Below are 52,921 nucleotides of genomic sequence, written 5' to 3'. Positions count from 1 at the left end.
CGCCGCGGCGGGCGCCGCGGGCGCGGGCGCGGCGCCCGCCGCGCCGCTGCTCTCCTCCGGCCAGTGCAGGCGGTCGAAGCGCGCGGTGATGCCGCGCCGCGCGAGGTCCTGCGCCGGAATGGACAGCGTGCCGGCGACGGCGTCGCCGGACAGGCTCAGCATGGTCTGCGCCGGCTCGAAGGCGAGCTTCACGGCCAGCGCGCGGAAGCTGCGGCCGAACACGCGCGCGTCGGCGGTGGTGAAGTCGGCGCCCTGCAGCGGATTGGGGCCCTGGTCCTGGCCCGCCATCGCCAGCTTCGCCCAGCCGCTCAGGTCGAAGCGCTGCGCGTGGCCGCCGATGCGCACGCCCGAGGCCGGGACGTCGGCCGGCATCGTCGTGCCCAGCGCGATGTTCATCGCCGGCCAGGCGTTCGGATCGGCCGTCATGCGCGCGCGCGCGCGCAGCACGTCGCCCAGCGCCACGGTGAAGGCGTGGCCGGCCACCGGCAGCTCCAGGCGCAGATCGAGCGGCAGCGCGTCGTCCGCGGCCTTGTCCAGCGGCGCCGGCAGGTCCACCTTCACGCCGACCAGATCGGAGCGCACCTGCAGGACGGGCGTCGCCGCATCCAGCGTCGGCGCGGCCGGAATGACGAGGCCGATGTCGAAATCGCCGTCGCCTTTGGCGACCTGCGGCAGCCTGGCGAGCTGCGGATAGCCTTCGACGAGCTGGGCGACGCTGAAGCGGCCGTCCATGCGCGCCTCGAGCTGGTGCGCCGGATCGGCGGTATCGCTGCCGACGGCCAGCGCGAGCGTGGCCGGCACGCCGTGGAAACGCGCCGTCAGCGGGCTGGCGGTGAAGCCACCGGCGTCGAAGGCCAGCGGGCCGTTGATCCTGTCGAGGCGCAGGTTCCAGTCCTTCGCCGTCAGGTCGGCGTCCACGAGCTGCACCTTGCCGTCCAGCGCGAACTGCTCGGCGTGCGCGACCGGCAGCACCAGGGTGAAGCCGAGCCGGCCGCTGCCGCCGTTCAGCCGCAGCCCTTTCAGCGCGCTGCCGTAGCGCGCGCCGATCGGGCTGCGGCGCACGAACTCCAGCAGGTTCGCCGCCTTGCCGCTGCCCTCCACCGCCAGCGTCAGCACGGCATTGGCGAGATCGGGAATGACCGCCGACGCGGCCGCGGCCTGGTTGCCCGCCACCTGCGCGGCGCGCGCCTGCACGACCATGCCGGCGTCGACGAAGTCCGCGGTGGCGGCGATGCCTTCGGCGCGCGGCCAGCCTTCGCCGTAGTCGAGCGTGGCATCCTCGATCTCGCCCAGCGCCTGGAAGCGGCCACGGTGCTCGGGGAACGGCCAGTCGTCGAGATCGCCGCGCACCAGCACGCGCGCCGAAGTCAGCCGGCCGGCGACCAGCGCGCGATCCAGCCACGCCACCGCCGACGGCGGCATCACGTTGACCGGCCAGAACAGCTTGGCCGCGGGCACGTCGCCGTGCGTGGCGACGGCGTAGAGATCGAGGTAAGGCCGCGTGCCGTCGCCCTGCAGCAGGATCTCGCCGCGCGCCTGGCCGCCGTAGCCTTCGCCTTCGAGGGTCAGCGCGTCGGTGCCGATGTGGGTGCCGTCCGCATCGCTCCACGCCGCCACCGTGCCGGCCAGCCTCGCGAGCACGAACGGCTCGCGGAACACGTGCGGGTAGCGCAACACGGTCGACTGCGCCGGCAGCTCGAGGCTGAGCGCGCCGGCGTCGCCGCGCAGCGTGCCGACCAGGCGATCGATGCCCGGCAGCGCGCCGCTGGGCGCGAAGCCGATGCCGTCGAGCTGCGCCTCGACGTCGAAGGCCTGCGCACCGGCCCAGCGCAGGCGCGCCTGCGCGATGTGCCCGTGCGGCGCGGCGGCGGCCAGCCAGTCGGCCAGCGCCGGCGAAGCCTGCGGCAGCAGCGCCGCCAGCGGCGCCAGGCCGGCGACGTCGAGCGCGCGCGCGCCGAGCGCGAAGCGGCGCGGCGCGCCGTCGGCGACGTCCAGCACGGCCACTCCGCCGTCGGCCTCGCGCGTGGACGGCGCGGCGTAGGCGAGGCGCCAACCGCGCGCCAGGCGCTGCGCGTCGAACACGCCGCGCAGCACGCCGATGCGCGCGTGCGCGCCGCCGGGATTGGCGACGTCGAGGGCGGCGATGTCGAGGCGCGCGGTGGCGCGGATCACGCGGCCGTCGCGCCAGTCGGTCCACGCTTCCAGTTGCCCGCGCCCGCGCTTGACGGCATAGCCGCGCAGATCGACGCCGCCCAGCAGGGCGGCGAGATCGACGTCGGTACCGCCCGCATACAGTTCGCCGCCGCGCAGGTCGGGCCGCATGCGCACGGCGAAACGCAGGCTGCCGGCGGCGCCGTTGCGGTGCAGACGGCCGGCGACGCGCACGTCGCCGCCGGCATTGGTGAGACGCAGCACGTCGGCCAGGAACACGTAGCGCGTGCCCGCTCGCTGATCGAGCAGGCTGAGGCTGAGATCGCGCACCAGCAGGTCGGCGGGCAGCGAGGTCAGCGACGCGCGCTGGCCTTCCTCTTCGCCGCCGCCGAAGCCGGCCACGTGCCAGGCGCCCTGCAGGTCGCGCGTCAGTTCGAGGTCGAGGCCGGACAGACGCAGCTCGATCCAGCGCTTGTGCGGCTTCAGCCAGGCGCCGAAGTCGAGTTTCAGTTCCGCCTCGGGCAACGTGATGGCGGTGCCGTCGGGCCCGGCGCCCAGCGTCAGCCGCGATACCGCGAACAGCGGGCCGGAGGCCTGCCATTCGCCGCGGATCGTCTGGAACGAAACCGGCCGGTGCAGGCGGTCGCTCAGCAGCGCGGCGATGCGCTGCGGGTAGCGCGCCGCCAGCGGCAGCAGCAGCTGCGCCAGGCCCATCGCCACCGCCGCGGCGACCAGCAGCGCGGCAGCCAGCGCTCCGGCCGCGAAACGTACGCGTCGCCAGCGGTTCAAGCGTCGCTCCGTGCCGCGGCCGCGCGTGGTCGATCAGAGCAGCACGACATCGTACTGCTCCTGCGAGTAGTGCTCCTCGGCCTGGAAGCGGATGGTCTTGCCGATGAACTCCTCGAGCTCCGCCACCGCGGCGGACTCCTCCTCGAGGATGCGGTTGACCACCTTGGCGCTGGCCATCACCAGCAGCTTTTCCGCCTCGAACTGGCGCACGGCGCGGGTGATCTCGCGGAAGATCTCGTAGGTGACGGTCTCGGCCGTCTTCAGCGTGCCGCGGCCGTTGCATGCCGGACACGGTTCGCACAGCTGCCTCTCCAGGCTTTCGGTGGTGCGCTTGCGCGTCATCTCCACCAGGCCGAGCGGCGACATCGGATAGACCGTGGTCTTGGCGTGGTCGCGCGCCAGCGCCTTCTCCAGCTGCCGCAGCACCTGCTGCTGGTGCTCGGCGTCGGTCATGTCGATGAAGTCGATGATGATGATGCCGCCGAGGTTGCGCAGCCGAAGCTGGCGCGCCGCCGCCTGCGCGGCCTCGAGGTTGGTGCGGTAGACCGTCTCCTCGAGGTTGCGCGAGCCGAGGAAGCCGCCGGTGTTGACGTCGATCGTGGTCATCGCCTCCGTCTGGTCGACGATCAGGTAGCCGCCCGACTTCAATGGCACTTCCTTGTTGAGCGCGCGCTGAATCTCGTCCTCGGCGCCGTACAGGTCGAAGATCGGCCGCTCGCCCGGATAGTGCTCGACGCGGTCGGCCAGCTGCGGCATGAACTTGTTGACGAACTTCAGCACCCTCTCGAAGGTCTCGCGCGAGTCGACGCGCACCTTCTCCACGCCCTCGTGCAGCGCATCGCGCAGCGCGCGCAGCGGCAGCGACAGCTCCTCGTAGACGCGCTCGCCGACGCGCGCCTTGGCGATGTTCTCCTGCACCACGCGCCAGACCTTGCCGAGATAGGTGACGTCGAAGGCGAGCGCCTCGCGCGACTGCCCCTCGGCGTTGGTGCGCACGATGTAGCCGAGCGGGTTCTCGCCGGCCAGTTCCGCCACCAGCTCCTTCAGGCGCTGGCGCTCGTCGTCGTCTTCGATGCGCGCGGACACGCCGAGCATGCGCGAGTACGGCAGCAGCACCAGGTAGCGCGACGGGATCGACAGGTGCGTGGACAGCCGCGCGCCCTTGGACCCGATCGGGTCCTTGATCACCTGCACGACGATCTCCTGGCCCTCGTGCACCAGCTCGCCGATCGGCGGCGTCGGCGCGTGGCCGTTGCCCTCGGCGCCTTCCACCGGGATCGCCGGCGCCGGGCGCACGATGTCGGAAGCGTGCAGGAACGCCGCGCGCTCCAGGCCGCACTCGACGAACGCCGCCTGCATGCCGGGCATCACCCGCTGCACGCGGCCCTTGTAGATGTTGCCGACATAGCCGCGCTTCTGCGCACGCTCGACGTGCACTTCCTGCAGCATGCCGTTCTCGATCACCGCCACGCGGGTCTCGCGCGGGGTGACGTTGATCAGGATCTCTTCGCTCACCGGAGCCGCCCCCTCACCACCCGGCTTTATAGCCGGCGGGCGTCCGGCCTGTCGATGCGCCATGTCGCGGTCCGCGGGCCGTCGATGGGGCTGGGACCGCCGCGTTGGGCGCGGGTTCACAATGGACCTGGCGGTTCAGGAAATCGTCCGTCGCCTCGCTCAAGGCGCCGCGCCGAACGCGCGCAGCAGGCCGCAGGTTTCGAACAGCGGCAGCCCCATCACGCCGGAGTAGCTGCCGGCGAGGTGGGCGACGAACGCCGCGGCGCGGCCCTGGATCGCATAGGCGCCGGCCTTGCCGAACGGCTCGCCGCTGGCGACGTAGGCGGCGATCGCGGCCTCGTCCAGCGGCGCGAAGGTCACCTCCGACAGGCTGACCGCGCATGCTTCGCGCGCGCCGTCGGCGACGCACACCGCGGAGATCACCCGATGCGTGCGCCCGGCCAGCCGCCGCAGCATCGCCGCCGCCTCCTCCGCGTCGGCCGGTTTGCCGAACACCACGTCGTCCAGCACCACTTCGGTGTCCGCGCCGAGCACCACCGCGGCGCGCTCGCCGTCCACGCGCCGCAGTCCCGCCCGCGCCTTGTCGCGCGCCACGCGCTCCACGTAGGCCTGCGCCGCCTCGCCCGGCGCGCGCGCCTCGATCACATCGACATCGACCACTTCGAAACGCACGCCGATCTGTTCGAGCAACTGGCGGCGGCGGGGGGATTGCGAGGCGAGATAGAGCATGGCGCGCATCCTAACCGTTCGCACAGCTTCGGCATCACGCCTGGGTCCGCCAGGATGGCGGCCTGAAGGGGCCCCTCGGACGCGGCGTGAGCGCGAAGGATCAAGCCCGCAGGGGCGATGAGGCGCGTTTGCGAGCCACTGGCTCGCGCGCCGAAGAGCGCCCGATCGCTGTGCGCGAGGGCCGGAAGCCCGCATGGATGCGGGCCAGTTCGCCGTCAGGGCAGGAGCCCTGTCGGCGAACCCCCGTAGCGCTCTCGCGAACCCGGAGGGCAGGATGCCCGAAGGGCGCGCCCGTAGGGGCGAAGACCGTTCTAGATGCCTTGAATGGCATCTCGAATGTTCCCCGACACATGGAGTGAGAGGAACGGGGGAAAGCTGGAAGAGGCTGGATTAGGCTGGAAAAAGTCGGATGAAAGCGCGGTAAAACAGCCGTTTGCGAGTGCGAGCAAGGCGAGCGCAACGCTGCCGACACGCGACACATGGAATGCGCTGCTGGCGCGCGCCGGCGGCGTGGCGACGCATGATGTGACCGTGTGGCCGCTCGGGTAGCTGATGGACTGGCACCAGCTGCTCGAGGCTTCGGACGCACCGGCCTGCGCCCACCACAGCAACGCCATCACCGCGGCGGCGCCCGCAAGCAGCATGGCCAGGCGTTCAAGCCACAATCGGCGCGGCCTGTGCTGGGCACCGACGATGATGTTGCCGCTGTTGTTGCCGTTGATGACCACCGCGCCTCGACCGGCGGTGATGCTGGCTCGGAGCGGCTCAGTGTCCTTCGGCTTCTTCGTTTCGACGACTCGCTTCGCTACCTCGACGACCTTGTTGAGAGCTTCCTGATTCATTCTAGAACCCTGCTGTTCAGGCGCTCTGCGTCGACGCGCCCCCTGTTTTGGCAACTGCGCGCAGCATGCTGGCCACGATGCGCTCCGCGGCGTCCAGAGCTGCGCCTTCTTCCAGCAGCTCGTATACGGCCACGAGTAATTCGGCTCGTCCCGCCGCGTCTGTAGTGGTCGCGTCCGCAGCGTCCAGCGCACGCTCCAGCACTTCGACGGCCGATTTCAGGATGGCGAGGTCCGGTCTCGCCGGCTTAGAACCCGTGTCCTGCAAGGCTTCCAGGCGTTCCGGTCCTTCGCCAGTCAACACCCAGTTCGCGTTCCAGCCCGCCTTCACAAGCCGCGCCAAGACTTGGGCATCGGGCTCACGCTCGTTTCGTTCGTAGTTGGCGTACGTGCGCAGCGCGACCCCGAGGAAATCGGCCATTTCCCGCTGCGATCTATGGGCACGAATGTGCCCAAGTCGGGTGCCGATCATCGCCGCTCGCCCCTTTCGCACTTTCCCATGACCGAAGTGCGAAACGCCATGCTGGGCAGATTCGCGCTTCGCACTTTCACCAACTCATTGAGCACACGTGATTTTTCTAGGAAAGGCATGGATGTGCCCTTTTGTCGAAAGTGCGAAGCAAAAACGTGCTTGACACAAGGAACATTCGTGCCCATTATCTGCGCCGCATACGGCACCCACCGTAACGACGCGGACAGACGCATGACGCAGACCCAAAAAAAGCCGGCCCCGAAGGACTGGCACCCCGCCGACATCAAGGCGGCCCTCACCAAGGCCGGCTGGTCGTTCAATCAGCTCGGCCTGGCCCACGGCTACACCAGCAAGAGCACGCTGACCGCGGTGCTGCGGCAACCCTGGCCGAAGGCCGAGAGGATCGTGGCCGACGCCATCGGCGTGCATCCGATGACGATCTGGCCCAGCCGCTACCGCGCGGACGGCACGCCCAACCGAGTGAAAGGCCGCCAGCCGGTCCGCCCGGCCGGCGCCTCCGCCGCTGACTTTCGTCAGGGTATCACCGGGGGCAAAGCACGCAATACGCAATCCGGCGCGGGGATTTCGCGGTGAGTGGCGTCGAGGGGGTCGACGGCCGCGTGCCGCCGCTGGACCTGTGCAGCACGACGCGCGACCGGCTGCTCAGCCTGGGCATGGTGTCCGGGCAGCGGGGACGGGGCGTGCTGCGCCCCATCGGGGTCGTGGTCACCTGCTTCAGCGGCCTGTGGCCGCGCGCGGAACGCATCGTCGCCCACGCCTTCACCGGCGCCCTGAAAGGCGATCGGGCGCTGCTGAACGAGGCCGCCTGCACGCTGCTCTGCGGCGGTGCCGAGTTCGCGCTCGATCCGTTGGAAGCGGAGGCCGTGCGCACCTGGCTGGCCAAGGTGTACGCCGCATGAGCCGCCGCGCCGAAAACGCCGTGCTGCTGCTGATCGGCCTCGCGGCGCTGGCCATTCTCTGGAGCCGATCGCAGGGGGTGCTGTGATGACACGTCGCGACTACGTGACGCCCGACCTGTTCGAGGTGCCGCGTCCGGCGGCGCCGCTGCCCGGGTCGATGGACTACCGCACCACGGTGTGCGGTCTGCTCTCGACCATGCTCGAGGAGAGCGGGCAAAGCCGCTTCGCCATTGCGGCGAAGGTCAGCGAACTGACCGGCCGCGAGGTCACCAAGTACATGCTGGACAGCTACTGCGCGGAGTCCCGCGAGGACTACAACGCGCCGGCGTTCATCATGCCGGTGATCGAGGTGGCCGCCGGCAGCTACGTCTACTCCAACTGGCTGGCGAGCATCCGCGGCGGCCGGCTGCTGGTCGGCCGCGACGCGCTCGCGGCCGAGCTGGGCCGCGTGGAGCGCATGAAGGAAGAGCTGGCGCAGCAGGAGCGCGCGATCAAGGACCAGTTGAGGAGGGGGCGGTGATGGACTACTGGACCGACCACACGCCCCCGGCCGGTTGGGCTACCCGATGCCTTGCAGGCTTTCGGCCAGCGAGCCAAGCAAGTCGGCTGCGTCGACTTCTCCAACGCGTCTGGCAGCAGCTTGCGCGCCGGCCAGGTTGCTGAAGAGGCGATCCATGTCGATGGCACCGACTTCGTTCAACGTCTTGATCAGCGCCGTATACCCGTACGTCAGCGCAAGCGCCTTCGCGTCTGCTGGCTTCGGTTCGTTCATGGGGACTCTCCCTGTTGCGGTAGGTGGCGTTGGCAGCGCCGCCGCGCAGGGTAGCAGCCCCCGCCTTTTCGACCCGTCGCGGCTGCCGGGCTGCGCCTCCCCCCTGGGCGCGGCAGGCGCCGCGGCGGGTCGTCCTGCATCGGAGCGGCGCCATGGCTGACGGCTCGGCGCAGGCACCCGTGCAGACGTACGACGTGCAGCGCATCGCGCACGCGCTACGAATCACGAAGCGCGCTGCCGAACTGCGCGCCACACGCGAGCAGTGGCCTTTCACCGAGCAATCCGTCCGCGGCGGCCGCCGCCGGCTGTACGCCCTGGCCGACCTGCCGGACGACGTGCAGCGCGCCCTGCGCCACGCCGACGCCATCGCCGCCGCGCAGGCCGTGCAGGCGAGCCCGGCCTATCAGGCCGGCGAAATCGCCGGCCGCCGCCTCGCCGTCGCCGCCGCAGTGGACGAAGCGGCCTCGCAGCGCGCGATGCAGGCCGGCATGGCCGCCGCCGCCGGCCTGACCGGACGCGCCGCCGCGCGCATGAACGCGCGGCTGGATCTGCTGGTGCGCCTGAACAGCTTCGCCGCGCACCAGCGCGTCGGCATCACCCAGGCGATGGAAGCCTTCTGCGCGGCCTACGCCGCCGGCGAGATCGGCGACGCCAAGACGCGCGCGGCGATCGGCGAGGACGTGTCGCCGTCCAGCCTGCGGCGCTGGCGCCGGGCGCTCAGGACGCGAGGCGCCGCGGCGCTGGCGGGCGACTACGGCAACCGCGCCGGCAGCGGCCTGATCGAAAGCAACCCCACGCTGCTGGAGTTCGTGCTCGGCATGATCGCCAGCACGCCGCACATCGGCGGCAAGCAGTTGCATCGTGCGATCCACGCGCGTTTCGGCGACGCCGACATCGCGCTGCCTACCGTGCGCAGCGTGCAGCGCTGGCTGACCACGTGGAAGGCGAAGAACGGCCAGGTGTTCACCGCGCTGGCCGACCCCGATGCGTGGAAGAACCGCTACATGCTCGGCCTCGGCAATGCCAGCGAGGACGCGACGCACCTCAACGCGCGCTGGGAGTTCGACTCGACGCCAGGCGACGTGATGCTGCTGGACGGGCGGCACACCATCATCGGCATCATCGACGTGTGGTCGCGCCGCGCGCTGTTGCAGGTGCACAAGACAAGCAGCGCGGAGGGCGTATGCCGTGCCTTGCGCCGCGCGCTGCTCGACTGGGGCGTGCCCGAACGCGCCAAGCTCGACAACGGCCAGGACTACGTCAGCGAGCGCGTGCAGCGCACCTTCGCGGGGCTGGGCGTGGACGTGCACCTGTCGGCGCCGTTCAGCCCCTGGGAAAAGCCTCATATCGAGCGTCTTTTCCGCACCTTCTCGCACGACCTGCTGGAGCTGCTGCCGGGCTATATCGGCCACAACGTCGCCGAAGCGCAGGCGCTGCGCGCCAGCAAAAGCTTCGCCGAGCGCCTGTTCAAGAAGAACGAGACGGTGGAAATCCGCCTCACCGCCGCCGAGCTGCAGGCGTTCTGCGACCGCTGGTGCCGCGACCTGTACGCGCACGAACCGCGCCACGGCCTGGGCGGCATGACGGTGTTCGAGCGCGTGGCCAGCGCCGGCGTGGAAGTGCGCCGCGTGGAAGACATGCGCGCGCTCGACCTGCTGATGGCCGAGGCCCCCGGCGACCAGGGGTTGCGCACCGTCGGCAAGAAAGGCATCCGCGACGGCGGCCTGTATTACGCGGCGCCGGAACTGGGTGCACTCGTGGGCCAGCAGGTGCGCGTGCTGTACGACGAAGCCGACCTCGGCCGCGTCGTGGTCTACCACGACGACACCTTCGTCTGTGTGGCGGAGTGTCCCGAAGTGCTGGGCACCTCGCGCCGTGAAATCGCCATCGAAGCCAAGGCGCGGCAGCAGCGCGAGATCGCGGAACGCCGCAAGGAACTCAAAGCGCTGGGCCGCAAGGCCAAGACGCGCGAGATCGCCTTCGAGATCCTCGAGGCGCGCGAGCGCGCCGCCAAGGCGCTGTCCGTGCTGCCGGCGCCGACCGTCGCGCACCTCACGCCCGCCATCGAGCAGGCCGGCGCCGCGGCGGCCGCGCTCGACGCCGCCGACCTGCCGCACGACCAGCGGCCTGTCACCCAGGCCGACATCGACCTGGTGCACCGCATGAACCGCGAGGTGCAGCAGCAGGACGAAAACGAGGAAGACCGCTTCCGCCGCGCCATCCGCCTGCTCGCGCAGGGCGATGCCATCGACGAGATCAACGCGCGCTGGCTCAAGAGCTACCGCGGCACGCCCGAATTCAGCGGGCGGTGGATGGTGTTCGAGGACTTCGGCGGCGAGGCGTTCGGCCTCGGCACCGCTTACGACCACCTGCGCCCGAGCGGCGCCCATCGAGGGGAACTGTGATGCGTACCAAGATCGTACCCGTCAGCAACGTGGCGCGCCTGTCGGCCGCCAGCGAAGCCCTGCTGGACCGCGCCGCCGGCATGCCCGGCATGGGCCTGATCCACGGCGACACCGGGCTCGGCAAGACCACGGCGGTGACCTGGCTGATCACGCGCAACAACGGCGTCTACGTGCGCGCGCTCAGCACCACCACGCCGAGCAGCCTGCTGCGCACCATCGCGCGCGAGCTGGACCTGGACCCGCGCCCGAGCAACGTCGAGACGGTCGAGGCCATCGTGCAGCGCCTGGCCGAGACCGGGCGGCCGCTGTTCGTCGACGAAGCCGATTACCTGGTCAACCGCGCAGCGCTGGTCGAAACCCTGCGCGACATCCACGACCTCGCCACCGTGCCGGTGGTGCTGATCGGCATGGCCGGCATCCAGCGCAAGATCAAGGCGCGCCAGCAGCTCACCGGGCGCATCGCGCAATGGGTGGAGTTCCAGCCCGCGACGCGCGAGGACGTGCGCCTGCTGGCGCAGCACCTGGCCGAGGTGGAGATCGACGACGCGCTGCTGGGCGCGCTGCACGAGGCCACGCACGGCTCCATGCGTCTCGCCGTGGTGGGCCTCTCGCACATCGAGGCGCGCGCCAAGGCCAAGGGGCAGAAGCGCATCGGGCTGGCCGACTGGCCGGCGGGCACGAACTTCTTCTTCGGCGACGCGCCGCGTCGTCCGGCCAAGGCCGCCTGACCATGCTGCCGAAGACGCGCTACTTCACGCTGCGCCAGCGCGCCAGGAAGAAGCGCCGCCAGCGGCTGTGGCAGGCGATGCGCATCATGCGCCAGTTCACCGTGCGCGAGCTGATGGCCGCCTGCGAGGTCGAGGAACGCCGCACGGTGCAGGCCTACCTCAGCCTGCTGCGCCGCGCCGGCTTCCTGCGCGTGGTGCACGCCGACGGCGCGCGCCACGAGCCGTCGCGCTACCACCTGATCCGCGACAGCGGCCCGCACGGCCCGTCGGTAATCCACCGCGGCCGCACCGTGTGGGACCTCAACACCGACAAGGAGTACCCGCTGTGAGCCAAGACGAAGACTGGCTGACCGTGCTGCGCGAAGCCTGCGCCGCCAGCTCGCAGGCCGCGGTGGGCCGGCGCATCGATTACTCGGCCGCCGTGGTCAACCAGGTGCTGAAAGGCACCTACACGGGCGATCTGCGCAGCGTGCGCAAGGCCGTCGAGGGCGCCCTGATGGGGCTCACCGTGAACTGCCCGGTGATCGGCGAGCTGCCGCGCCACCGCTGCCTCGAATACCAGCGCCGCGGTTTCGCCGCCACCAACCCGCTGCGAGTGGCGCTGGCGCAGGCGTGTCCGACGTGTCCGCATCGACGTGGAGCCTCGTCATGAGCATCGTCATCGATCCCGCGCGCGACGACCGGCTGGGCTGGCGCGAGCCGCGCGAGCGCCGGCAGGAATGGAACGACAAGGCGGGCAGCGTCTACGACGAGCATCCGCATACACGCCCCCTGTGGCCGTGGGAGCGCGATCCGGACGACGAACCGCCGCCGTGCGTCGGCGAGCGCTTCCGCGACACGCTGTCCGACATCCACCACGCCGCGGCCGACGCGGCCTCCACCAAGGAATGAACATGTCCACCGACGCCGACAAAATCCGCGAAGCGCTGCGCGCCTCCGGCACCGGCATGACCACCGCCGAGCTGGCCGACGCCACGGGCCTCGATGTCGAAACGATCCGCAAGCAGATGTACGCCGCCAAGCAGCGCGGCGAAGTGCGCGTCGAGATCGTCGACGGCAAGGCGACGTACGCGTTCGAGCCCGGCTATGTGCCGGCACCGCGCGGCCGCCGTCCCCATCGCGGCGATCGCCAGGCGAAGGCGCCTGCCGCCGCGGCGCCGACCGCGCCCGCCACGAGCGAGGAGGCGAAGGCGTCGCCGCTCGCCGAGTTGCTGCAGTTCCTGCGCACCACCGGCGCGATGGCTGACGAGACACTGGAACGCGCGGTGCGCATTCCGCTGCCGCCGCCGGTGATCCTGCAGCTCACTCAGGCCACCAGGGCCCTGCACGGTGCCACGTTCTCGCTGATCGGAGCGCCGCAGTGAGCGAGGCCCCGAAGACCCACCGCGTCACGATCGTCATCGAATCGGTCGAGGGCAGCGACACCGTGAACATGACGATGACCTTCAGCACGCCGCCCGTGCTGAGAGGACAGCCGCCGGCCAGCCAGTATCTGGCCGGCCTCGCCTACGACGCCATCGCCAAGGCATGCCCCGGAGAAGCCCGTGTCCAAGTCGCCCACCACCACTGACATCCCCGCCGGCTACCGGCAGGACGCCCAGGGCCGGCTGGTGCATGAAAGCCAGATCAAGCCCATCGACCAGGCGCGCGACGCGCTGGTCGCCGAGCTGGTCGCCAAGGGCCGCGCCGTGCAGGCCAAGCTGGCCGACTACAAGCGCCAGGCCTTCGCCGACATCGACGCGTTCGTGGCGCTGTCGGCCGAGCAGTACGGCGTGCACCTCGGCGGCCGCAAGGGCAACGTCACGCTGCTCAGCTTCGACGGTCGCTACAAGGTGGTGCGCGCGATCGCCGAACACATCCAGTTCGACGAGCGCCTGCAGGCGGCCAAGGCGCTGATCGACACCTGCCTGCGCGACTGGACCGAGGGCGCGCGCCCCGAGATCGTCACGCTGGTGCAGGACGCCTTTCGCGTCGACGCCGCCGGCAACATCCGCACCGGCAACGTGCTGGCGCTGCGCCGGCTCGACATCGCCGACGCGCGCTGGCAGCGCGCCATGCAGGCCATCGGCGACGCCGTGCAGGTGGTGGGCTCCAAGAGCTATGTCCGCCTGTACGAGCGCGACGACGCCGGCCAGTACCAACCCATCAGCCTGGACATCGCGGGGGTGTGACGTGCAACTGCAGGTGAATGAGAGTGGCGCCTGGCGCCGCGTGGTCGAATTCGATGCGAGCCAGCGCGAGGCCGTGCTGGCGGCGCTGCCGCCGCTGGCGCGCGCGCTCGGCGGCGGCGCGCGCTGGTGCGTGCTGCACGCCGACGGCACGCGGGAATGGCTGGGCACGCTGTCCGAAGCCACCGCCGACTTCGCCCGCGAAGCGGCCACCACGGGAGTCTGAAGATGGATTGGAAGCCGATCACCGCCACCGCGCCCGCGCCCACCGAGGACGTGCTGGTCAGCGCGCTGCTGCCGGGCGAGGACATGCCGCAGACTTTCATGGCGTGGCGGCGCGCGCTCAGGCCGGACGAGTTCGTGTTCAGCGGCACGGAAACGCCGTGCCGCGGCGTCTACGCCTGGGCGCCGGTGCCAGAGCCGGCACCGCGGCCGACGGAGGCCGCATGATGCAGCCGGCCGCCGATCCGCGCGCGGCGCGCCGCCGGCGCCAGCTCGCCGCCATCCACGTCGCGCGGCAGCAGCTCGGCATGGACGACGACGCCTACCGCGACCTGCTGGCGCGCGTGTCGGCCGCGCACGGCCGGAGCGTTCGCAGCAGCGCGGCGCTGGACGCGGCGCAGCGCCGCGCCGTGCTCGACGAGCTGCGCCGCCTCGGCGCCGCGCGACCGCGCGCCGGCCGCATCAAGCCCGCGGCATATCCCGGCCGGCCGCACAACGCCGACAGCCGGGCCATGCCGGACCTGATCACCAAGATCGAGGCGCAGCTCGCCGACATGAAGCTGCCGTGGAGCTACGCCGACGCCATCGCCCGGCAGCAGCACGGCATCGCCCGCGTGGCGTGGGTGCGCCAACCCGATCAACTGCGCGCCATCATCGCCGCACTGCACGTGGAGCAGGAAAAGCGCGACCTCAACACCGCCGTCGATGCCCGCCTCAAGGCGCTGGGCTGGCCGCCCGAGCGCGTGGTCGAGCTGCTGCGCCCGTTGCGGCCGAACTGGCGCCGGCACCGGCCGTCGCTGCGGCTGGTGCTGCAGTACCTGGACGCGCAGGGCTGAGCGATGTCCGTCCGCATCACCTGCCCGAGCTGCGGCACCGACTTTCCGGCGGAAGCCGGCCTGGTCGAAGGCGACGCCAAGCGCCTCGGCGCGGTGCTGGCCGGTATGGAGCCGGTGCTCGGGCGCGCGGCGCTGCAGTACCTGCACCTGTTCAAGCCGGCCAAGACCTCGCTGCGCCTCGCGCGCGCGGTGCGGCTGCTGGCCGAACTGGCCGACCTGGCCGACGCCGGCACCGTCTGCCGCGACGAACGCGCCGGCGTGCGCCGCCCGGCCGCTGCCGAGCTGTGGGCGGCCGGCATCGAGCAGATGCTGATGCAGCGCGATCGCCTGGTGCTGCCGCTCGCCAATCACAACTACTTGCGACAGATCGTTTTCGGGATGGCGGACGCGGCCGAAGCCGCCGCCGAGCGCGCGCGAGCAGGCGCTGCGCGAAGGCCGGCGACCGGCCGCCCCGGCGCCCGTGGTGCAGGAGGATGCGCTCACCAACGAACTGCGCTACCTGGCCAGCCAGCTCGAGTACGGCGCGCTCGACAAGGCGGAGTACGCCAGGCGCGTGGCCGACGCCAAGCGGCGCTACGGAGGTGCGGCATGAGCGAGGACCTGTTCGGCGGCGCCGACCAGCTCGATCCGGCCAAGGCGCTGGAGCACCTGCAGGTGCCGCGCACGCACCGCTGGGAAGGCACGCTGCGCGACATGCTGGACGCGGTGACCCACGCGCTGACGGAGCCGCTGGGCACCGAGCAGGCGCAGCGGCTGGCGCCGGCGGTGGTGCTGACCCTGTGCGACACCGTGGGCGGCAGCGTGTGCTACCTTCCGCGCGGCGCGGTGCTGCACCAGGCGATTCGCGACGCGCAGCTCTTCCACGACTGGCGCTACGGCGGCCTGCTACCGCCGGCGCTGGCCCGGAAGTACCGGCTGGCCGTGCAGACCGTGTACGAGATCATCGCGCGGCAGCGCGAGTTGGCCCGGCGACAGGAGCCGGATTTGTTTGGGTTTCAGGATGAGACAGGGGGATCAACGTGATGAGATGTTGTTCGGGACTGATGTTCATCATCATGGCGCTGGTGCCTGCCTGGGCCAATGCTGCGGAGACGGCAGGGGATGTTGTCAAAAAGCTGGCCATATTGGATGCCCGCGACGGATTCCCCGCCGGGATGCCAGCTTCCAAAGCCACCAATATGCTGGCGCGCGCAGCGGCACTGTGTAAGCCGAACAATGAAGTCGATGATGAAGTTGCTCACCTCGGCGACATGATTGCCTTCACGCACAACCTGCTCAAGAAGCAGAATTTGAACGTCAGCCGCTACGATCTTCTGGACGTTGTCAACGGCATTCTCGGGGACGGTAAGGCAGGACATGACTGCGCCGCCGTGCTGTCGATGTACGCGACCCTGCGTACCATGAAAGAGAAACAGGCGAGCCATATTGAAGCCTACAAGGTGATTCAAGGGCTACGCGACAACGGCATGCTGTGAAGCACCCAAGCCCCGCCCCGCGCGGGGCTTCTTACATCGGGCTGAAACGCAGCCCGCCCCCCATCTAAACGACCTTTGACGGCACCTTTCCGGTGCCGCCGCGCGGCGCCGCCCACGAGGACGCCGCGATGCCTTTCTCTCCGACCCGCACCTGGCGCTGGTGGATCGTCGCCGCCGCGCTGCTGCTCGCCATCGCCATCGTCGCGCCTGCGCAGTTGGGCGTGCTGCTGCTGAAGTTCGGCCAGCAGGTGCTGGCGGCGCTGGTGGGCTACCAGCTCAGCAAGGTTACGCTGATCCACGCCGTGCCGGAGCCGATGCGCGAGGTGCCGGTGGTGTCGGCCGCGCTCACCGTGGGCCGCGCGCTGGTGATGTTGGGCGCCATGCTGGCCGTGGGGCTGGGGCTGTGAGCGGCTGGCTCGGCAATCTGCTCGCGATCGCCGGCTTCTGGATGCTGCTGTGGCCGGCGTGCTCCGCGCGCGCGGCAAAACAGCCGACGGCACCGTACCGCGCCCTGCTCGGCGCCATCGTGCTGCTGTGGGGGCTGATCGCCGGCGCCGGCGCGGCGCACGGCGGCGAACTGCCCAGCGCCGCGCGCGTCTGGCAGCCGACGGTGATTCGGGAGGCGCGCGCCGTGTGGGGCGTGTCGGCGCCGGCGTCGCTGTTCGGCGCGCAGATCCACCAGGAATCGCACTGGGACGCTTCCGCGCGCAGCGCCTATGCCGCCGGCATGGCGCAGTTCACCGCGGCCACCGCGCGCGACATGGCGCGCTGGTACCCCGAGTTGGGGCCGGCCGATGCGGTCAATCCTCGCTGGGCGATCCGCGCGCTGGTGCGCTACGACCGACGCCTGTGGTCGAACCTCGCCGACACGGCGACGGACTGCGACCGCTGGGCGATGACGCTCTCCGCCTACAACGGTGGCAGCGGTTGGCTGACGCGCGACCGCGCCCTGTGCCGACGCGAGATTGCGTGCGACCCCTCGCGCTGGTGGGGTCAGGTCGAGCGCCAAACCCAGCGCGCGGACTGGGCGCGGGCGGAGAACCGCGCCTATCCGTCCCGCATCCTGCTGACGCTGCAACCTCGCTACGAGGACGCCGGCTGGCCCGGTGCGGTGGCGTGCCGTGGCTAAGCCCATGCTGATCGCCGTCGCCGGCATCCTGCTCTGCGCGGTCGCCTGCTGGACGTCGGGCTATCTGCTCGGCCATCGCCGCGGCCACGACGCCGGCGTGGCCGAACAGGCCAAGGCGCTCGCCGCCGCCAGGGCCAACGCCGCCGACCTCGCCGCGCGCCTGCAGACGATGCGCGCCGGCCTTGCCGACGTGCGCACGCGCCTGCAGCAGCAGATCGACGAACACCAACGTCTGGTGCAGCGCGCCGAGCAGGACGTCGCCACACGCGACCAGCGCATCGCCGACCTGCAGCGTGCCGCAAACCAGCGCGCCGCCGACATCCGCAAGGAGACCACCGATGAATCCTGCCAGCCGCTGGCTGATCTGCCTGTATGTCCTGCCGTGGCTCGCCGCCTGTGGCCCCACGCGGACCATCGCACGCCCTGAACCGGTACCGGTGCCGGTGCCGGCCTACAAGCCGCTGCCGGCCGCACTGACCACGCCGCTGGCCGAGCCCGCGCCGCCGCCTGCGCACTGCGTGCTGGGCGGTGTGCCGGCGGTCTGCGTCATCGACGCGCTGGCGTGGGTCGAACAGTGGCGCGCGCTGCTGCAGGCGGCCAACGCCGATCGCGCCGACGCCGCGCGGCTGAGCGCGCCCATCGTCGCACCGGGGACGGCACCGTGAGCCGCGGCAGCGTGGCCACCGCGTCGCTGGAGAGGCTGGCTCAGGGCTGGGACCGCGAGGCCTACGCGCTGGACCAGCAGGCCGCGCGCGATGCGATTGCGCCAATCGAGCGGCGCCTGGCCGGCATGCAGGCGCGCACACGGCGCGCCTGCGCCGACGAGCTGCGCCGCCTGCTGATGCAGGAGGGCCTGCGTGGCTGACGTGATCGACCAGGCCAACGACTTGGCCGACAGCGAGCGCTCCGCGCTGGTGCGCCTGCAGGTGGCGCGCGGCCAGCAGCCGCGCGTGCCGCCGCAGCACGCCACCGACGGCCGGCGCATCTGCATCGACTGTGGCGAGCCGATTTCGCACCAGCGCCTCGCCGCGGTGCCCAACGCCGTGGCCTGCACCGACTGCGAGGCCGCCGCCGAGCACCGCGACCGCCACCACCGCCGGAGAAGCCCGTGGGCACCGTGATCCAGCTCAACGCGCGCGAGGTGCTGATCCTCATCGGCGCTTTCACCGGCCTGGTGTTCGGCTTCGGGCGCCTGCTGCTGGCGCAGTTCGAGAAGCGCATGGACGAACGTTTCCGGGCGCAGTCCGATCTGCGCGACGAGGAGAAGCGCTCGCACGCGCAGCGCATGGAAGCGATCGAGAACAGCCTGGAGTCCACGGCGGGGCGCATTACCGACGTGGTGCATCGAGTGGAGAAACTGCACGCCTCGCTGCCGCTCGAGTACGTGCGCCGTGAGGACTGGATTCGCTTCGCCAGCACCATCGACGCCAAGCTGGACCGCCTGGCCGACATGATCACCTACCGCAATCGAGGGGCACCCCGTGAGTGACATCGACCTCAGCAAGACCCTGCGAGAACAGGTGCGCTGGCGCATCCTGCGCATCCTGGACGTGGGCCGCCCCGGCGGCGTGACCGAGGACACCCTGCAGCTCGCGCTGGACGACGCGCGGCTGCCGGTGACCCCGCACGAGCTGCGCCGCGAGCTGGACTATCTCGAGGACCGCAAGCTGATCACGATCATCGACCGCGACACGTCCACCTGGTCGGCCGAGCTGACGCACCACGGCGTCGACGTCGTCGAGTACACGGTGCCGTGCCTGCCCGGCATCGCCCGTCCGCCGAGGCGGTGAGCCCATGCCCCCGCGCAGCAAGATCGCGCGCCTGCCGCCGGCGGTGAAAGACTGGCTGGACAAGGCGCTGGTGGAGTCGAACTTCAGCGGCTACGAGGCGCTGGCCGCCGAGCTGCGTGCACGCGGCTACGACGTCAGCAAGACCGCCGTGCACCACTACGGGCAGGAGTTCGAGGACCGCTTGCACGACCTGAGGATCGCGCACGAGCAGGCCAAGGCCGTGGTGTCGGTGGTGCCCGACGAAGAAGGTGCGATGAACGACGCGCTTGTGCGGCTGGTGCAGGACCGCCTGTTCAAGCTGCTGCGCAGCGGCGACGGCAAGATCGACCTGGCCAAGGTAGGGCGCGCGATCGCCGACCTCGGCCGCGCCAGCATCCAGCAGAAGAAGTGGCAGGCGGAGGTGCGGGCGAAGGTGGAAGCGGCGGCGCAGCAGGTGGAGGCCAAGTGCCGCGCGGCGGGAATCAGCCCGGAGACGCTGGCCAGCATCACCCAGGACATCTACGGCATCGCATGAACGCGCCCGCGCTCCCGCTGTACGCCTACCAGCAGCGCTGGCTCGCCGACGACAGCCGCTTCAAGATCGCCATGTTCGCGCGCCAGTGCGGCAAGACGTTCACCAGCACGCTGGAGCTGGTGCTTGACTGCGTGCGCGCCGAAGCGCTGGGCCAGCGTCGGCGTTGGGTGATCCTGTCTCGCGGCGAGCGGCAGGCGCGCGAGGCGATCAACGAGGGCGTGAAGCTGCATTTGCGGGCGCTGCAAGCCGGCTTCAACGACTACGAATACGGCTGGGCGCCGGACACCCGCGCGCTGGAAGTGGAGCTGCCGGGTGGCAGCAAGATCACCGCGCTGCCGGCCAACCCGGACACCGCGCGCGGTTTCAGCGCCAACGTGCTGCTGGACGAGTTCGCGTTCCACCAGGACAGCCGCGCGATCTGGCGCGCGCTGTTCCCGGTGATCTCCAAACCCGGTCTCAAGCTGCGCGTGATCTCCACGCCCAACGGCAAGGGCAACAAGTTCTACGACCTCATGAGCGGCCACGACGACGGCTGGTCGCGGCACGTCACCGACATCTACCAGGCCGTCGCCGATGGCCTGCCGCGCGACATCGAGGAGCTGCGCCGCGGCGCCGGTGACGAGGACCTGTGGGCGCAGGAGTTCGAGCTGAAGTGGCTCGACGAGGCCAGCGCCTGGCTGGACTTCGATCTGATCACCGGCTGCGAGCACGACGCCGCCGGCATGCCCGAGCATTACCAGGGCGGCCCGTGTTTCATCGGCGTGGACATCGCTGCGCGCAACGACCTGTTCGTGATCTGGGTGCTGGAGCAGGTCGGCGACGTGCTGTGGACGCGCGAAATCGTCGAGCGCAAGCGCGCCAGCTTCGCCGAGCAGGACATGCTGCTGGACGACGTATTCCGCCGCTACCGCGTGCTGCGGGCCTGCATGGACCAGACGGGCATGGGCGAGAAGCCGGTGGAGGACGCCAGGCGCCGCCACGGCGAGGCGCGCGTGGAGGGCGTGCTGTTCACCGGCCCGAACAAGCTGACGCTCGCCACGCGCGGCCGCGAGCACTTCGAGGACCGGCGCCTGCGCATTCCCGCCGGGCGCAACGAGCTGCGCGCGGATCTGCACAAGCTGCGCCGGGTCAGCAGCCCGACCGGCGCGCCGCGCTTCGTCGCCGACGCCGACAGCAACGGCCACGCCGACCGGGCGTGGGCGTGCTTCCTCGCCGTCAACGCCGCCGGCGGCGGGCAGGAAACCTTCGCGTACCACCGCATCGCGCCCGACGCCGAGCTGCCGCGCGCGATCAAGCGCGGCGCCGGCTGGCGCGCCGCAAAGGGTATCTTCTGACCATGGCCATCTCGCGCATCCTCGGCCCCGACGGCCGCCCGATCGAACTCGACACGCTCACCGAGGAGCTGGCGGCTCCCAGCATCACCGGCATCCGCCAGGTGTGGTACCCGTCGGTGGCCAACGGGCTCACGCCGACGCGGCTGGCCGACATCCTGCAGGGCGCCGCCGACGGCAACGCCTACGACTACCTCACGCTGGCCGAGGAGATGGAGGAGCGCGATCTCCACTACGCCAGCGTGCTCGGCACGCGCAAGCTGGCACTGTCGGCGCTGGATGTGCGCGTGGAGGCGGCCAGCGACGACGCCGACGACGTGCGCCGCGCCGACGCGCTGCGCGAGGTGGTGGCCGCGCCGGAGTTCGGCGAATTGGTGGCCGACCTGGTCGATGCGCTCGGCAAGGGCTACGCGGTGAGCGAGATCCTGTGGGATCGCAGCGGCAAGACGTGGATGCCCGAGCGCTACGCGCCGCGCGACCCGCGCTTCTTCCAGTTCGACCGCGAGACCGGCCGCGAGCTGCGCCTGCTTGATGCGTCCGACCTGGTCGATGGCGTGCCGCTGGCGCCGTACAAGTTCATCGTGCACCTGCCGCGCATTCGCGCCGGCCTGCCGATCCGCGGCGGCTTGGCGCGCCTCGCCGCCGTGGCGTACATGTGCAAGGCGTGGACGTGGCGCGACTGGATGGCGTTCGCCGACATCTACGGCCTGCCCATGCGCGTGGGCCGCTACGGGCCGGGCGCGAGCGAGGACGACATCGCCAAGCTGCTGGCGGCGGTGGCCAACCTCGGCAGCGATGCGGCGGCGGCGATCCCGGACAGCATGCGCATCGACTTCGAGCAGGCCGCGCAGACGCAGGGCGCCGGCGAGTTCTTCCGGTCGCTCGCCGAGTGGTGGGACAAGCAAGTCAGCAAGGGCGTGCTCGGCCAGACCATGACCGCCGACGACGGCGCCAGCCTGGCCCAGGCGCAGGTGCACCAGCTCGTGCGCCTGGACATTCTCACCGCCGACGCCAAGGCGCTTTCGAACACGCTGCAACGGCAACTGGTGCGGCCTTTCATCGACCTGAACTTCGGGCAGGCCGGCCGCTATCCGCGCCTGGACCTGGTGGTGCCGAAGCCGGAGAACACGCAGCTCCTGGTCGACGCCTTGCAGAAGCTGGTGCCGCTCGGTTTGGAAGTCGAGCAGAGCGTGATCCGCGACAAGCTGGGCCTGCCCGACCCGGACAAGGGCGCCGTGCTACTGCGCCAGCCGACGGCGGCGCCGCCCACCGCCACTGCGGCAAACCGCGAGCAGCCGGCCGCGGCGCCGGCCGACACAGCCGATCGCATGACCGGCCAGCTCGAGCAGGATCTGCAGCCGACCACCGATGCGTGGCTGGACCGCATCCACGCGCTGGTGCAGCGCGCGCAATCGTTCGACGAGATCCGCGAGGGGCTGCTGGCGCTCACCGGTGAGCTGAGCCTGGACGACTACGCGCGCGCCATGCAGCAGGCGCTCACCGCCGCCAGCATGGCCGGCCGCTATGACATCCTGCAGGAGGCCGGCGGTGGCTGACCCGCAGGGCCGCGCCTTCAACCTGCCGTTCAAGGAGCAGGCGGCCTTCTTCCAGCGCAAGGTCAACGTCCCCACGCAACGCTGGGACGACCTGCAGCGCGAGGATCACGCGCACGGCTTCATGGTCGCCGGCGTGACCCGCATGGACATGCTCGACGACTTCCGCCAGGCGGTGGAGCAGTACCAGGCCGGCGCCACGCTGGAGCAGTTCCGCACCGACTTCGATCGCATCGTGGCGAAGTACGGCTGGAGCTACCGCGGCTCGCGCAACTGGCGCAGCCGCATCATCGCCGAAACGAACCTGCGCACCAGCTACCAGGCGGGACGCTGGGAGCAGTTGCAGGCGATCAAGCACCGCCGCCCGTACTGGGAGTACGTGCACGCCGACGGCGAAGCGCATCCGCGCCCCCAACACCTGGCGTGGAACGGCAAGGTGCTGTCGGCGGACGATCCGTGGTGGGGCGTGCACTATCCGCCCAACGGCTGGGGCTGCAAGTGCACCGTGCGCGCGCTGTCGCCGCGGGATCTGGCCGCGCGCGGCAAGGACGGCCCCGACCCCGCGCCCGAGGATCCGCCACAGGCCGACGGCCAGCCGGCCGGCGTCGACAAGAGCTTCGACTACAACGTCGGCACGGCCGCGCGCTCGATGCCGGCCGCCGTGCGCTTCGGCCAGCGCGTGATGGGCCTGCCGCCGGCGTGGCGCGACGCGGTGCTGGCCGACGCGCAGCGGCGGCCGACGGACCTGTTCGCGGACTGGCCGGCCGTCGTGACGCGCGCCGTCGGGGAGACGGCCGCGCTGGCGCGGCAGCCGAAAGGCACGGCGCATCCGCTGGGGTTCCTGCGGCCGCAGGTGGCGCAGGCGCTGGAAGCCGGCGCCGGGCTGGAGGAGCGCCGCTTCGTCGCACCGCGCGCCGACACCGCGCTGTTGGGCGCCGACGATACGCAGGTCTACCACGCGCTGCGCTCGGCAACGGGCGCCGTCGACGCCCGGCTGGCGCAGGCGCTGAAGGAACTGCCACAGCGTTTGGCCGACCCGGCCACGACGGTGCTGTGGGACACGGCGCCGCCGGATCAGCGCAACGCCGCGCCGTCGCTGATCTACGCCTGGGCGCTGCAGGACGGGCGCTGGGTGAAGGCGGTGTTCCGCTTGGACGAGCGCCGCGGCGGCCGCGCCATGCGCAAGGCGCAACTGGCGGCCAACTGGCTGGTCACGGTGGAGATCGTGGAGGCCTACAACCTGGCCGAAGCGAAGTACGTGCGGCTGGCCGGGGAGGTGAAGTAGTGCGGACGCGGGCCGGATTCGAACCGGATAATACGCTGGCGGACCACCGTAACCGTTCCCATTGGAAACACCGCGTCCGTGGGGTCATTGTACGCCCCGCCGATCGCGCCGCAAGCGAGGGGGCGTCATGGCCGGCGCGATGATCGAAGTCCGCGTCGACGGCCGCGCCGGTGCCGAACTGGCCAGGATCGCCGATCGCGCGGGCGACCTGGCCGACGCGCTGCGCGAGTTCGGCGAGTACCTGCTGGAATCCCACGACCGGCGCTTCGCGCAGGGCGTGGCGCCGAACGGCGCGCCCTGGGCGCCGCTGGCCGCCAGCACGCTGGCGCGCAAGCGCGGGCCAGGCATCCTGCGCGAGAGCCAGCGCCTGCGCCAGAGCCTGCGCTACCAGCTCGCCGGCGACACGCTGCAGTTCGGCACCGACGTCGTCTATGCCGCCGCCCAGCAGTTCGGCCTGCCCGCGCGCACCCTTCGGCCGAAGCACGGCAAGGCGCTGTGGTGGCCGGGTCTGCCGCATCCGGTCGCCGCCGTCCACCACCCCGGCCTGCCGCCGAGGCCCTTCATCGGCGTGTCCGACGACGACCTCGCCGAACTGGGCCGGATCGTGGCCGGCTACCTGCTCGACGGGGCGACCGCCTGAGCGGGCCTGTGAGCGCCACGGAGGGCTCCGGTGCGGTTGGGGTATTCCCGGCGGGGCGGGCCGGGCCGTTAAACGGGTTTTAAATGCCTCTGGCGCCCGTTAGGCTTGCGCATCGGGAACGGGGAGGCCACGGAATGGAAGATATGAGCACCAGCATTGTCCTGCGCTACGCCGGTACGGCCGTCGAGGCCGGCGCGATGGACGTGTATGCCGCCGCTGCCAACATGGTGGCCTTTTCCGATTTCGTCGTCGCGGCCGCGCACGGCGTCTTCGGCGAGCAGACGGAGGTGCGCGCTGAGGTGCGCGCCTTCCAGCGCGGATCGTTCGCCACGGACCTGATGTTTCACCTGGCCGGCGCCGCCGCCAGCGTCCTTGCCACGACGTCCGACACGGGCCGCCTGCTCACCACCATCAAGGAAGCACTGGGGCTATACCGTTTTCTCCACGGACAGGCGCCGGCGAAGGTCGAGCACACGTCGGACCGCTCGGTGCATGTCACCAACAACACCGGGCAGGTCATCACCATCAACATCGAGTCGCTGGCTCTGACGCTCAACAGTCGCGCCGGCGAGGCCGTGCAAACGTTCGTCGCCGGCGCGCTCGATCGACCGGGCATGGAGTCGGTCAGCGTGTCCGATGCCCAAGGGGCGCCTCTCGCTTCGGTGCAGCAGGGCGAGGCCTCCTACTACCGCCGCATCGACACCGACCAGCTTCTTCTGGAGAATGTCGTGCGGCAAGCGCTCATGATCGAGATGCCGAGCTTCAAGGATGGCAACAAGTGGCGATTCTGGGACGGCCAGAACTCGGTCCCCATCGCCATCGAGGATGAAGCGTTCCTGCGCCGGGTGGATGCCGGCGAGCCCTTCCGCAAGGGCGACGTGCTGATCGTGGACCTGCGCGTGACGCAGATCCGCTCCGGTCCGAACCTCAAGACCGAGCGCACGATCGTCAAGGTTGCGGAGCACAAGGAACGCGTGGGCGACCAGCTCCCGCTGATCGGCTAGCCTTACACCCACCTGAAACCCCGCCCCGCATGCCGCTCGCCACGATGGCGGCATGCCGCATCGCACGCACCGCTTTGCCCTGAACGTCGAGCTGATGCCCTCCGCCGAGGGCGCGGCGCCGACGTGGGTGGAACTGATTCCCGCCGGCCCCGACGTGGTCGGCCGCGACGGTCGCCGCTGGACCTTCGACCCGGCCGCGGCCGACGCCGTGCTCGCCGCGTTCGCGCAGCGCGGCATCGATCTGCTGATCGACTGGGAACACGCCAGCGAGACCCGCGCCCCGAACGGCCTCGAGGCCCCTGCCGCCGGCTGGACCCAGCAGCTGGAGCTGCGCGACGGCAACGCGCTGTGGGGCCGCGTCGAGTGGACGCCGCGCGCCGCGCAGCAGATCGCCGACCGCGAGTACCGCTTCCTCTCGCCCGTGTTCGAGTACGAGCCGGCCACCGGCCGCATCGTGCGTCTCGTCAGCGCGGCGCTGACCAACAAGCCCAACCTGCCGCTCAAGGCCCTCAACCAGGAGAACCCCTCCGTGTCCCTTTCCGCAGCTCTTGCCGCGGCGCTCGGTCTCGCCACCGACGCCACCGACGAGGCGGCCGTCGCCGCCGTGAACCAACTCAAGGCCACCGCCACGGCGGCGAACCGCGAGCAGACCCCCAGCCTGGACAAGTACGTGCCGCGCGCCGACTACGACCAGGTGCTGGCGCGCGCCACCAATGCCGAGCAGGCGCTGGCCGAGCGCAAGCGGGCCGACCACAAGGCAGCCGTGGACGCCGCGATCGATGCCGCGCTCAAGGCCGGCAAGATCGCGCCGGCCAGCGCCGACTACTACCGCGCCACCTGCGCCGAGCAGGACGGCCTGGAGCGCTTCAAGGCGTTCGTCGCCACGGCGCCCGGCATCGCCGACCCGTCCGGCCTGGACGGCCGCAAGCCGGCCGGCACCGCCACCGCGCTCAACGCCGAGGAGCAGGCCGTCGCCCGCGCCTTCGGCATGAGCGCCGAGGACTACGCGAAGGCGAAGAGCGCCTGAGCGCCACCACGAGGACACCACCGACATGATCATCACGCCTTCCTCGCTCACCGCGCTCTTCGTCGCCTTCCGCGCCGAATTCCAGCGCGCGCAGGCGGACACCCCGACCGACTGGCAGAAGATCGCCACCGAAGTCCCGTCGACCAGCAAGAGCAACACCTACGGCTGGCTTGGCCAGTTCCCGCAGTTCCGCGAATGGGTCGGCGACCGCGTGCTGAAGGACCTCGCGGCGCACGGCTACAGCATCGACAACAAGTCGTTCGAGTCGTCGGTCGCGGTGGACCGCGACGACATCGAGGACGACAACATCGGCATCTACAAGCCGCTGTTCGTCGAGATGGGCCGCGCCGCCAAGGCGCATCCGGACGAGCTGGTGTTCGCGCTGCTCAAGGCCGGCACCAGCACGCTGTGCTACGACGGCCAGAACTTCTTCGACACCGACCACCCGGTCTACCCGAACGCGGACGGCACGGGCGTGGCGGTGTCGGTGGCCAACGCCGACGTGGACACCGTCGCGCGGCCGAACAACCCGACCTGGTACCTGCTGGACGTCAGCCGCGCGCTCAAGCCGGTGATCTTCCAGAAGCGCCGCGACTACAACCTCGCGGCCATGACCAAGCAGGACGACGAGGCGGTGTTCACCAGCAAGAAGTATCGCTACGGCGTGGATGCGCGCGTGAACGTGGGCTTCGGCTTCTGGCAGTTCGCCTTCGCCAGCAACCAGGCGCTCGACGCCACCGGCTATGCCGCCGCGCGCAAGGCCATGCAGGGCTACACCGCCGACGGCGGCCGCCCGCTGGGCATCCGCCCGAACCTGCTGGTGGTGCCGCCTTCGCTGGAAGGCGCCGCGCGCAGCCTGCTGGTCAAGGACGCGCAAGGCGGCAACCAGTGGGCCGGCACCGCCGATCTGCTGGTCACGCCCTGGCTGACCTGAGCCCGGATCGGAGCGAGCTGATCGCCGTTCATCGACATGCGCCGGCGGCCACGCGCCGCCGGCCGCTTGAAGGAGCCTGAAATGCCGTTGCAGACCCTGATCACCGTGACCGCCAAGCGCGACGGCTTCCGCCGCGCCGGCCGCGCCTGGTCCACCGCGCCCACCACCGTGCCCGCCGACGCGTTCGACACCGACCAGCTCGCCGCGCTGCACCGCGAGCCGATGCTGGTGGTCGAGGAGCGCCAGGCGGAAGCGCCCGAGGGCGACGCCGAGCCGGTGAAGGCGGAAGCACCCGAGGGCAACACCAAGTCAGCGAAGAAGGCCGGCAAGTGAGCCTCACGCTGCCCAGCGCGAGCGACCTGCTGGCGCACTACGCCGTCGGCGAGATCGCCGAGGTGGCCACGCCCAAGGACTATCCGGCGGTGGAGCCGGCCTTGCTGCGCGCGGCCGCCGCCGGCGATCCGCTGGACGCGTGGACGCCCGAGCAGCAGGCCGCCGCGCAGGCGGCGCTGGCGCGCATCGCCGTCGCCATCGAGCGCGCCGGCAGCGAGGCCGGCTACTACCTGCGCTTCCGTGCCGACACCGCCGCGCCGCCGGCGTGGCTCGCCGACGATTTGGCCGAGCTGGCGCGCTACCACCTCTACGACACCGCCGGCGCCAAGGATTCCACGGTGCGCCTGCGCTATCAGGACGTGATCGCGCGCCTGCGCACGCTGGCCGAGGAAGACGCCAAGGCCGGCGCGGGCGTCGGCGGTGCCGGCAGCACCGTGCAGGTGCAAAGCCGCGTACGGCTGTTCAGCCGCGACACGCTGGGAGACCTGTGATGCTCGACGCCCTGGAAGACGCGGTGCTGGCCCGGCTGGAAGCGCTGCGCGCCGCGCAGCCGCGCATCGTGCTGCAGGGCTACGGCGGCGAGCTGTCCGATCCCGACCTGCTGGCCAACCTGGTGCGCAGCGGCCCGGCCGTGCTGGTGACCGTGCCCAAGGTGACCTTCGAGCGCCGCGCCGCGCGGCGCTTCGGCATGGCCATCACCTTCCGCCTGGTCATGGCCATGCGCCATCCGCGCAGCGAGCGCGACACGCGCCGCGGCAATGCGACCGGCGTGGGCACCTACGCGCTGTGGGCGAGCTGCATGCAGTTGCTGGCCGGCTGGCAGCCGTGGGCGGACCGCCCGGGCTGCGAGCCCACCGAGTTCAACAACCTGGTCAGCGGCAGTTTCCAGAGCGATCACCTGTCCGTGCTCGGGCAGACGTTCCGCGTCGCCAACGACTGGAGCGTGCCGGAGCCCACCGATGCCCTGCCGATCGCCGGCATCGACCTCAGCTACTACCTGCAACCCGACGACGGCCAGGCCGATGCCGCCGACCGCGTCGACCCACCGGAGAACCCGTGATGCGCGTGCGCGCCGCCGACGGCCTGCGTGTGCCGATGGAACACGCCCCTCGCTCTTACATCGAGGCGAAACCGCAGGAGGTCGCGGATACGCCTTACTACCGTCGTCGGCTCGCCGCCGGCGAGCTGGTGCGCGTCGACGCGCCGGCCGCGCCGCCGGCAGAGGCCGCCACGCCGCCCGCGCCCAAGAAGGGGAGCAAAGCATGACCATCCAGTTCGACACCATCCCGGCGTCCCTGCGCAAGCCGGGCACGTACATCGAGTTCAACACCGCGCTCGCGGTGCGCACGCTGCCGGCGAACGCACAGCGCGTGTGCCTGATCGTGCCGCTGCTGACGGCGGGCGCCGCCATCGGCACCGCCGCGCCGCTGACGCCGATCCAGGTGAACGACGCCGACGCCGCCGGCGTGCTGTTCGGCGGCACCATCGCGGCCAAGATGGTGCAGGCGGCGGTGACGGCTAACCGTTTCCTGGATCTCTCGTGCATCGGCATCGGCGTGGCCGACGAAGTGACCGAGCCCGACATCACCGCGGCGCTCGACGCGATCGCCGCCGCCGGCTTCGACGTGCTGGTGAGCGCCTGGCAGAGCCAGGTCGCGCTCACCGCACTGCGCACGCACATCGCGTCGGTCACCGACGCGGTGAACCAGCAGGCCGTGCTCGGCGTCGCCGCCAGCACCGACACGCTGGCCGCCACCACTACGCTGGCCACGGCGCTCAACGCCGGCGCCATCACGCTGGCGTTGCTGCCCGGCAGCACCAGCAGCGCCGCCGAGATCGCCGCCGCCTACGCCGCGGTGATCGCCAGCGAGCAGGATCCGGCGCGGCCGCTCAACACGCTGCCGCTGACCGGCATCGCGCCGCCGCCGCTGGCCTCGCGCCTCACCCGCACCGAGCAGGAAACCTGCCTGGCCAACGGCGTCTCGCCGTTGGAGGTCGGTCCCGGCGAGGTGGTGCAGATCGTGCGCGCCATCAGCACCTACACCAAGAACGCCGCCGGCAGCGCCGACATCGCCCTGCTCGACCTCACTACCATGCGCACCCTGTACTACGTGCGCCGCGCCTGCCGCGACCGCATCGTCCAGCGCTTCCCTCGCTCGAAGCTGTCCGGCGCCACGCCGGAGAAGGTGCGCAGCGAGCTGCTGGACGTGCTGAAGAAGCTGGAGGAGCTGGAGATCGTCGAGAACGTCGACGCCAATGCCGCCGCGCTGGTGGTCGAGCGCTCGACGCAGGACCCCAGCCGGCTGAACGCCAGCATCCCCACCGACGTCGTCAACGGCCTGCACGTGTTCGCGGCCCGCGTCGACCTGCTGCTCTGAGAGGACCCCGGACCATGGCCGATATCTACGTCGGACTGATCGTGCTCGAAATCAACGGCGTCGAGTACGAGGTGCAGAGCTTCGAGCCGAACGTGAAGACCAACCGCAAGGTGGTCAAGACCATGAACCGCACCGGCCGCGCGCTGGGCCACGCGAAAGGCATCGAGGAATACGAACTCAAGGTCACTGTCGCCATCCCGAAATCGGGCGAGCCGGACTGGCGCGCGATGCTCGACGCCAAGCTGACCATCTACCCGCAGGACGGCGGCGGCAAGCGCGAAACCTACACCGGCGTGTTCCTGGTCGAGGTCGGCAGCAAGTTCGGCAGCGACAACGAAGCCACGCGCGACCTGACGCTGGGCGCGCTGAACTACTACACCGAATAACGCAGCGCCGGGAGACGGCCCGCCATGCCGGCAACGAGGCGGGAGGAAGCGATCGCGGGGCGCCACCGGCCACGGGCGCCCCGCGGCTTCGACGGAGCTTTGAATGCTCGGCTACATGACCGCAAGGCAAGCGCGCGCCGCCGGCTTCACGCACCACGGCAAGTATTTCGGCGTGCCGATCTGGATCGGCGACCTGGATTCCTTCAGCCCCGTGGTCGCAGCCAAATGGGCGCCGATGGAGGCCGTGATGACGCTATTCCATCACATCGAAGCGACGCTGCACGCGCTGCGCTATCCCGACCACCCGCCCGTGTTCCAGTTCTGGATCGGGCAACTCATCGACATCGAGGACAAGGCATGAGCGACAAACGCTGGGACGGACTCACCATCAGCGGCACGCTGCCCATCGGCGTGCTGTACGCCGGCACGCGCCACCGCGACTACACCCTGCGCGTGCCGCTGGCCGGCGACCTGGTCGACGCGCAGGAGGCCCACCCGCAGGGGCTGGTGCGGCTGGTCGCGCTGGACCTCTACCGCCGTCAGTTGCTGCAGTTGGGCGAGATTCCGGCAGAGGCGATCACCCTGGAGCTGCTGCGCAGCGAACTGACCGAAATCGACATGGCCGAGCTGGAGCGCGCGGACGCCGAGCTGGGAAAAAGGTTCGCGCCGCCGAGGCCGGGCTCCTCGACTGGCGCCGCGTCGAGCACGCCCTCGTCCGTCACGGCTACGCCCTCGCCGACATCCGGCGCATGACCCGCGCCGAGATCGAGACACGCCTCGACCTGCTCGCCGGGCGCACGCCCGGCGCCCGCAAGCGTTACGTCAGCACCCGCCGCCGTCGTTGAGACTGCCTGATGAGCGAGATGAAAGTCGGCTTGAGCGTGCGCGCCGAGGGCAAACAGGCCCAGCGCGAACTGCAGCAGACCGCCGAAGCCACGCAGAACCTCGGCCGCGCCACACGAGATGTCGGCAAGGCGGCGCAGACCGCCGGCGCGCAGGTAAAGCAGGCCGCCAGCGCGCAAGCCGCCGCCATCCGCCAGGCCGCCGCAGGCACCGCCGATGCGCTGGCCGACGTCAAGCGCAGCGGCGGCGCGGCCGGTAACGCCATCAAGCGCGGCATGCAGGACGGCGTGCGCGAAGAGCGTCGCGCCGGCGAAGAAGCCGACCGCCTGGGCGACCGCATCAAGCGCATGCTGCGCCGCGTGGGCGACAGCGGCGGCGTGTTCCGCATCATGGGCCGCGCGGTGCGCAGCGAGCTGAAGCACATCAAGAGCGCGATCGACAGCACCATGGGCAAGCTGGCCGCGTTGGGCGTCGGCTTCAAGACCGGGCAGGCCGTGGTCGCCAGCGCGCGATTGGATCGCGCGCTGATCCGCACGCGCCAAACCGCCGACATGACGCCGGCGCAACAGGCGGACTTGCGTACCCTGCTGTTCCAGCTAGGCCGCAGCAATGGCAACGACGTGGACCGTCTGCGCGAAGGTTTCGACACGTTCGTCGCATCTGGCCTCTCCTACCAACCAGCGAAGGAAGCCATCAAGGCCGTCGACGTTGGCAGCACGATCAGTGACGCCGATCCCACCACACTGGCACGCGGCCTGTTGGTGGGTGCCAAGGCATTCAACTTCGACCTTGCCGAACCTGGCCGCGCGCTCGACATGCTGGAGAAGATGATCGTGGCTGGTCGCGCGGGCAATGCTGAACTGGAGAACCTGTCCGACATCTTTGCTCGCATCGGCCCCAACGCTACGCGCGCCGGACTCGGCTTCGAGCAGACCTTGGCCTTGGTGGAGACGCTTTCCGGCCTGGAGATGCAGCCCGAGCGTCTGGCGACGTTGGGCGAATCCACGTTGCGCCTATGGTCGAACGCCAACTACATGCGCGCTGCAGAGAAGGCTACGCATGTGCGGTTCTTCAATCAGGACGGCTCGCGACGCGACATCGTCGACGTGCTTGCCGACCTGAAAGGTCGTTACGACAAGCTCGGCACCGACCGACAGCGCATGCGCTTCATCTCAGCGGCGTTTGGTCATGCCGATCTGGATACGCAGAAGGGCATCCAGTTTCTGCTGACCGGCAACAACCTGCAGACGTTCCGCGGCACGCAACAACAGGTGGCACAGGCGCATGGTGTGGCGAGCCGCGATCTCGCTGAAAACCGCGCCAGCGCCACGGCTGTCGCCGGCCGCATGCGCAACACGCTCGGCGAAGCGATCGATCGCATGGCGCAGCCGATCAACAAGGCATTCGCGGATGCTGGCAGCTACCTGCTCGACGACCTGAATCTGAGTGGCGAGCAACTGATCGGTGGCACCTTCGTAGCAGGCCTTGGCGCCCACTCCCTTGGCCGCTTCGGCAAGTACGGTCTGGGCAAGATCAGCAAGTGGCTCGATGGCGGCACCGATACATTGCGGAACATCGCCGTCGGTCGCGCGTTGCATGACGCGACCGGCGTGCTTCCGGTGTTCGTCACGAACTGGAGTGGCGCGCCCGCTGCTGCGAGCGGTGGAACGCCGTCGGTTGTACCCACGGGCACCGCTGCCAAGGTCATCGGCGGCGCGGTAGTACCCATCACCGTATCCAGTGCCATAGCCGTCACGGCAGTGCAGCGCGAGAGTGCTATTGAGAACGCGATCGACAGCGGCAAATGGCGCGCCGGCGGCCGCTACGCGAGCCTGCAACCGCTCGATGAGCGACGCCACCTGACGCCCGAGGAGGTCAGCGCGCGCCAGGCAGTGATGCAGGGCATGCCTTTCGAGCAGTGGCGCGCACAGCACGGCGATACGCGCGGATGGTGGCAGCGCTTGAACGAAGGCCCGCGCGACGACTACCTGCGCTGGGTGGCGAGCCAGGCAGCGAAGCTGGACAGCCCCGCTGCTGGCAAGAGCGCATCGCCCGACCAGGTTCAGCAGGTCACCGCCGCGCTGGACGCGGCGCGGCGCGCTTTCGAGTCGATCCTCGGCAAGCCGCTGCGCATCGAAGTGACCAGCGACACGCCGGAGCTGCACGCCAAGGTGGTGCAGCGCGCAGAGCGGGAGGCGCGGCGCGGATGAGCTGGAAAGACACCCTGCTCGATGCAAGCTACCGCGACGTGCCGGTGCAGCTGCTGGACGACACGCTGGCGGCGCGGCGCGCACTGGCGCAGCATGGCATGCCGTACCGCGACGGCGACACCGTCGAGGATCTCGGCCGCGAAGCGCGGCGCTTCGAGCTGCAGGCGGTGTGCTTCGGCGACGCCTACGAGGCAGCGCTGCAGGCACTGCTGCGCGCGCTGGAGGCGCCGGGCGAGGCCACGCTGATCCACCCGGTGTACGGCAGCGTCACGGTGCTGCCCGAGCAGTGGCAGGTGCGCCACAACGCCGAGCGCCCCGACTACGCCGAAGTCGCCATGACGCTGGTGGAGGCCGTCGAGGATCCGCAGTTCTTCGGGCGCGTGTTCCAGTCGGCCGAGGGCGCACTGGCGGCGGGCGTCGACGACGGCATCGACTGGCAGGACCGGCTGCGCGACCTGCTCAGCCGCGTGGACAGCCTGGCCGCGCAGGTGCAGGCGCTGATCGGCGCCGGTTGGGTAAGTCTGGCGGAGCACCTGCTGGGCCTGCCCGGCATCGGCTTGCGCCTGGCGCAGTTGCGCAGCCAGACGCTCGGCGTGCTGTCGAGCCTCGCCGGCATGACGGGGGCCGCCGTACCCAGCTTCGACCCTGTCGGCGTGCCGGCCCGCGTGCCCACCGACATGGCCGACCTGATCGAGGCGTCCATGCCGCGCACTGCCACGGGCGGCGCCGACGCGCCGCGGCTGCTGACCGGCGCTGCGCTGCCCAACCAGGTACCCGGCGCCGGCGACCTGCCAGGCATCGCGCAGCGAGCGTGGGCCACCGTGCTCGCGGCCGCGCGCAGCGCGAGCACGCCGCAGCTCGCGGCGACCGCGCAGGACGGCGGCCTGGACGTGCCGCAAGGGCTGCCCGCCGATCCGGTGGCGGCGCAAGGGTTGGCGCTGGTCACGCTGGCGGCGACGCAGCAGGCGCTGTCCGTCGCCGGCATCACCGCCGAGGTGCTCGATGCCGAGCGCGCCACGCCGACGCTGACGCCGACGCAAGTGGACCTGCTCGCCGGCCGCGCACGCGCGCTCCTCGAGGGCGCGGCGCTGCTGCACCGGCGCCTGTACGCCGTGGAGCCTGCGCTCGACGTGATCGAGCCGATGCGCAACATCGCCGCGCTGCTGCAGGCGGCGGCGCGTGGCGTGATCGTGGCGCGGCCGCCGCTGGTCGATCGCGCGGCCGCCTCGGCCGCCTGCCTGCGCCTGCTGGCGCACCGCTGGTACGGCGACCACCGCCGCGCGCCCGAGCTGCTGCGCCTCAACCCGACGCTGCGGACGCCCTACGACATCGAGGCCGGCGAGGTGCTGCGTGCCTACGCCCAGTGAACGCATCCGCCTCACCGTGGGCGGCGTGGCCAACGACACCTGGACCGGCTGGTCGGTGGACAGCGACCTGCTCACGCCGGCGGATGCCTTCGAGCTGGAGCTGTACACGCGCGGCGCGCCGACGCTGCCGCCGGAGGTGGCCGAGGGCGCGCCCTGCACGCTGGACCTCGCCGGCGACGCCGTGCTGACCGGCGTGATCGACGAAGTGGAACACGAGGTGGACCGGCGCGGCCACACCGTGCGCATCGTCGGTCGCGATCTCGCCGCGCCGCTGGTCGATTGCTCGACGCCGTTCGTGAGCCTGCGCGAGGCCAGCCTGCAGGAGATCGTGGACCAGGTGGTGAAGCCGCTCGGCGTCAGCCGCATCGAACTGCGCACCGACACCGCGAAGGTGCGTCGGCGCATCCAGGTGCAGCCGGGCCAGTCCGCCTGGCAGGCCCTGCAGCAAGTCGCCGAGGCCAACGGGCTGTGGCCGTGGATGGAGCCGGACGGGCGCCTGGTGGTGGGCGGCCCCGACTATGCGACGCCGCCCGTCGGCGTGCTCGTGCTGCGCACCGGCACGGCCGCCACCGGGAACAACGTCGAACGGTTGTCGGTGCGGCGCTCGATCGCCGACCGCTACAGCCAGGTCACGGTGCTCGGCCAGCACGGCGCCTTCGAGGGCGACGGCTGGGACACCGACCGCACCACGCTGCAGGCGAAGATCCAGGACACCGCGCTCGCGCGGCGTGGCATCTTCCGCCCGCGCGTGGTGTTGGACAGCGGCTGCGACAGCACGGACCTCGCGCGCGCCCGCGCGCAGAAGCTGCTGGCCGACAGCGAGATGGCCGGCTTCGAGGCCGTGGCGCTGGTGCCGGGCTGGCGCGCCAGCGGCGGCGCCGTGTGGACGCCTGGCCAGCGCGTGCGCCTGGTCAGCGAACCCCACGGCCTCGATGGCACCTTCTTCCTGATGGCGCGCACGCTGCGCCTGACGCGCCGCAGCGGCGCGATCACCGAGTTGCGCCTGCGCGAGGACAAGGCGTGGGTGGTCACGGCGCACACCAAGCGGCCGCGCAAGCGCAGCGGCGACGACATGGAGCGGCTGCAGTGAGCCTGCACCGCCTGATGCACCGTGCAGCGGCCGCGACTCAGGCCGGCGTGCGCCAGGCGCTGCGCGGCGTGCTGCGCCGCCTCGACGCCACTCAGCCGCTGCCGCCGGCGCAGGTGGCCGGCCTGGCCGGCGAGAAGCTGGCCGTGGAGCTGATGCAGCACTACGGCATCGCCAGCGCGCCGCTGGCCGGCGCCGAAGTGATCGTGCTGCCGATCGGCGGGGCCAGCGCACATGGCGTGATCATCGCCAGCGTCGACGGCCGCTATCGCATCCAATTGCAGCCGGGCGAGGTGGCGCTGCATACCGACGAAGGCGACCACGTGCACCTCAAGCGCGGTCGCCTGGTCGAGGTGGTCACCGACACCCTGCTCGTGCAGGCCGGCACCAAGGTGCGCTTCGAGTCGCCGCGTCTGGAACTCACCGGCGACGCACAGATCGACGGCAATGCGCACGCCGACGGCGACGTGAGCGACGGCGTGCGCAGCATGCAGGCCGACCGCGACATCTACAACGCCCACACCCACGGCGGCGTCAGCCCCGGCGGCAGCAACACCGCGCCGCCGAATCAGCAGGAGTGACCGATGGACGCAGGCATCGATCCGCGCACGGGCGACCTTACAGGCGGGCGAATCACCACGCTGGCCAACGCCGTCTACCTTCGGCTCATGGTGCCGCTGGGCGGCTGGTGGGCGGACCCGGCGCTGGGCAGCCGCCTGCACGAGTTGCGCCGGCAGAAGGATCTGGACCGCATCGCCGTGTTGGCTCGCCAGTACGCCGAGCAGGCGCTGCAGCCGCTGATCGACGCCGGCCGGGCGCGCAGCATCGTGGTGACCACCGAGCGTCCGGCCGATGGCCGCCTGTTGCTGCGGATCGAGGTAGTGAACGCCGGCGGCCGGCAGCAGACCTTCGAACATCCTGTGAGCGTGATTTGAGCGTGCACTGATGGCCCTTCAAACGCCCGATTACGACGCCATCCGCAGCGCGATCCTGCGCGACATCCGCAGCCTGTTGCCGGACGCGGACATCGGCCCGGACAGCGACCACTACGTGCGCGCCGCGGGCGTCGGCGCGGCCGTGGAGGGCATCTATCAGCACCAGGCGTGGCTGTACCGCCAGATCTGGCCAGACACCTCCGACAGCGAGGCGCTGGAGCGCCATGCGGCGATTCGCGGTCTGGCGCGCAAGCCTTCGGTGGCGGCCACGGGCGAGATCCGCGTAACCGGCTGGACGGGCACCACCGTGCCCGCGGGCACGGCCGTGCGGCATGCCAACGGCACTCTGCTGTCGACCACCACCGACACGCCGATCGGTGCCGACGGGAGCGCGACGTTGCGCGTGGCAGCCGCCGTCGCTGGTGCGGCCGCCAATGGCCTGGACGGCGCCGTCACTCTCACCAGCCCGCCGCTCGGCGTCGATGCTGCGGCAACGATCACCATGCCGCTCGCCGGCGGTGCCGACACCGAATCCGATGCCGACCTGCTGCAGCGCCTGCTGAGCCTCATCCGCCAGCCGCCGGCCGGCGGCAACAAGTACGACTATCAACGCTGGGCACTGGACGTGCCGGGCGTGGTGGCTGCGTACGTGTACCCGCTGCGTCGCGGGCTCGGCACGGTGGACGTGGCGATCGTCAGCGCCGACGGCTTGCCCACGGCCGAACTGATCGCCACGGTGCAGGCGCATATCGACGATCTGCGGCCCGTGACTGCCTGGGACAGCCTGGTGCTCGCGCCCACCCTGGTCACGGTGGATGTGTCAGCGCAGGTGAAGCTGGCGGATGGCTACACGCTGGCCGACGTTCAGGCGGATGCCGCCGCACAGTTGGCCACCGCCGTGAATGCGCTGGCGCCCGGCGACATCGTCTATCGCTCGCGCCTGGAAGCGATCATTTCCGGTCTGGCTGGCGTGGTGGACCGCACGCTCACCGCGCCCGCCGCCAACGTCACGCCGCTGGTCGATGCGACGCACATCGAATGGGCGCGCATCGGCACCGTCACGCTGGAGGTCATGCCGTGACGCTGGCCGATCTGCTGCGTGCGCTGCTGCCGCCGACCGCCTACGACCCGCAAGGCGAGACGGTGGGCGCCGTCATCACCGGCGAAGCCAATGCACTGCAGGCGGCCATCGACAGCGCGCAGGCGATCTCCGACGCGATGGACCCGCAGGTGGCTGACAACGCGGCGCTCGCCGAGTGGGAGCGCACACTGGCCATCACGCCTCGCCCCGACGCGAGCCTGGCCATGCGTGCGCAAGCGGTGCTGGCCAAGCTGGCAGCACTGGGCGGCCTGTCCATCCCTTACTTCACGCGCCTGGCCGCCGGCATGGGCTACGGCGTCGCGATCACCGAGCCGCGAGCCTTCCGCTGCGGCATCAGCCATTGCGGCGAGCGCCTCTACGGCGAGGACGTGGTGTTCGTCTGGCAGGTCACCATCACCTCGCGGCCCGCCGGCGCCGACGCAACCACGGACGCCGCCTTGCAGGTGGTGTTCGACGATCTGAAACCGGCGCACACGCTGTGCCAGTTCCTGGAGGCATGACATGCGGCGCATCGACACCCCCGATGGCCTGTACCACGACTTCGATCCGCAAAGCGGCGAGGCCGGCACCATCGTCAAGGCCGCCCCGATGAACGCGATCCAGGAAGAGATCATCGCGGTCATCACCGGCGCCGGCCTGACGCTCGACCCGAACGCCAACAACCAACTCTGGCAGGCGATCCAGGCGATCACCGGCGGCGGCGTGGCGTGGGGTGCCATCACGGGCAAACCCGAAACCGCGACGCGCTGGCCGACGTGGCTGGAAGTCACCGGCAAGCCCGCGACGTTCACGCCTACCGCGCACACCCACGACTGGGCCGACCTGATCAACGTTCCCGTGTATGCGACGCGCTGGCCGGCATGGACCGATGTCACCAGTAAGCCGGCGACGTTCCCGCCGGACGCGCATACGCACGCCATCGCCAACGTCAATGGTCTGCAGGCGGCGCTGGACGCGAAGGCGCCACTGAATGCGCCGGTGTTCACCACACGCGCGAGCGTGAACACCGCGAACAATCAATGGGGCTTGTGCGTCAACCTGGCGGATGGGAGTGCCGCACGCGGTGGCATCTGGTGCGAATCCGACGGCATCAGTCTGGTCAACGCGAACACGTGGGGCACGCCCTTCAAGTTGTTCAACGACGGTACCGTGAAGATCGGCGGAACGGGGTGGTCCCAGATCACTCTGGGCAACGGCAGCGTCGCCGTGACCGGCGCGCTGACGGCGACGGGCGGCTTTCAGGTCGGCTCGTCCGAACACCTGAAGACCGACCTGGAACCGCTGCCCTACGGGCTCGACGAAATCGACGCCATCGCCGTGCGCCGCGGCCGCTACATCCCCGAGTTCACCGCCGACGGGCGGCGCCGCCTGTTCGTGATTGCCGAGCAGCTTGCAACCGTCGTCCCTGAAGCCGTGTTCGAGGATGGCATCGAACACGACGGCAAACGCTACGCGTCCGTCGAGTATTCGCAGCTTGTGCCGGTCCTGATTTCGGCCGTGCAAGAACTGTCCGCGCGCCTGCGCGCCATTGAAAAAGCGAGCCTGATCGCATGACCACGAACGCACGCGTCCGCAACATCGCCACCGGCGTCGACGCCGAAATGATCGCCGAGCAGGTCCATTTGTTCTACAACCCGCAGGACGGCAGCGGCAGCGTGTCGTTTCAGGGTCGCGAAAGCCTGTTCGTGAACGGTGCCTATCAACCGCTGGCGGGCGACTTCAACATCCTGCAGGCGCAGCTCGCCGATATCGCCGCGCGATGCTTCGCGCCGGCCGGCACCGTCGACCCCGTGACCGGCGCGGACCTGAGCCAGGTCAGCGCCGCCGGCCTGGTGCTGATCGTTAAAGCCGCATACGACGTGATGTTCAACGAACGCGCGGCGGCGCAGGCGGGCGCGTGATGGCAAGCGGCTTCCGCAACAGCGCGGGCGTCGACTTCGACAGCCTGTTCGATCCGTACCAGCAAGGCACGAAGCCGGCCAACACCGGGCATCGCACCAGCGACGGCGTCGATCTGGCGAACAGGTATGCGCCCATCGCATTCGGCACCAAGGCTCCGGATGTCGGTTTCCGTCTGTCGTCCGGCGCGGACGTCAGCACGCTGTGGGCCGCGAAGGGAACAGCGAAGTACACGCTGCCATTCGATGGCGCAACGTACACGGCAGGCGAAACCGTCCCCGCGCAGTCGCAGGGATCGGCGTCGCTCGCGCTGCGGCTCAAGATCGACGGAACGTATGACATCGTCCGTTCGACGTCACACAACGGCAGTTCCACGCTCGCGACTGGTACATGGAACACGGGCGGCGGCGCGGTCAGCAATTACCAAGTGCTCGCGACGGTCACGGACACGGGCGGCGGAACCGGCCCCGGTACCATCACGAACGACGCGGCGACATGGGTAAGCCTGTCGACGCAACGCAACGTGAGCGTGGCGCTGGGCCCGTACGGGCCTTCGTCGGGGTCGCACGACGCCATCGACACCGTGCGCGTGCAGATCCGTCGCGCATCGGATGGCGTGGTCCTCACGGACTCGACGTGCACGTTCAACGTGTCCGTCGACGGCTCGGTCTGAGGAGGCCCATCCATCGACGAGCGCAGCGACCTGACAAGTACCCAAGACACGGAGCGGCAGCCGCATGTGGGAGCATGCGACTACCGCCCGACCACGCATCAGCCGCGTGAGATCAAGCCGAGGCTCCGTGCACCTTCGAAGGTCCGGCAAGCCTCCACCATCGACCTCTCAAAGGCTGAGACCGTGACCAAACCGATGTTCCCCTGGCTCGGCGCCAAGACGCGCCTGGCACCCAAGCTCCTCCCGCTCTTTGACAACCAGCACACCACCTACGTCGAGCCCTTCGCCGGCGGTGGCGGCATGTTCTTCCAGCGCCCGGAGCCTTCACGCGTCGAAGTGCTCAACGACATCAACGGTGAACTGGTGAACCTCTACCGCGTCGTCCAGCACCACCTGGACGAGTTCATCCGCCAGTTCCGCTGGGCGTTGACCAGCCGGCAGGTATTCCTCTGGGAACAGCAACGCGTCCCCGAGAGCCTGACCGACATCCAGCGAGCGGCGAGGTGGTACTACCTGCAGCGGCTGGCCTTCGGTGGACGCGCCACCGGCCAGACCTTCGGCACCTCGCCCAAGGCCGGGCCTAGGCTCAACCTGCTGCGGCTGGAGGAAGACCTGAGCGCCGTGCACCTGCGCCTGGCGCACGTGACCATCGAGCACCTGGACTGGCGGGAGTGCATCGAGCGCTACGACCGGCCGGAGACGTTCTTCTTCCTCGACCCGCCGTACTGGAAGCTCGCCGGCTACGGCGTCCCCTTCGGCTGGGACCAGTACGAGGCCCTGGCAGTCGCCATGCGCCGCCTCAAGGGCAAGGCGCTGCTGACCCTCAACGACCATCCCGACATCCGGGCGCTGTTCGCCGGCCTGCGTACCACCCGCCTGACCACCCACTACACCGTCGGCGGCGGGCGTGGCCAGCCCCGCAGCGAGCTGGCGATCCGCAGTTGGTGAGCCCACGGACAGGGGCGGTGTCACGTACCCTGCCGCCTGGCCCCCGGCAGCCGCGTCACCCGCCTACTGGCGCCGGCACCACCCATGTGCACACCATCTGTCGCCCGCGCGCAACCCAAATGGCGCGCTACATCGAACGGACGAGCGCCCGGCATGGATGCCGGGCCGGGACAGCGCATCAGGGACGAATGCTGGCCAAGCGTCGATGGTGCGATAGACAAGCAAGAGAAAGTCACCCGCTCGCGGCAGCGAGCGGAACAAGGTGAGCTGCGGCAAACGTTCCATCAGGCGCCTTGCGGCGCCGCCACACTCACCCTGCCCCTCTCCCGCCCGCGGCGGGGGAAGGAAGCTGTCGACGCGCGGCGCGACTTGCCGAACAACGATGGCAGAGCTACGCGCGGTGATAGGGATGCCCCGCGACGATCGTCGCCGCGCGATAGAGCTGCTCGACCAGCACCAGGCGCACCAGCATGTGCGGCAGGGTCAGCGGGCCGAGCGACCAGCGCTGGTCGGCGCGCGCCAGCACTTCCGGCGCGTGGCCGTCGGGGCCGCCGATCAGGAACACGAGGTCGCGGCCGGCCATGCGCCAGTGCGCGAGCTGCCGCGCCAGGTCCTCGCTGGACCAGGCCTGGCCGCGGCCATCCAGCGCGATCACCTGGGCGTCGCGCGGGATCGCCGCCAGCACGGCGGCGCCTTCCTCGGCGATCGCGCGCGCGGGATCGCGGCCCTTGCCGCGGTTGCCCAGCGGGATCTCGACCAGCTCCAGCTTGAGGTCGCGCGAGAGGCGCTTCTCGTACTCGGCGTAGCCGCCGGCCACCCAGGCGGGCATGCGTTCGCCGACGGAGAGGATGCGGGCGCGCATCGGATTCGCGTTGCGTGAGCGTCGCTCCGGCGCCGGTGGGCACCGGGTGGGAAACGCGTCGCGCGGCGCAGGCGCGCCGCGCTCAGCCCGCGTTGGCGGCTTCGGGCATGTCGTCGCCCACGGTCCACAGCCGCTCGAGGCCGTAGAACTCGCGGATGCGCGGCAGCATCACGTGCACGATGATGTCGCCGAGGTCGACCAGCACCCACTCCGCTTCCTGCTGCCCCTCGACGCCGAGCGGCAGCACGCCCGCCTGCTTGGCGAACTTGATGACTTCGTCGGCGATGGACTTGACGTGGCGGCTGGAGGTGCCGGAGGCGACGATCAGCAGGTCGGCGATCGACGTCTTGCCGCGCACGTCGATCTCGCGGACGTCTTTGGCCTTGAGCTTGTCCAGCGCGTCGAGCACGCGCCTGCGCAGGGCCTGGTCGGAAGTGGAAGGAAGGGGTTTCTGGACGGTCTTGCGGGATGTCGAACGTGTGGCCAAGTGCGCCTTACCTCGTCGGGCGCGCGGCTGCGCGCGGGGCCAGTATAGCGCCGCGATTCCGGCCGGAAAGTGGCTGCGGTCGGCGGCTCCGGCCGCGGGTTCAGCGGGGCGTGCGGTACGGCGCCAGCAGGGCCGGGTCGGCCAACAGCGCCTCGGGGACGAGGTAGCGCGGCTCGCGCCCGGCGGCCAGCAGCGCGCGCACGCGGCTGGCGGAGATGTCCAGCGCAGTCACGGCGATCGCCAGCACGTGCCCCGCCGGGGCGGCACGCAGCGCCGCGGCGTCGCCGACGCGGCGCGGGGCGACTTCCGCCGCGAGTTCCGCCGGCAGTGCCGGGGCGGCGCCGGGCCGGGTCAGCACGCCGAGGTGGGCCTGCGCGAACAGTTCGCGCCAGCGATGCCAGGCAGCGAGTCCGGCGAAGGCGTCGGCGCCCAGCAGCAGCACCAGCGGCCGCGCCGGGCCGACCTCGCGGCGCAGGTCGACCAGGGTGTCGATCATGTAGGACGGCCCGCCGCGTTCGATCTCGCGCGTGTCCAGCGTCAGCCGCGACTGCCCGGCCAGCGCGGCGCGCAGCAGGGCGACGCGCTCGGCGGCGCCGGCCTGCGGCGGCGGCCGGTGCGGCGGCACGTGCGCCGGCAGCAGGCGCACCTCGGCGTCCAGCGCCTCGGCCGCTTCCCAGGCCACGCGCAGGTGGCCGAGGTGCACCGGATCGAAGGTGCCGCCGAGGAACGCGAGCATGCTCATGCCAGCGCCGCGGCGGCGCGCGGCTCGGCAATCGCCACGACCAGGCGCTCCAGCTCGCGCCACGGATCGCCGGATGCGCGGCCCTTGGCCATGCGGTCGATCGAGCCGGCGCGCATCAGGCAGCGCGCCCAATGATCCGCCGGCGCGCGTTTCAGCGCCTTGCGGAACAGCTGCTCGCGCGCCTGCCACAGACCCTCGGCGCGCGCGGCGGCGGCGAAGTCGCGCGCCGCGGCCAGGCGCGCGGCGATGCCGAGCTGGCTGATCAGCCAGCCGAGCAGCGGGATCAGATCCTCGCCTTCGCCGCGCAGCCCGGCCAGCACGCGCAGGGCGCGCGCGCCGTCGCCGCCGAACGCGGCGTCGCTGAGGCGGAAGGCGTCGTAGCGCGCGCTGTCGGCGACCAGCTGCTCCAGCGTCGCCGCATCCAGCCGGCCCTCGCCGTGCAGCACGGCCAGCTTGTCGATCTCCTGCGCGGCGGCGAGCAGGTTGCCCTCGACGCGCCCGGCCAGCAGGGCGATCGCGTCGGGGGTGGCGGCGAGACCGCGCGAGCGCATGCGCTCGCCGATCCAGCCGGGCAGCTCGTGCGGCTTCAGCGGCCACACCGGCACGTACACGCCGGCCTGCTCGACCGCCTTCACCCACGCGCCCTCGCTGCGGCGGTCCCACTGCGTGCAGGTGATCAGCAGCACGGTGTCGGGCGGCGGCGCCGCGCAGTACTCCGCGATCGCCGCGGCGCCGTCCTTGCCGGGCTTGCCGCCGGGCAGGCGCAGGTCGAGCAGGCGGCGCGCGGCGAACAGCGACATGCCGGCGGCGGCGCGGGCGAGCTCGTTCCAGTCGAAACCGGATTCGGCGTCCAGCACCTCGCGTTCGCCGTAGCCCATCGCGCGCGCGCGCGCGCGCAGCGCGTCGGCGGCCTCCAGCAGCAGCAGCGGCTCTTCGCCGGCCAGCAGATAGACCGGCGCGAGCTGCTGCGCGCCGAGCGCCTTGTGGAACTGGGCGAGTCCGGTGGGCATCGCTCAGCGCGGCGACGGCCCGCCGTCGTCCTGCGGCGGCGCCGAGGACTCCGGCTGCAGCACCGCCTGCGGATGCAGGCGCGCGGCTTCGAGGCGGCGCATGATCGCCTGCACCATGTCGCGGGTGAGGCCGCGGCGGATCTCCTCCTGCTGCGCCTCGTTGCCGACCACCTGGGTGGGGTCGAAGGTGTACTCGCGCGACATGTCGATCACCTGGCGCGCCACCACCGGCTTGCCGTCGGCGGCCTTGACGTCGAACTCGACGTGGTAGCGCACCGCGTACTCGGTGATGCGCGCGAAGCCGCTGACGGTCAGCGCGTCGGTGCGGAAGGCGGCGACCGGCACTTCCAGCGTGGCGATGCCCGGGCCGGGCGCGTCCTCCACCGTGGCGCCGGACAGGCGCACGGCGAGACGCAGCTCGCGCGGCAGGTCGCCGCCGCCGTTGACGTCGAGATACACGCGCTGCATCGCCTCCGGCAGCGCGGCGCTGCGGCGCAGGTGGAAGCCGCAGCCGGCGAGCAGCAGCGCGGCGCAGGCGGCGAGGAGGAGCGGCAGTCGGCGCAGGGTCATGTGCGGATTCCGGGCGAAGGGGACGGACGCGCGATGCGCGGATCGTACGGCCTGCGCCGGTGCCGTGGCGAGCGCCGGCGCGGCGTGCCGCCGCCGACGCGCGCACGCATCGGCTCAGACCACGATGTTGACGATCTTGCCGGGCACCACGATCACCTTGCGCACCGGCTGGCCGTCGATGAACTTGACCACGTTGGGCTCGGCCAGCGCGATCTTCTCGGCCTCCTCGCGCGGCGCCGAGGCCGGCACCTCGATGGTGCCGCGCAGCTTGCCGTTGACCTGCACCGCCAGCGTCACCGCCTCGCGCACCAGCGCCTGCGAGTCGGCCTGCGGCCAGGGCTGGTCCTCGAGCAGCGTCTCGCCGTGGCCCAGCGCCTGCCACAGTGCGTGGCAGACGTGCGGCGTGATCGGGTTCAGCAGCAGCACGATCGCCGCGAACGCCTCCTGGCGCACGGCGCGTCCCTGCGCGCTCGCATCGTCGAACCTGCCGAGCGCGTTCAACAGCTCCATCAGCGCGGCGATCGCGGTGTTGAAGGCGTGGCGGCGGCCGATGTCGTCGCCGACTTTCTGGATGGTTTCGTGCAACTGCCGGCGCATGGCGCGCTGGCGCGCGTCCAGCGCGGCGACGTCCAGCGCCGGCGCGGGTCCGGCGGCGACGTGCGCGTGCACCTCGCGCCACAGGCGCTTGAGGAAGCGCGCCATGCCCTCGACGCCGGCCTCGTTCCACTCCAGCGACTGGTCCGGCGGCGCGGCGAACATCGAGAACAGGCGCACGGTGTCGGCGCCGTACTTGTCGACCATCGTCTGCGGGTCGACGCCGTTGTTCTTCGACTTCGACATCTTCTCGATGCCGCCGATCCGCACCGGCCGGCCGTCGGCCTTCAATACCGCGCCGACCACGCGCGCGCGCTCGTCGCGCCGCACCTCGACGTCGGCCGGGTTGATCCACGTCTTCGAGCCGTCGGCCTCGTCGCGGAAGAAGGTCTCCGCCACCACCATGCCCTGGCACAGCAGGCGCGTGGCCGGCTCGCCGGAGCGCACCAGGCCGGCGTCGCGCATCAGCTTGTGATAGAAGCGGAAGTACAGCAGGTGCAGGATGGCATGCTCGATGCCGCCGATGTACTGGTCGACCGGCAGCCAGTAGTCGGCGCGCGCGTCGACCATCTCGGCCGCGCCCGGACTGGTGTAGCGCGCGTGGTACCAGCTCGACTCCATGAAGGTGTCGAAGGTGTCGGTCTCGCGCTCGGCCGCGCCGCCGCACTGCGGACAGGTGGTCTTGCGCCACTGGGGATCGGCCTTGATCGGCGACTGCACGCCGCTGAAGGCCACATCCTCGGGCAGCACCACCGGCAGCTGCTCTTCCGGCACCGGCACCGCGTCGCACTTCGGGCAGTGGATGATCGGGATCGGGCAGCCCCAGTAGCGCTGGCGGCTGACGCCCCAGTCGCGCAGGCGGTAGTTGACCTTGCGCCGGCCCTTGCCGGCCTGCTCCAGCTCGGCGGCGATATGGTCGAACGCCTCGCGGTAGTTCTTGCCGTCCATCGCGCCGGAGTTGATCACCACCATGTCCGGACGGGTCTTGTCGGCATACCAGTCCTTCCAGCGCGCGGGATCGTAGGCCGCATCCGCATCGGCCGCGTCGATCGCGATCACCTGCTTGATCGGCAGCCCGTACTTGTGCGCGAACTCGAAATCGCGCTGATCGTGGCCGGGCACGGCCATCACCGCGCCGGTGCCGTAGCCCATCAGCACGAAGTTGGCGATCCACACCGGCAGCTTCTCGCCGCTGACGGGGTGCACGGCATGGAAGCCGGTGGCGATGCCCTTCTTCTCCTGCGTCTCCAGCTCCGCCTCGGAGACGCCGCCGTGGCGGCAGTCCTCGATGAAGCGCGCGATCGCCGGATCGGCCGCCGCGGCCTTGGCCGCCAGCGGGTGCTCGGCGGCGATCGCCACGTAGGTGGCGCCCATCAGCGTGTCCGGGCGCGTGGTGAACACGGTGATCGGCTCGGCCTCGCCCTCCACCGCGAAGCGGATCTCCAGGCCTTCGGAGCGGCCGATCCAGTTGCGCTGCATGGTCTTCACCGCCTCCGGCCAGCCGGGCAGATGGTCCAGCTCGGCCAGCAGTTCCTCGGCGTAGGCGGTGATCTTCAGGAACCACTGCGGGATCTCGCGCTTCTCCACCAGCGCGCCGGAGCGCCAGCCGCGGCCGTCGATCACCTGCTCGTTGGCCAGCACGGTCTGGTCGACCGGATCCCAGTTGACGACGCTGTTCTTGCGGTAGACCAGCCCCTGCTTGAACAGGCGCACGAACATGCGCTGCTCGTGCACGTAGTACTCGGGACGGCAGGTGGCGAACTCGCGCGACCAGTCGATGGCATAGCCCATCTGCCTGAGCTGCGCCTTCATGTGCTCGATGTTGGCGTAGGTCCACTTCGCCGGCGCGGTGCGGTGCTTGATCGCGGCGTTCTCGGCAGGCAGGCCGAACGCGTCCCAGCCCATCGGCTGCAGCACGTTCCTGCCGTTCATGCGCTGGTAGCGGCTGATCACGTCGCCGATGGTGTAGTTGCGCACGTGACCCATGTGCAGCGCGCCCGAGGGGTACGGCAGCATGGACAGGCAATAGAACTTCGGCTTCGAGGGGTCTTCCTTCACCTCGAAGGCGCGGGTGGCGTTCCAGAACTGCTGCGCGGCGGCCTCGACCGCCTTCGGATCGTAGTGTTCCTGCATATCTCGGGTGTCGGCTGGAGCGGGCGCCGGCGCGGCGCGGCGGCTGCGTGACGGGTCAGCCTACCGCAGCGCAGCAAAAGCGCCAACCCGACATGTCCGCGGGCGACGTCCCGCCTCGCGACCAAGGTCGCGCCGTCCCCCCTGCCGAATGGCACCCGCGCGGCGGCGGCATATCGCCAAAGATGGAGCATCGACCATCCACACACTTGGGGAACCGCCATGAAGCCACGCCTCGCCGCGGCGATCGCCGCCGTACTCGCCGTTTCCGCCGCGGCCGTCTGCGCCGCCGACGCCCCCGCCGCGCCGGCGGCGACCGTGCTGCAGTGCGGCCGCCTGCTCGACGTGGCGGCCGGCAAGATGCTCGGCCCGACCACCGTCGTGATCGAGGGCAACCGCATCAAGGAAGTCGTCACCGGCGCGCAGGAACGCCCCGGCGCCCAAACGATCAGGCTGCCCGCCGCCGACACCTGCCTGCCCGGCCTGATCGACAGCCACACCCACCTCACCGGCCAGACCAGCCCCACCGGCTACAGCGACCAGTTCCGCTGGAACATCGCCGACTACGCGGTGCGCTCGACGGTCTACGCCCGGCGCACGCTGATGGCCGGCTTCACCACCGTGCGCAACCTCGGCGACACCGACAACGAATCGGTGGCGCTGCGCAACGCGATCAACGCCGGCATCCTGCCGGGTCCGCGCATCTTCACCGCCGGCGTGCCGATCGGCTCGACCGGCGGCCATGCCGATCCCACCGACGGCTACCGCCAGGACCTGGCCGGCGACCCCGGCCCCAGGCAAGGCATCGTCAACAGCCCGGAGGACGCCTGGAAGGCGGTGCGCCAGCACTACAAGGACGGCGACGACCTGATCAAGATCATGCCCTCCGGCGGCGTGCTGGACGAAAGCGCCAGCGCCGACAACCCGCAGATGACGCTGGAGGAGATCAAGGCCGTCGTCGCCGCCGCACACGACTACGGCTACACCGTGGCCGCGCACGCGCACGGCGCCGAGGCGATCCGCCGCGCGGTGCTGGGCGGCGTCGACTCGATCGAGCACGGCACCTTCATGAACGACGAGGACATGAAGCTGATGAAGCAGCGCGGCACCTGGTACGTGCCGACCATCATCGCCGGCAAGTACGTCGAGCAGATGGCGGACAAGCCGGGCTACTACCCGCCGCAGGTGGCGGCGAAGGCGAAGCAGGTCGGGCCGATCATCCAGGCCACCGCCGGGCGCGCCTACAAGGCCGGCGTGAAGATCGCCTTCGGCACCGACGCCTCGGTGTATCCGCACGGCCAGAACGCCAAGGAGTTCGAGTACATGGTGCAGGCCGGCATGCCGCCGCTGTTCGCCATCCAGGCTGCCACCACCCACGCCGCCGAGCTCCTGCGGCAGGAGAAGAACCTCGGCAGCATCGCCCCGGGCAAGTACGCCGACGTCGTCGCCGTGCCCGGCAATCCGCTGGACGACATCACGCTGATGCAGAAGGTCGATTTCGTGATGAAGGACGGCCAGGTGTACCGCAACGACGCCGCGGCGGCGCCCTGAACGCGCACGCGAACCGCACCGCGACCGCGCCCGGTCCGCCGCAGCCTCCCGCGTCATTGCGGCGAACGCCGGAATCCAGCGCCCGCAGCGCACAGCCGGGGCGCTGGGTCCCCGCTTTCGCCGGGACGGCGGCGCGGGACGAACGACTCGGTCCCGGCCTTCGCCGGGCCGGCGGCGCGGGGCCGGGGGGCGCCCCGTATCGGCGGCGAAACACCGGACGGCGGCGCTTCGTCCCGCGGCGGGCTGCCTTGTATTCACGGGCGCTGGCACAATCTACGGCGATCTGGATCACGGACCGCCCTCATGAACGCCGCCCCCGCCGCCTCACCCTTCGTCTTCGACGTCACCCAGGCCACGTTCGAGGCCGAGGTGCTGCAGGCCTCGCTGCAGCAGCCGGTGCTGGTGGATTTTTGGGCGACCTGGTGCGGCCCGTGCAAGACGCTCGGCCCGCTCTTGGAGAAGCTGGTCGCCGAGTACGACGGCGCCGTGCGCCTGGCCAAGGTGGACTGCGACAAGGAGCAGATGCTGGCCGGCATGTTCGGCATCCGCAGCATTCCCACGGTGATGCTGGTGCGCGACGGCCAGATCGTCGACGGCTTCCAGGGCGCGCTGCCGGAAAGCGCGCTGCGCGAGTTCCTGTCGCGCCACGTGCAGCCCGGCGCGGCGCCGGCCGAGGAAGCGCTCGCCGAGGAAGCGGAGGACTACCTCGCCGAGACGCCCGAGGAAACCATCGCGCGCCTGCAGCAGGCCATCGCCGGGCAGCCCGACAAGCCGGAGCTGAAGCTGGATCTGGCGCTGGCGTTCATGCGCGCCGGCAACGCCGCCGCCGCGGAAGCCGAGCTGGACGCGCTGCCGGCCAACCTCGCCACCGACGATCGCGCCAGGCGTCTGCGCGGCCAGCTCGACTTCGCGCGTGCGCTGGAAGGCGCGCCGCCGATGGCCGAGCTCGAGCACCGTCTCGCCCGCAATCCCGACGACCACGCCGCGCGCGACCTGCTCGGCGTGCGCCTGCTGGTGGAAGGCGAGACCGCGGCCGGGCTGGAGCAGTTCCTCGACATCCTGCGCGCGCAGCGCGACTGGAACGACGGCCAGGCGAAGAAGCGCCTGATCGCCGCCTTCAACGTGCTCGACGACGCCGAACTGGTCGGCACGTACCGGCGCAAGATGGCTTCGCTGCTGTTCTGAGCGGCCATGATCTGGCGCGGCTTCGAGCACCGCTCCGATCCGCTGCTGCCGCGCCGGCGCTTCGTCCGGCGCGTCGCCCGCACCCTGCTCGCCGGCATGATCGTCGTCGCCGCCTCGCTGGCGATCGGCATGCTCGGTTACCACTGCACCGAGGGCATGGGCTGGCTGGACGCCTACGCCAACGCGGCGATGATCCTCTCCGGCATGGGTCCGCTGGCGGCGCCGCAGACCGGCGCCGGCAAGCTGTTCGCCGGCAGCTACGCGCTGTACAGCGGACTGGTGGTGATGTTCCTCACCGGCCTGCTGTTCGCGCCGTTCGCGCACCGCCTGCTGCACCGCTTCCATCTCGAGCGCGATAAGGGCTCTTCGCAGCCATGAACCTGTCTCCGCGCACCCTGCGGCGGGTGATGAACCTGTGGCCGCCCTACCTCTTCGCCGGCGTGCGCGTGCTGGCGATCGCCGACGACTGGCGCTCGGCGCGCGTCGCCCTGCGGCTGACGCGCTGGAACCGCAACTACGTCGGCACGCAGTTCGGCGGCAGCCTGTTCGCGATGAGCGATCCGTTCTGGATGCTGCTGACGATGCACCGCCTCGGCCGCGACTACGTCGTCTGGGACAAGGCCGGCGCGATCGACTTCATCGCGCCCGGCCGCGCCGACGTCTACGCCGATTTCGAGCTGGACGACGCCGTGGTGGAAGAGCTGCGCATCGCCGCGGCGAACGGCGAGCGCGTGCTGCGCTGGTTCGAGACCGAGCTGAAGACCGCCGACGGCGAGGTGATCGCGCGCGTGCGCAAGCAGCTCTACGTGCGGCTCAAGGCGCGGACGCGCGAGGCCGCGGCGCCCTGACGCGCGCGATCGCCGCCAGCGCCTGCGCCAGCAGTTCGCCGCGCGGCCGTGCCGCATCCAGCCGCAACGCGTCCCGCGGCGGCGGGGCGAAACGCGCCGCCACCGCATCGACCAGCGCCGGCGTGCGGTCCGGTGCCGGATGCGCGCGCTGACGCGCCACGCGCCGCCGCGCCAGCGCGGGCGGGCAGTCGAGATGCAGCCAGAGGACGCGCGCGCCGTGGCGGCGCGCCAGCGCCTGCAGGCGGCGCCGGTCGGCCTCGCGGGCGAACGTCGCGCCGTCGACGATGCAGCTTCGCCCGGCGCCAAGGTGCAGCGCGGCCGCGGCCAGCACCGCCGCAAACGCGGCGCGCTTCTCGCCGGCGCCGGCACCGCCTTGCGGAAACATCGCCGCCCGGATAGCGTCGCGGCAGACTCGCGGCAGGCGCAGCCGCCGTTGCAGCGCCCGCGCCAGCGCGCTCTTGCCCGCTCCCGGCAGGCCGAGCGGCGCGATCAGCAGGAGAACCGGGGGCGCGGGCACGGCCGGATTGTCCCACGCGGGCCTGAACATCGCTTGGGCTAGAATCGGCGGGCTTGTCCATGGGGTTTCCGTGAACATGAACCACGCCGTCGCCGGCGCCAGTTTCGACATCCCCGGCTACCGCATCGTGCGCCAGATCGGCCAGGGCGGCATGGCGACCGTCTATCTGGCGATCCAAGTGTCGCTGGGGCGCCCGGTGGCGGTGAAGGTGCTGGCCGCCGAGCACACGCCGAACGACGAGGCCGCCACGCGCTTCGAGCAGGAGGCGCGCACGATCGCGCGCCTCGACCATCCGCACATCGTCAGCATCTACGACGTCGGCCGCACCTCGACCGGGCAGCTCTACTACACGATGCCCTACCTGCCCAACGGCGACCTCGGCCGGCGCAAGCTGGGCGAGCAGCCGGCGCGCATCGTCGAGATCATGCGCGCCCTGCTGAAGGCGCTGGCCTACGCGCACGAACAGGGCATCGTGCACCGCGACGTCAAGCCGGAGAACGTGCTGTTCGACAAGCTGGACCGGCCGCTGCTGGCCGACTTCGGCATCGCGCTGGCCACGCGCAACCACCTGCGCGTGACGCGCGAGGGCGCGACGCTGGGCTCCTCCGGCTACATGAGCCCGGAGCAGGCGCGCGGCCAGGCCACCGACGGCCGCTCCGACCTCTACAGCCTCGGCGTGGTCTGCTACGAGCTGTTGACCGGCGAACTGCCGTTCCACGGCCCGGACGCGCTGTCGGTGGCGATCGCGCATCTGGAAAACCCGGTGCCGCGGCTGCCGCCGATGAAACGCCTGTGGCAACCGCTGCTGGACCGCGCCATGGCGAAGACGCCGGCCGAGCGCTACCAGAACGCGGAGGAGATGCTGGAAGCGGTCGAGGAACTGGCCGCGCGCCTGGAGAACGGCGAGACCGGCGGCCTGCGCGCCTGGCTGGACGCGCACCGGCCACGCCCGGGCCGCGGCGCGCTGGTCGGGCTGGCGGCGCTGGCCGGCGCCGGGCTGCTGCTGGCCGCGCTGGCACGCGTGGCGCATGCGCCG

69 protein-coding genes are annotated in these 52,921 nt (G+C 70.9%); 56 read left to right on the top strand and 13 right to left on the bottom strand.

Features of this window, described 5'->3' with window-relative positions; translation table 11 throughout:
* The 5 genes from MBSD_RS08395 to MBSD_RS08375 form a co-directional block, all read right to left on the bottom strand.
* Positions 1-2,940, bottom strand: a 2,940-nt coding sequence (locus tag MBSD_RS08395) for a YhdP family phospholipid transporter (protein WP_062536858.1), incomplete at its 3' end; no start/stop codon positions are given.
* A 33-nt stretch (positions 2,941-2,973) separates the two neighbouring features.
* Positions 2,974-4,455 (bottom strand): ribonuclease G, encoded by a 1,482-nt coding sequence (rng, locus tag MBSD_RS08390; RefSeq protein WP_062536856.1) that lies wholly within the window; start codon positions 4,453-4,455, stop codon positions 2,974-2,976.
* 159 nt (positions 4,456-4,614) lie between these two features.
* Positions 4,615-5,184, bottom strand: coding sequence for a Maf family protein (locus MBSD_RS08385; protein ID WP_062536854.1), 570 nt, complete (start codon positions 5,182-5,184; stop codon positions 4,615-4,617).
* Between the two features lie 311 nt (positions 5,185-5,495).
* Positions 5,496-6,026, bottom strand: a complete 531-nt coding sequence (locus tag MBSD_RS15150) for a hypothetical protein (protein ID WP_148667840.1) — start codon at positions 6,024-6,026, stop codon at positions 5,496-5,498.
* 16 nt (positions 6,027-6,042) lie between these two features.
* Positions 6,043-6,495, bottom strand: coding sequence for a helix-turn-helix domain-containing protein (locus MBSD_RS08375; RefSeq protein ID WP_082306564.1), 453 nt, complete (start codon positions 6,493-6,495; stop codon positions 6,043-6,045).
* Between the two features lie 231 nt (positions 6,496-6,726).
* Between MBSD_RS08375 and MBSD_RS08370 the strand changes: the two genes are divergently transcribed.
* The 3 genes from MBSD_RS08370 (at position 6,727) to MBSD_RS08360 (ending at position 7,935) form a co-directional block, all read left to right on the top strand.
* On the top strand, positions 6,727-7,089 hold the full coding sequence (locus MBSD_RS08370) for a helix-turn-helix domain-containing protein (RefSeq protein WP_082306563.1): 363 nt from the start codon (positions 6,727-6,729) through the stop codon (positions 7,087-7,089).
* Positions 7,086-7,415, top strand: a complete 330-nt coding sequence (locus MBSD_RS08365; protein WP_062536848.1) for a hypothetical protein — start codon at positions 7,086-7,088, stop codon at positions 7,413-7,415. Before MBSD_RS08370 ends, MBSD_RS08365 begins: the two co-directional genes overlap by 4 nt.
* Positions 7,416-7,500: 85 nt before the next feature.
* Positions 7,501-7,935 (top strand): hypothetical protein, encoded by a 435-nt coding sequence (locus tag MBSD_RS08360; RefSeq protein WP_062536845.1) that lies wholly within the window; start codon positions 7,501-7,503, stop codon positions 7,933-7,935.
* A 39-nt stretch (positions 7,936-7,974) separates the two neighbouring features.
* Here the strand turns inward: MBSD_RS08360 and MBSD_RS08355 are convergent, their stop codons facing one another.
* On the bottom strand, positions 7,975-8,187 hold the full coding sequence (locus MBSD_RS08355) for a hypothetical protein (protein ID WP_062536844.1): 213 nt from the start codon (positions 8,185-8,187) through the stop codon (positions 7,975-7,977).
* Positions 8,188-8,339: 152 nt separating this feature from the next.
* Here MBSD_RS08355 and MBSD_RS08350 point away from each other — a divergent pair, with 152 nt between their 5' ends.
* From MBSD_RS08350 to MBSD_RS08115, 48 genes are all read left to right on the top strand, one after another.
* Entirely contained in the window at positions 8,340-10,592 is a 2,253-nt protein-coding gene (locus MBSD_RS08350; protein ID WP_062536842.1) for a Mu transposase C-terminal domain-containing protein, read from the top strand.
* Positions 10,592-11,320 carry an AAA family ATPase gene (locus MBSD_RS08345; protein ID WP_062536840.1) on the top strand — a complete coding sequence of 243 codons (729 nt, stop codon included), beginning with the start codon at positions 10,592-10,594 and terminating at the stop codon, positions 11,318-11,320. Before MBSD_RS08350 ends, MBSD_RS08345 begins: the two co-directional genes overlap by 1 nt.
* A 2-nt stretch (positions 11,321-11,322) precedes the next feature.
* Complete coding sequence (locus tag MBSD_RS08340) at positions 11,323-11,649, top strand: hypothetical protein (protein ID WP_062536838.1); 327 nt, start codon at positions 11,323-11,325, stop codon at positions 11,647-11,649.
* On the top strand, positions 11,646-11,972 hold the full coding sequence (locus tag MBSD_RS08335; RefSeq protein ID WP_062536836.1) for a hypothetical protein: 327 nt from the start codon (positions 11,646-11,648) through the stop codon (positions 11,970-11,972). Before MBSD_RS08340 ends, MBSD_RS08335 begins: the two co-directional genes overlap by 4 nt.
* Entirely contained in the window at positions 11,969-12,211 is a 243-nt protein-coding gene (locus tag MBSD_RS08330; protein ID WP_062536834.1) for a hypothetical protein, read from the top strand. Before MBSD_RS08335 ends, MBSD_RS08330 begins: the two co-directional genes overlap by 4 nt.
* Before the next feature lie 2 nt (positions 12,212-12,213).
* Positions 12,214-12,684: a hypothetical protein gene (locus MBSD_RS08325; protein WP_062536832.1), complete on the top strand. Its 471-nt coding sequence runs from the start codon at positions 12,214-12,216 to the stop codon at positions 12,682-12,684.
* Entirely contained in the window at positions 12,681-12,890 is a 210-nt protein-coding gene (locus tag MBSD_RS08320; protein ID WP_062536830.1) for a hypothetical protein, read from the top strand. Before MBSD_RS08325 ends, MBSD_RS08320 begins: the two co-directional genes overlap by 4 nt.
* Complete coding sequence (locus MBSD_RS08315) at positions 12,865-13,491, top strand: DUF3164 family protein (RefSeq protein WP_062536828.1); 627 nt, start codon at positions 12,865-12,867, stop codon at positions 13,489-13,491. The genes MBSD_RS08320 and MBSD_RS08315 overlap by 26 nt, the downstream gene beginning before the upstream one ends.
* Positions 13,492-13,504: 13 nt before the next feature.
* The gene (locus tag MBSD_RS08310; protein WP_148667839.1) at positions 13,505-13,714 is read left to right on the top strand and encodes a hypothetical protein; all 210 of its coding nucleotides are present in this window, start codon (positions 13,505-13,507) and stop codon (positions 13,712-13,714) included.
* A 2-nt stretch (positions 13,715-13,716) separates the two neighbouring features.
* A complete protein-coding gene (locus tag MBSD_RS08305; RefSeq protein WP_062536824.1) occupies positions 13,717-13,938 on the top strand; it encodes a hypothetical protein in 222 nt (73 codons plus the stop codon).
* Complete coding sequence (locus tag MBSD_RS08300; RefSeq protein ID WP_201797472.1) at positions 13,935-14,546, top strand: regulatory protein GemA; 612 nt, start codon at positions 13,935-13,937, stop codon at positions 14,544-14,546. The genes MBSD_RS08305 and MBSD_RS08300 overlap by 4 nt, the downstream gene beginning before the upstream one ends.
* A gap of 3 nt (positions 14,547-14,549) precedes the next feature.
* Positions 14,550-15,569: a Mor transcription activator family protein gene (locus tag MBSD_RS15590; RefSeq protein WP_201797471.1), complete on the top strand. Its 1,020-nt coding sequence runs from the start codon at positions 14,550-14,552 to the stop codon at positions 15,567-15,569.
* A 20-nt stretch (positions 15,570-15,589) separates the two neighbouring features.
* Positions 15,590-16,021, top strand: a complete 432-nt coding sequence (locus tag MBSD_RS08290) for a hypothetical protein (protein WP_062536818.1) — start codon at positions 15,590-15,592, stop codon at positions 16,019-16,021.
* Positions 16,022-16,149: 128 nt separating this feature from the next.
* Positions 16,150-16,428, top strand: a complete 279-nt coding sequence (locus MBSD_RS08285; protein WP_148667838.1) for a putative holin — start codon at positions 16,150-16,152, stop codon at positions 16,426-16,428.
* Positions 16,425-17,150, top strand: a complete 726-nt coding sequence (locus MBSD_RS08280; protein ID WP_062536814.1) for a transglycosylase SLT domain-containing protein — start codon at positions 16,425-16,427, stop codon at positions 17,148-17,150. Before MBSD_RS08285 ends, MBSD_RS08280 begins: the two co-directional genes overlap by 4 nt.
* The gene (locus tag MBSD_RS08275; protein WP_148667837.1) at positions 17,143-17,577 is read left to right on the top strand and encodes a hypothetical protein; all 435 of its coding nucleotides are present in this window, start codon (positions 17,143-17,145) and stop codon (positions 17,575-17,577) included. Before MBSD_RS08280 ends, MBSD_RS08275 begins: the two co-directional genes overlap by 8 nt.
* On the top strand, positions 17,489-17,815 hold the full coding sequence (locus tag MBSD_RS08270; RefSeq protein ID WP_148667836.1) for a hypothetical protein: 327 nt from the start codon (positions 17,489-17,491) through the stop codon (positions 17,813-17,815). The genes MBSD_RS08275 and MBSD_RS08270 overlap by 89 nt, the downstream gene beginning before the upstream one ends.
* Complete coding sequence (locus tag MBSD_RS08265; protein WP_062536808.1) at positions 17,812-18,015, top strand: hypothetical protein; 204 nt, start codon at positions 17,812-17,814, stop codon at positions 18,013-18,015. The genes MBSD_RS08270 and MBSD_RS08265 overlap by 4 nt, the downstream gene beginning before the upstream one ends.
* On the top strand, positions 18,008-18,271 hold the full coding sequence (locus MBSD_RS08260) for a TraR/DksA C4-type zinc finger protein (protein WP_082306562.1): 264 nt from the start codon (positions 18,008-18,010) through the stop codon (positions 18,269-18,271). Before MBSD_RS08265 ends, MBSD_RS08260 begins: the two co-directional genes overlap by 8 nt.
* Entirely contained in the window at positions 18,259-18,639 is a 381-nt protein-coding gene (locus MBSD_RS08255; protein ID WP_062536804.1) for a hypothetical protein, read from the top strand. Before MBSD_RS08260 ends, MBSD_RS08255 begins: the two co-directional genes overlap by 13 nt.
* Positions 18,632-18,940: a hypothetical protein gene (locus MBSD_RS08250; RefSeq protein WP_237071769.1), complete on the top strand. Its 309-nt coding sequence runs from the start codon at positions 18,632-18,634 to the stop codon at positions 18,938-18,940. Before MBSD_RS08255 ends, MBSD_RS08250 begins: the two co-directional genes overlap by 8 nt.
* A 4-nt stretch (positions 18,941-18,944) precedes the next feature.
* A complete protein-coding gene (locus MBSD_RS08245; protein WP_062536800.1) occupies positions 18,945-19,454 on the top strand; it encodes a DUF3486 family protein in 510 nt (169 codons plus the stop codon).
* Positions 19,451-20,788 (top strand): terminase large subunit domain-containing protein, encoded by a 1,338-nt coding sequence (locus MBSD_RS08240; RefSeq protein ID WP_062536798.1) that lies wholly within the window; start codon positions 19,451-19,453, stop codon positions 20,786-20,788. The genes MBSD_RS08245 and MBSD_RS08240 overlap by 4 nt, the downstream gene beginning before the upstream one ends.
* 2 nt (positions 20,789-20,790) lie before the next feature.
* Entirely contained in the window at positions 20,791-22,341 is a 1,551-nt protein-coding gene (locus MBSD_RS08235) for a DUF935 domain-containing protein (RefSeq protein ID WP_062536797.1), read from the top strand.
* Positions 22,334-23,623 carry a phage minor head protein gene (locus MBSD_RS08230; RefSeq protein ID WP_062536795.1) on the top strand — a complete coding sequence of 430 codons (1,290 nt, stop codon included), beginning with the start codon at positions 22,334-22,336 and terminating at the stop codon, positions 23,621-23,623. The genes MBSD_RS08235 and MBSD_RS08230 overlap by 8 nt, the downstream gene beginning before the upstream one ends.
* A gap of 127 nt (positions 23,624-23,750) precedes the next feature.
* Positions 23,751-24,263, top strand: coding sequence for a phage virion morphogenesis protein (locus tag MBSD_RS08225; RefSeq protein ID WP_062536793.1), 513 nt, complete (start codon positions 23,751-23,753; stop codon positions 24,261-24,263).
* Between the two features lie 143 nt (positions 24,264-24,406).
* A complete protein-coding gene (locus tag MBSD_RS08220) occupies positions 24,407-25,267 on the top strand; it encodes an LAPAL motif-containing putative phage structural protein (RefSeq protein ID WP_062536791.1) in 861 nt (286 codons plus the stop codon).
* A 52-nt stretch (positions 25,268-25,319) separates the two neighbouring features.
* Complete coding sequence (locus MBSD_RS08215; protein WP_062536790.1) at positions 25,320-26,294, top strand: phage protease; 975 nt, start codon at positions 25,320-25,322, stop codon at positions 26,292-26,294.
* Between the two features lie 25 nt (positions 26,295-26,319).
* Positions 26,320-27,228, top strand: coding sequence for a Mu-like prophage major head subunit gpT family protein (locus MBSD_RS08210; RefSeq protein WP_062536788.1), 909 nt, complete (start codon positions 26,320-26,322; stop codon positions 27,226-27,228).
* Between the two features lie 81 nt (positions 27,229-27,309).
* Complete coding sequence (locus MBSD_RS08205) at positions 27,310-27,561, top strand: HI1506-related protein (protein WP_062536786.1); 252 nt, start codon at positions 27,310-27,312, stop codon at positions 27,559-27,561.
* On the top strand, positions 27,558-28,052 hold the full coding sequence (locus tag MBSD_RS08200) for a phage protein Gp36 family protein (protein WP_062536784.1): 495 nt from the start codon (positions 27,558-27,560) through the stop codon (positions 28,050-28,052). The genes MBSD_RS08205 and MBSD_RS08200 overlap by 4 nt, the downstream gene beginning before the upstream one ends.
* A complete protein-coding gene (locus MBSD_RS08195) occupies positions 28,052-28,621 on the top strand; it encodes a phage protein Gp37 (protein WP_062536783.1) in 570 nt (189 codons plus the stop codon). Before MBSD_RS08200 ends, MBSD_RS08195 begins: the two co-directional genes overlap by 1 nt.
* Complete coding sequence (locus MBSD_RS08190; protein WP_062536782.1) at positions 28,621-28,827, top strand: DUF2635 domain-containing protein; 207 nt, start codon at positions 28,621-28,623, stop codon at positions 28,825-28,827. The genes MBSD_RS08195 and MBSD_RS08190 overlap by 1 nt, the downstream gene beginning before the upstream one ends.
* Positions 28,824-29,939, top strand: a complete 1,116-nt coding sequence (locus tag MBSD_RS08185; RefSeq protein WP_062536780.1) for a phage tail sheath subtilisin-like domain-containing protein — start codon at positions 28,824-28,826, stop codon at positions 29,937-29,939. Before MBSD_RS08190 ends, MBSD_RS08185 begins: the two co-directional genes overlap by 4 nt.
* Before the next feature lie 14 nt (positions 29,940-29,953).
* Positions 29,954-30,325, top strand: a complete 372-nt coding sequence (locus MBSD_RS08180; protein WP_062536779.1) for a hypothetical protein — start codon at positions 29,954-29,956, stop codon at positions 30,323-30,325.
* A gap of 103 nt (positions 30,326-30,428) precedes the next feature.
* Entirely contained in the window at positions 30,429-30,686 is a 258-nt protein-coding gene (locus tag MBSD_RS08175; RefSeq protein ID WP_062536778.1) for a hypothetical protein, read from the top strand.
* Entirely contained in the window at positions 30,683-31,078 is a 396-nt protein-coding gene (locus MBSD_RS08170; protein ID WP_062536775.1) for a hypothetical protein, read from the top strand. The genes MBSD_RS08175 and MBSD_RS08170 overlap by 4 nt, the downstream gene beginning before the upstream one ends.
* 101 nt (positions 31,079-31,179) lie before the next feature.
* Complete coding sequence (locus tag MBSD_RS08165; protein WP_062536774.1) at positions 31,180-33,378, top strand: phage tail tape measure protein; 2,199 nt, start codon at positions 31,180-31,182, stop codon at positions 33,376-33,378.
* On the top strand, positions 33,375-34,745 hold the full coding sequence (locus MBSD_RS08160) for a DNA circularization N-terminal domain-containing protein (RefSeq protein WP_062536772.1): 1,371 nt from the start codon (positions 33,375-33,377) through the stop codon (positions 34,743-34,745). The genes MBSD_RS08165 and MBSD_RS08160 overlap by 4 nt, the downstream gene beginning before the upstream one ends.
* Positions 34,729-35,835 (top strand): phage baseplate assembly protein, encoded by a 1,107-nt coding sequence (locus MBSD_RS08155; protein WP_062536770.1) that lies wholly within the window; start codon positions 34,729-34,731, stop codon positions 35,833-35,835. Before MBSD_RS08160 ends, MBSD_RS08155 begins: the two co-directional genes overlap by 17 nt.
* Positions 35,832-36,413, top strand: a complete 582-nt coding sequence (locus tag MBSD_RS08150) for a phage baseplate assembly protein V (protein WP_201797470.1) — start codon at positions 35,832-35,834, stop codon at positions 36,411-36,413. Before MBSD_RS08155 ends, MBSD_RS08150 begins: the two co-directional genes overlap by 4 nt.
* A gap of 3 nt (positions 36,414-36,416) precedes the next feature.
* Positions 36,417-36,767: a phage GP46 family protein gene (locus tag MBSD_RS08145; protein ID WP_062536768.1), complete on the top strand. Its 351-nt coding sequence runs from the start codon at positions 36,417-36,419 to the stop codon at positions 36,765-36,767.
* Positions 36,768-36,777: 10 nt separating this feature from the next.
* Positions 36,778-37,848 (top strand): baseplate J/gp47 family protein, encoded by a 1,071-nt coding sequence (locus tag MBSD_RS08140; RefSeq protein ID WP_062536767.1) that lies wholly within the window; start codon positions 36,778-36,780, stop codon positions 37,846-37,848.
* Positions 37,845-38,369: a putative phage tail protein gene (locus MBSD_RS08135; protein WP_062536765.1), complete on the top strand. Its 525-nt coding sequence runs from the start codon at positions 37,845-37,847 to the stop codon at positions 38,367-38,369. Before MBSD_RS08140 ends, MBSD_RS08135 begins: the two co-directional genes overlap by 4 nt.
* A 1-nt stretch (position 38,370) precedes the next feature.
* Positions 38,371-39,423 carry a tail fiber domain-containing protein gene (locus MBSD_RS08130; protein WP_062536763.1) on the top strand — a complete coding sequence of 351 codons (1,053 nt, stop codon included), beginning with the start codon at positions 38,371-38,373 and terminating at the stop codon, positions 39,421-39,423.
* Positions 39,424-39,470: 47 nt separating this feature from the next.
* On the top strand, positions 39,471-39,770 hold the full coding sequence (locus tag MBSD_RS08125; protein WP_187300595.1) for a hypothetical protein: 300 nt from the start codon (positions 39,471-39,473) through the stop codon (positions 39,768-39,770).
* Positions 39,770-40,441, top strand: a complete 672-nt coding sequence (locus tag MBSD_RS08120; protein WP_062536759.1) for a hypothetical protein — start codon at positions 39,770-39,772, stop codon at positions 40,439-40,441. The genes MBSD_RS08125 and MBSD_RS08120 overlap by 1 nt, the downstream gene beginning before the upstream one ends.
* 183 nt (positions 40,442-40,624) lie before the next feature.
* The gene (locus tag MBSD_RS08115; RefSeq protein ID WP_114693228.1) at positions 40,625-41,389 is read left to right on the top strand and encodes a DNA adenine methylase; all 765 of its coding nucleotides are present in this window, start codon (positions 40,625-40,627) and stop codon (positions 41,387-41,389) included.
* Positions 41,390-41,780: 391 nt separating this feature from the next.
* Here MBSD_RS08115 and rlmH read toward each other — a convergent pair whose 3' ends face one another.
* From rlmH to leuS, 6 genes are all read right to left on the bottom strand, one after another.
* Positions 41,781-42,251, bottom strand: coding sequence for a 23S rRNA (pseudouridine(1915)-N(3))-methyltransferase RlmH (rlmH, locus tag MBSD_RS08110; protein WP_062536755.1), 471 nt, complete (start codon positions 42,249-42,251; stop codon positions 41,781-41,783).
* Between the two features lie 82 nt (positions 42,252-42,333).
* Positions 42,334-42,660, bottom strand: a complete 327-nt coding sequence (rsfS, locus tag MBSD_RS08105; RefSeq protein WP_114693227.1) for a ribosome silencing factor — start codon at positions 42,658-42,660, stop codon at positions 42,334-42,336.
* Positions 42,661-42,838: 178 nt separating this feature from the next.
* A complete protein-coding gene (gene nadD, locus MBSD_RS08100) occupies positions 42,839-43,480 on the bottom strand; it encodes a nicotinate-nucleotide adenylyltransferase (protein ID WP_062536752.1) in 642 nt (213 codons plus the stop codon).
* A complete protein-coding gene (gene holA / locus MBSD_RS08095) occupies positions 43,477-44,490 on the bottom strand; it encodes a DNA polymerase III subunit delta (protein ID WP_062536750.1) in 1,014 nt (337 codons plus the stop codon). The genes nadD and holA overlap by 4 nt, the downstream gene beginning before the upstream one ends.
* A gap of 3 nt (positions 44,491-44,493) precedes the next feature.
* A complete protein-coding gene (locus MBSD_RS08090; RefSeq protein WP_062536749.1) occupies positions 44,494-45,060 on the bottom strand; it encodes an LPS-assembly lipoprotein LptE in 567 nt (188 codons plus the stop codon).
* 114 nt (positions 45,061-45,174) lie between these two features.
* Positions 45,175-47,787: a leucine--tRNA ligase gene (gene leuS / locus MBSD_RS08085; RefSeq protein WP_062536747.1), complete on the bottom strand. Its 2,613-nt coding sequence runs from the start codon at positions 47,785-47,787 to the stop codon at positions 45,175-45,177.
* Between the two features lie 219 nt (positions 47,788-48,006).
* On the opposite strand from leuS, the gene MBSD_RS08080 reads away from it, so the two are divergent.
* From MBSD_RS08080 to MBSD_RS08065, 4 genes are all read left to right on the top strand, one after another.
* Positions 48,007-49,335: a metal-dependent hydrolase family protein gene (locus tag MBSD_RS08080; RefSeq protein WP_062536746.1), complete on the top strand. Its 1,329-nt coding sequence runs from the start codon at positions 48,007-48,009 to the stop codon at positions 49,333-49,335.
* Between the two features lie 303 nt (positions 49,336-49,638).
* Positions 49,639-50,520: a thioredoxin gene (gene trxA, locus MBSD_RS08075; protein ID WP_062536745.1), complete on the top strand. Its 882-nt coding sequence runs from the start codon at positions 49,639-49,641 to the stop codon at positions 50,518-50,520.
* 6 nt (positions 50,521-50,526) lie between these two features.
* On the top strand, positions 50,527-50,898 hold the full coding sequence (locus MBSD_RS08070; protein WP_062536743.1) for a hypothetical protein: 372 nt from the start codon (positions 50,527-50,529) through the stop codon (positions 50,896-50,898).
* Positions 50,895-51,368, top strand: coding sequence for a DUF4442 domain-containing protein (locus MBSD_RS08065; RefSeq protein ID WP_062536741.1), 474 nt, complete (start codon positions 50,895-50,897; stop codon positions 51,366-51,368). Before MBSD_RS08070 ends, MBSD_RS08065 begins: the two co-directional genes overlap by 4 nt.
* On the opposite strand, the gene MBSD_RS08060 is transcribed toward MBSD_RS08065, so the two are convergent.
* Complete coding sequence (locus tag MBSD_RS08060) at positions 51,334-51,885, bottom strand: P-loop nucleotide/nucleoside kinase family protein (RefSeq protein WP_187300593.1); 552 nt, start codon at positions 51,883-51,885, stop codon at positions 51,334-51,336. The genes MBSD_RS08065 and MBSD_RS08060 overlap by 35 nt on opposite strands.
* A 76-nt stretch (positions 51,886-51,961) precedes the next feature.
* Here MBSD_RS08060 and MBSD_RS08055 point away from each other — a divergent pair.
* Positions 51,962-52,921: serine/threonine-protein kinase (locus tag MBSD_RS08055; RefSeq protein WP_148667835.1), on the top strand; the 960-nt coding region annotated here is incomplete at its 3' end.

It is taken from the genome of Mizugakiibacter sediminis, from assembly GCF_000953855.2.
Taxonomy (GTDB): Bacteria; Pseudomonadota; Gammaproteobacteria; order Xanthomonadales; family Rhodanobacteraceae; genus Mizugakiibacter; species Mizugakiibacter sediminis.
This window is presented reverse-complemented; position numbering and strand designations above follow the sequence as displayed.

What these genes read in the sequence shown, in the direction of transcription:
- MBSD_RS08325 (WP_062536832.1), top strand. Translation starts at nt 12,214, where the DNA reads ATGTCCACCGACGCCGACAAAATCCGCGAAGCGCTGCGCGCCTCCGGC.
- MBSD_RS08130 (WP_062536763.1), top strand. Translation starts at nt 38,371, where the DNA reads ATGCGGCGCATCGACACCCCCGATGGCCTGTACCACGACTTCGATCCG.
- nadD (WP_062536752.1), bottom strand. Translation starts at nt 43,480, where the DNA reads ATGAGCATGCTCGCGTTCCTCGGCGGCACCTTCGATCCGGTGCACCTC.
- MBSD_RS08290 (WP_062536818.1), top strand. Translation starts at nt 15,590, where the DNA reads ATGTTCATCATCATGGCGCTGGTGCCTGCCTGGGCCAATGCTGCGGAG.
- MBSD_RS08385 (WP_062536854.1), bottom strand. Translation starts at nt 5,184, where the DNA reads ATGCTCTATCTCGCCTCGCAATCCCCCCGCCGCCGCCAGTTGCTCGAA.
- MBSD_RS08370 (WP_082306563.1), top strand. Translation starts at nt 6,727, where the DNA reads ATGACGCAGACCCAAAAAAAGCCGGCCCCGAAGGACTGGCACCCCGCC.
- MBSD_RS08190 (WP_062536782.1), top strand. Translation starts at nt 28,621, where the DNA reads ATGCGCGTGCGCGCCGCCGACGGCCTGCGTGTGCCGATGGAACACGCC.
- MBSD_RS08360 (WP_062536845.1), top strand. Translation starts at nt 7,501, where the DNA reads ATGACACGTCGCGACTACGTGACGCCCGACCTGTTCGAGGTGCCGCGT.
- MBSD_RS08340 (WP_062536838.1), top strand. Translation starts at nt 11,323, where the DNA reads ATGCTGCCGAAGACGCGCTACTTCACGCTGCGCCAGCGCGCCAGGAAG.
- MBSD_RS08065 (WP_062536741.1), top strand. Translation starts at nt 50,895, where the DNA reads ATGAACCTGTCTCCGCGCACCCTGCGGCGGGTGATGAACCTGTGGCCG.
- MBSD_RS08090 (WP_062536749.1), bottom strand. Translation starts at nt 45,060, where the DNA reads ATGACCCTGCGCCGACTGCCGCTCCTCCTCGCCGCCTGCGCCGCGCTG.
- MBSD_RS15590 (WP_201797471.1), top strand. Translation starts at nt 14,550, where the DNA reads ATGTCCGTCCGCATCACCTGCCCGAGCTGCGGCACCGACTTTCCGGCG.
- MBSD_RS08300 (WP_201797472.1), top strand. Translation starts at nt 13,935, where the DNA reads ATGATGCAGCCGGCCGCCGATCCGCGCGCGGCGCGCCGCCGGCGCCAG.
- MBSD_RS08180 (WP_062536779.1), top strand. Translation starts at nt 29,954, where the DNA reads ATGGCCGATATCTACGTCGGACTGATCGTGCTCGAAATCAACGGCGTC.
- MBSD_RS08305 (WP_062536824.1), top strand. Translation starts at nt 13,717, where the DNA reads ATGGATTGGAAGCCGATCACCGCCACCGCGCCCGCGCCCACCGAGGAC.
- leuS (WP_062536747.1), bottom strand. Translation starts at nt 47,787, where the DNA reads ATGCAGGAACACTACGATCCGAAGGCGGTCGAGGCCGCCGCGCAGCAG.
- MBSD_RS08210 (WP_062536788.1), top strand. Translation starts at nt 26,320, where the DNA reads ATGATCATCACGCCTTCCTCGCTCACCGCGCTCTTCGTCGCCTTCCGC.
- MBSD_RS08245 (WP_062536800.1), top strand. Translation starts at nt 18,945, where the DNA reads ATGCCCCCGCGCAGCAAGATCGCGCGCCTGCCGCCGGCGGTGAAAGAC.
- MBSD_RS08220 (WP_062536791.1), top strand. Translation starts at nt 24,407, where the DNA reads ATGAGCACCAGCATTGTCCTGCGCTACGCCGGTACGGCCGTCGAGGCC.
- MBSD_RS08215 (WP_062536790.1), top strand. Translation starts at nt 25,320, where the DNA reads ATGCCGCATCGCACGCACCGCTTTGCCCTGAACGTCGAGCTGATGCCC.
- MBSD_RS08160 (WP_062536772.1), top strand. Translation starts at nt 33,375, where the DNA reads ATGAGCTGGAAAGACACCCTGCTCGATGCAAGCTACCGCGACGTGCCG.
- MBSD_RS08240 (WP_062536798.1), top strand. Translation starts at nt 19,451, where the DNA reads ATGAACGCGCCCGCGCTCCCGCTGTACGCCTACCAGCAGCGCTGGCTC.
- MBSD_RS08145 (WP_062536768.1), top strand. Translation starts at nt 36,417, where the DNA reads ATGGACGCAGGCATCGATCCGCGCACGGGCGACCTTACAGGCGGGCGA.
- trxA (WP_062536745.1), top strand. Translation starts at nt 49,639, where the DNA reads ATGAACGCCGCCCCCGCCGCCTCACCCTTCGTCTTCGACGTCACCCAG.
- MBSD_RS08285 (WP_148667838.1), top strand. Translation starts at nt 16,150, where the DNA reads ATGCCTTTCTCTCCGACCCGCACCTGGCGCTGGTGGATCGTCGCCGCC.
- MBSD_RS08140 (WP_062536767.1), top strand. Translation starts at nt 36,778, where the DNA reads ATGGCCCTTCAAACGCCCGATTACGACGCCATCCGCAGCGCGATCCTG.
- MBSD_RS08125 (WP_187300595.1), top strand. Translation starts at nt 39,471, where the DNA reads ATGATCGCCGAGCAGGTCCATTTGTTCTACAACCCGCAGGACGGCAGC.
- MBSD_RS08175 (WP_062536778.1), top strand. Translation starts at nt 30,429, where the DNA reads ATGCTCGGCTACATGACCGCAAGGCAAGCGCGCGCCGCCGGCTTCACG.
- MBSD_RS08270 (WP_148667836.1), top strand. Translation starts at nt 17,489, where the DNA reads ATGAATCCTGCCAGCCGCTGGCTGATCTGCCTGTATGTCCTGCCGTGG.
- MBSD_RS08070 (WP_062536743.1), top strand. Translation starts at nt 50,527, where the DNA reads ATGATCTGGCGCGGCTTCGAGCACCGCTCCGATCCGCTGCTGCCGCGC.
- MBSD_RS08330 (WP_062536834.1), top strand. Translation starts at nt 11,969, where the DNA reads ATGAGCATCGTCATCGATCCCGCGCGCGACGACCGGCTGGGCTGGCGC.
- MBSD_RS08205 (WP_062536786.1), top strand. Translation starts at nt 27,310, where the DNA reads ATGCCGTTGCAGACCCTGATCACCGTGACCGCCAAGCGCGACGGCTTC.
- MBSD_RS15150 (WP_148667840.1), bottom strand. Translation starts at nt 6,026, where the DNA reads ATGAATCAGGAAGCTCTCAACAAGGTCGTCGAGGTAGCGAAGCGAGTC.
- MBSD_RS08120 (WP_062536759.1), top strand. Translation starts at nt 39,770, where the DNA reads ATGGCAAGCGGCTTCCGCAACAGCGCGGGCGTCGACTTCGACAGCCTG.
- MBSD_RS08225 (WP_062536793.1), top strand. Translation starts at nt 23,751, where the DNA reads ATGGCCGGCGCGATGATCGAAGTCCGCGTCGACGGCCGCGCCGGTGCC.
- MBSD_RS08235 (WP_062536797.1), top strand. Translation starts at nt 20,791, where the DNA reads ATGGCCATCTCGCGCATCCTCGGCCCCGACGGCCGCCCGATCGAACTC.
- MBSD_RS08375 (WP_082306564.1), bottom strand. Translation starts at nt 6,495, where the DNA reads ATGATCGGCACCCGACTTGGGCACATTCGTGCCCATAGATCGCAGCGG.
- MBSD_RS08185 (WP_062536780.1), top strand. Translation starts at nt 28,824, where the DNA reads ATGACCATCCAGTTCGACACCATCCCGGCGTCCCTGCGCAAGCCGGGC.
- rlmH (WP_062536755.1), bottom strand. Translation starts at nt 42,251, where the DNA reads ATGCGCGCCCGCATCCTCTCCGTCGGCGAACGCATGCCCGCCTGGGTG.
- MBSD_RS08345 (WP_062536840.1), top strand. Translation starts at nt 10,592, where the DNA reads ATGCGTACCAAGATCGTACCCGTCAGCAACGTGGCGCGCCTGTCGGCC.
- MBSD_RS08165 (WP_062536774.1), top strand. Translation starts at nt 31,180, where the DNA reads ATGAGCGAGATGAAAGTCGGCTTGAGCGTGCGCGCCGAGGGCAAACAG.
- MBSD_RS08080 (WP_062536746.1), top strand. Translation starts at nt 48,007, where the DNA reads ATGAAGCCACGCCTCGCCGCGGCGATCGCCGCCGTACTCGCCGTTTCC.
- MBSD_RS08355 (WP_062536844.1), bottom strand. Translation starts at nt 8,187, where the DNA reads ATGAACGAACCGAAGCCAGCAGACGCGAAGGCGCTTGCGCTGACGTAC.
- MBSD_RS08195 (WP_062536783.1), top strand. Translation starts at nt 28,052, where the DNA reads ATGCTCGACGCCCTGGAAGACGCGGTGCTGGCCCGGCTGGAAGCGCTG.
- holA (WP_062536750.1), bottom strand. Translation starts at nt 44,490, where the DNA reads ATGCCCACCGGACTCGCCCAGTTCCACAAGGCGCTCGGCGCGCAGCAG.
- MBSD_RS08350 (WP_062536842.1), top strand. Translation starts at nt 8,340, where the DNA reads ATGGCTGACGGCTCGGCGCAGGCACCCGTGCAGACGTACGACGTGCAG.
- MBSD_RS08170 (WP_062536775.1), top strand. Translation starts at nt 30,683, where the DNA reads ATGAGCGACAAACGCTGGGACGGACTCACCATCAGCGGCACGCTGCCC.